Raw genomic sequence first — 57,671 nt, 5'->3', positions numbered from 1 at the left:
TCACCGGCGCTGGCCCGCAGCCTGTCCTCCGGCCCGGTGGAGGACCTCACGGTCAACGTGTACGACCTCGGCGGCGAGCGGGGGCTGCGCATCGACCACGATGCCAACCCGGCCCTGTACGAGGACACCGAGGTCGCCGTCCACCAGGACCGCTTCCTGTCCCTGCTGGCCCGCCTCACCCGGACCGACCCGCACCTGCCGACCGCCGTGCACGGCATCGCCCTGCCCCATGAGCAGGACCAGCTCCTCGACACCTTCAACGACACCGCGCGGGAGCTGCCGGGCACCACCCTGATCGGCCCGATCGAGGCCCAGGCGAACCGCACCCCGGACGCCCCGGCCCTGGTGTTCGGCGACAGCGTGCTGAGCTACGCCGAACTGAACGGCCGGGCCAACCGGCTGGCCCGCCACCTGATCGCGCTGGGCGCCCGTCCCGGCACGGTCGTCGCGGTCGCGGTGCCCCGCTCGGCCGAGCTGCCGGTCGCCCTGCTCGGGGTGCTCAAGTCCGGTGCCGCGTACCTCCCGCTGGACCCGGACTACCCGGGCGAACGCCTCGCCCACATGCTCGCGGACGCCGTGCCCGTCTGCGCGGTCACCGACCGCGCGGGTCGGCTGCCGGAGACCACCGGGACGCCCCTGGTCGTGCTGGACGGGCTCGATCTCGACGGACACCTGCCCACCAGTCCGGGCCGCGCGCTCACCCCGTCGCACCCCGCGTACGTCATCTACACCTCCGGCTCGACCGGCCGGCCGAAGGGCGTCGTCGTGTCGCACGGCGCCATCGACAACCGGCTGCGCTGGATGCAGGGCGCTTACCACCTCACCCCCGGCGAGCGGGTGCTGCAGAAGACGCCGTCCTCGTTCGACGTGTCGGTGTGGGAGTTCTTCTGGCCGCTGCGAGTGGGCGCCACCCTCGTGGTCGCCGAGCCCGGTGGGCACCGGGACCCGGCCTACCTGGCCCGGCTGATCCGCGAACAGGCCGTCACCACCTGCCACTTCGTGCCCTCCATGCTGCAGGTGTTCCTCGCCGACCCGGCCGTGTCCGGCAGCGGCGCCCCCCTGCCCGCCGCCCGCGGCGGACTCGGCGGGCTGCGCCGGGTGTTCTGCAGCGGCGAGGCGCTGCCCCGGGACACCGCGCACGCCTTCTCGCGCGTCCTGCCCGGGGTGGAGCTGCACAACCTGTACGGGCCGACCGAGGCCGCCGTCGACGTCACCCACCACGCCTGTCGGCCGGAGCACGACGGGCCGGTGCCGATCGGCGCACCGGTGTGGAACACCCGGCTGTACGTCCTGGACGCCGCCCTTCAGCTCTGTCCGCCCGGCGTCCCCGGTGAGCTCTACCTGGCGGGTGCCCAGCTCGCCGACGGCTACCTGGGTCGCGCCGAGCTGACCGCCGCACGGTTCGTGGCCGACCCCTTCGGCCCGCCCGGCAGCCGCATGTACCGCACCGGCGACCTGGCGCGCTGGACGCCCGAGGGCGAGGTCGAGTACCTCGGCCGCACCGACCACCAGGTCAAGCTGCGCGGCCAGCGGATCGAACCGGGCGAGATCGAGGCCGCGCTGGGCGCCCAGGACGGGGTGGGCGGCGCCGTCGTGCTGGTCCGCGAGGACCGGCCGGGCGACCAGCGGCTGATCGGCTACATCACCGGCGGCGCCGACCCGGCCGCCGTCCGCAGGGCCCTGACGAGGACCCTGCCGGAGCACATGGTCCCGGCGGCCGTGGTCCGGCTGGACTCCTTCCCGCTCAGCCCCAACGGCAAGCTGGACCGGCGTGCGCTGCCCGCCCCGGTGTTCGCGAGCGCCTCCCGCCGCCCGGCCTCCGAGCGGGAGGCGGCGACGGCCCGGCTCTTCGCCGAGGTACTCGGTCTGGAGCGGGCCGGGCCCGACGACGCCTTCTTCGACCTGGGCGGCACCTCCTTGCTCGCGGTCCGCCTGGTGGCCAGGGTCAGGGAGGAGTTCGGTGTCGAACTGACCATCGGCTCGCTCTTCGCGGCGCCCACGCCGACCGCCCTGGCGGCCCGGATCGACGAGGCGGGCCCCGCCTCCCGGGACGCCCTGCAGACCGTGCTGCCGCTGCGCGCCGAGGGAGACCTGCCACCGCTGTTCGCCCTCCACCCGGCGGGCGGCATCGCCTGGTGCTACGCGGGGCTTCCCGCCCGGCTCGGGCCGCGGCAGCCGGTGTACGGCGTCCAGGCTCCGGGGCTGCTCGACCCGGCGCCGCTCCCGGACACCCTGGAGGAGACCGCGGCGCTGTACGTCCGCCACATCCGCCGGGTCCGGCCGTTCGGCCCGTACCGGCTGCTCGGCTGGTCGGTGGGCGGCGCGCTCGCGCAGACCGTCGCCGTGCTGCTGCAGGAGGCCGGGGAGCGGGTCGACCTGCTGGCCCTGCTCGACGCCTTCCCCGCCGAGCAGTGGCGGGAGCGGCCGGCACCGGAGGAGGGCGACGCGCTCACCGCCGTCCTGCGGATGGCCGGCCTGGAACGGCGTGACGAGCGCGGCAGGGACGACGTGGTGGCCTCGCTCAACCGGGCGGGCAGCCCGCTGGCCGGGCTCCCCGGCCGGACGCTGTCCCGGATCGTCGACATCGTGCCGCACAACGCCCGCCTGATGCGCGAGCACCACCACCGGCGCTACGAAGGCGACATGGTGTTCTTCACCGCGGCGGCGCCCCGCAAGGAGGACTGGCTGACGTACGAGGCGTGGCGGCCCCATGTGGGCGGCCGGATCCTCGACGTCGACCTGGACTGCACCCATCCCCAGATGACACAGGACCGCCAACTCGACACCGTCGGCGCCGTCCTGACGGAACGGCTCAGGGAGCTCGACGCATGAACCCCGGTGATCTCGCCCCGTTCGACCGGGCGACGCCCCATCTGGTGCTGGAGAACGACCGGGGTGCGCGGTCCCTGTGGCCGCAGTGGCGGCAGGTCCCGCCCGGCTGGACGCCCCGGTTCGGCCCGGCCGACCGGGAGGCCTGCGCGCACTGGCTGGAGTCACGGCCGGAGCCGGAGCCGGAAGCAGGGACGGAGAGCGTGACGGAGACGGAGAGGGTGACGGAGCCGTGGTCGGGGGCGCGGACCGGGCCGGGTGCGGTTCCGGGGACGGAGGCGTCCCCGGCGTGAGCGCCGTGTCCCGGGTGTGCGTGCCCGGAGCCGGGCCGGCCGGGCCGGAGGTGTGGCTGGTGCGCACGCCGGCCGCCGGCCCGCGCACGGCGTCCGCCCTGGACGCCGGGGAGCGTCGCCGTGCGGCGGCGCTGCGGCGGCCGGGTGACCGGGCGCTGTTCGTCGCCGCGCACACCGCGCTGCGGCACTTGCTCGGCGGGCGGCTGGACATGCGCCCGGCCGAGGTGCCGCTCACCCGCCTGCCCTGCCCCGGCTGCCGGGGACCGCACGGCCGGCCGGCCGTCGCGGGCGCGGCGGGCGAGCGGCTCCACTTCTCCCTCTCCCACTCGGGAGCGCTGGCCCTGATCGCCCTGGCAGACCGGCCGGTGGGGGTGGACGTCGAGCAACTGCCGCAGCTCCGTACGGCCATGGCCGCGGCGCGGGCCCTGCATCCCGCCGAGCAGCGGGAGCTGGCGTGCCTGGCGGGCTCGGATCCCGCCGCGGGTGCGGCCGCCTTCGCCCGCTGCTGGACCCGCAAGGAGGCCTGTCTGAAGGCCACCGGCGAGGGACTCGGGGGAACGGGACCGCGCACGCTGCTCGTCGGCACCGGGCCCCGGCCGCGGGTGCCGGCGGGCTGGTGGCTCGCGGACGTACCGGTGCCCGCCGGCTACGCCGCGGCCTGCGCGCTGCCGGACAGCGCGGCCACCAGTCCGTCGGCGAGCTCGGCCCGCCAGCACACGTAGTCGTGACCGCCGTTGAACTCGCGGTACACGGCGTCGTGGTAGCCGGTGGCGGCCAGGGCCGCCCGCAGCCGCCGGGCGGCGGGCAGGGCCACCCACTCCTGCTCGCCGAAGGCGAGGCGGAAGCGCACCGGCACCCGCGCGGAGGCGGCCAGCGCGTCCGCGAACCACTCGGCGTGCGGGCCGGCGGGCCACCAGAAGGAGCCCGACTGGGCCAGCACGTGCCCGAACCGGTGCGGGGCCGTGAGCCCGGCGTAGGCCGCCGTCAGGCCGCCCAGGCTCTGCCCGGCGATCACGGTGCGGTCGGGGTCGCGGGTGAGGGGCAGTCGCTCCGCCGCCCACGGCAGCAGCTCGTCGGTGAGGAAGGAGACGTACTCCGGACGGCAGGTCAGCTCCCGGTACCGGGTGTCCGTGTCGACCGAGTCCGGCAGGAGGGCGGCGACCGGCGGGATCAGGCCGTCGGCGATCAGGTTGTCGAGCAGGTGCGCCACACCGAGGCGGGGCCCCCAGTGGTCGCCGTCCAGGAGCACCAGCACGGGCAGTTCGCCCGGCCTGCGGCGGGCGGGCTCGTACAGCCAGACCCGGCGGCCGGCGCCGAGCGCCGTGCTCGTGACCCGGTGTTCGCCCAGGGTGCCGCCCTGGACACCGGGACGGGGGACCCATGCGGACCCGCGGGGGGCGTCCGGGAGTTCGGCGTAGGGCAGCGGCGGGCCGTCCCAACGGCGTGGGAGCCGGTGCGGGTTGTACGGGTCGCCGCGGTGCCGGGTGCGCAGCCAGGGCCAGTAGGAGGCACTGCCCGGATCGGGGCGCCCGTCGCCTTCCTCCGCGGCCGTCGCGTCCCGCGCGCCGTCCGGCTCGTCCGCGGCGTCGTCGACGAGCAGGTCGTAGGTGCCGTGCCAGTCGCGACGCAGGCGGACCGTCCAGTGCCAGACATCCGTGCCCGGCACCCGCTCCATGAGGTTGCCCTCGGGGGAGCGCGGGTCGCCGAGCTTGTTCGGCACGACCTGGACGGCCCGGGTGGTGTGATCGCCGCGCCACAGGAAGGTGACGGCCGCGTGGTCCGGATCTCCCCCGGGGTCCGGCCCGACCAGCGGAGTGCCGGTCCGGCGCACCCGTTCCCAGAACTGCGCCTCACCCGCCGGGGACGGCAGGTCCACGGCGGTCCCCGCGAGCCGGGGCACCGGCTCCGGGCGGGGGAGCCGGGGCGGTCGTCGCAGGGGATCCTCGGGCAGCGCGGGCAGGGGCATGGGGCCTCCGAACACGGGAGAGCAGCGAACTTAGGGTCACCTTACCTTTCTTGGGGTCCCGGGTGGCGAGGGCGGGGCACGGCACCCCCGTGAGCTCCTCGCCCGGCCGGCCGCCCCGCGTCAGCCGACGACGCCGCCACCGGGGAGGCGCCACCGGTGCGCACGCACGTAGTGCTCCCGCCGCTCGGCATTCCCGGCCAGGTCCACGCCCGTCCGGGCGAGGAGGCGGGCGGCGTCCAGCAGGGCGGTGTCGGCGGCCGGGGTGGTCATCTCGTCGGCGAACTCCGCGTGGTGCGGGGTCGCCCGGCAGCCGAGGACGCCGATGTGCGGATGGATCGAGGGCACCACATGGCTGACGTTGCCCATGTCGGTGGAGGCGCTCACGCTGCCCGGCGGCACCGGCTCGGCGGCGCGGCCGAACTCCTTCAGATGCCGTTCGTACATCCCCAGCAGCCACGGGTCCTGCCGCAGGTCGAGGTAGTCCGGCTGGGTACGGCGGATGTCGGCCGCGGTCCCGGTGGCCATCGCGGCGCCGCGGAAGCAGTCCAGGACCCGCTCGGTGAGCCGGCCCAGCTCCTCGGCGCCGGCCGCCCGCACCTCGTACTCCAGGACGGCCCGTTCCGGGATCATGTTGGTGCGCTGCCCGGCCTCGCGGACGAACCCCGAGATCCGCGAGGCGGACGTGATCTGCTGCCTCAGCAGACCGACGGCGACCTGGGCCACGACCGCCGCGTCACCCGCGTTGAGCGCCTCGTGCGGCGACTTGGCCGAGTGGGCCGTGCGGCCCCGGAAGACCACCTCGAAGCGGGCCGCCGCGGTGGTGCGATCACCGCCGAAGGTCAGGTCGCCGGGGCCCGGGTGAACCATCATCGCCACCGTCACGTCGTCGAAGGCCCCGCGCTCCAGCATCAGGACCTTGCCCCCGCCGTGCTCCTCGGCGGGCGTGCCGAGCAGTTTCACCCGGAGCCCGAGACGGTCGGCCACGGCGGCCAGGCCGATCGCGGCGCCCACGCCCGCGGCGGCGATCAGATTGTGACCGCACGCGTGTCCCACCCCGGGAAGGGCGTCGTACTCCGCGCAGATCCCCACCGTGAGATCGCCCTCGCCCACCGTCGCGGTGAGCGCCGTCGGCAGGTCGCAGACCCCGCGCCGGACGTGGAAACCGGCCTCCTCCAGCAACTCGGCCACCCGGGCCACGGCCCGGTGTTCGGCGAACGCGGTCTCCGGCTCGGCGTGGACGGCCCGGCTCAGCGCCAGCAGTCGGGCGCTCCAGCGGTCGACGGCCCGGTCCGTGAGCTCGTGCAAGAAGTCGTCGCTGGTCATGGCTCCCCTGCGCCGGCGTCGTCGTGGCCGGGCCCGCGGCACGCACTGCGCGCACCGGCACCCCGGCGGATCCCCTCGCCCGGACGGTACCGTCCCGCGCCGACGGCTCCGCCATCGGAGTCCTCGCGCCGACGGGCGTCAGCCCTCGCCGTCAGCCCCCCGAACCGTCGACGTGCCCGGCACCGGGCGCCCCCCCCGCGCGGGTGCCGGGGCCGCCCGGCCGGACGCCCCCGGCCGGGGTCAGGGGGCCGGGGACCAGCCCTCGGGGAGTGCGGCGAGCTGGGGTTCCAGGACGTCCGGGTCCCCGGACACCACGCCGGTGAAGCGGCCGGGGGCGAGGCGGTGGGCGGCATCACGGACGGCGTCGGGGTCGACGGTGCGCAGCCGGTGCAGGTGGCCCGGCAGCCACCGGTGGTCGAGTCCGGCCCGGTAGAGGGCGACGAGCAGGCGTGCCAGGCCGCGCCGCCCGGACAGCGACAGGGCGGTGAGACCGGCCGCGTGGGACCGGGCCGCGAGCACCTCTTCCGCGGTCGGCGGCACCGCGCCGACCACCGCCGTCAGTTGATCGTGCGTCACCCGCAGGGCCGCTCCCGCGGCGTCCGGGTCGGTGTCGAACTCCACCAGCAGTGAGCCGCGTCGGCCGGCGTGCTCCGACAGGCGGGACTGGGCCTGGTAGGTCCAGCCGTGCCGTTCGCGCAGTTCGCCGACGAGCCGGGAGGAGAAGAAGCCGCCGAACACCATGTTGGCGACCACCAGGGCCTCGTAGTCGGGGTCGGTACGTGGCGGGGCGTCCGCGGCGAGCCGGATCTGCGCCTGACGGGCGCCGGGACGGGCCAGCACGGTCACGGGGCCGGTGCGCAGCGGGGGCGGCGCGGTGGGCCCGGTCACGGGACGGTCGGCTCGCCAGTCCGCGAGCGCCACGCAGACGAGATCTGCCGTCGCCTCCGGCTCGCCGCTGCCGACGACGGCCAGGACGGATCCGCGCGGCACCACGCGGTCCGCGGCCAGGCGGGCGACGGCCGCGGGTTCCACGGCGGCCACCAGGTCCGCCCGCGGGGTCTCCCGGGTGATCGGATGGCCGCCGAAGGCGCGGAGCAGCAGCGCCTCGCGGACCACGTGGCGGGGTGCGCCGCGGGCCACCTCGATGCGGCGCAGCAGACGGTCGCGTTCGGCGGTGACGTCGGCCGGGTCGAGCGCCGGGGCGGCCAGGCAGCGGCCCAGGACGTCCAGCAGCCCGGGCAGTCCGCCTTCGAGGGCGGTGCCGGACACCTCCAGGCCCTCCGGGTCGACCCGCACCCCGAGGCGTCCGCCGGCGTCGGCGACGCGGTCGTCGACGGCGGTCCGGTCCAGGGCGGGCGGTCCGGCGGCGCCGCCGAGCAGGGTGGCGGCCAGTACCTCGGCGGTGGCGCCGAGTTCGGCGGGCCCGCCGTCGAAGGGGATGTGCAGCCGCAGTTCGGCGAGCGGTACGGCGGGTCGCCGCACGGCGATCACCCGGAGACCGTTCCCGGCGGTGCGGGTCACGGCGTCCGGCGGCCGCACGGGCAGCGGGCTGCCGAGCGGGGGCAGCCCGGCGGGCGGGTGGCCGGCTTCGGCGCGCGGGGGAGCCGGCGGGGTGGTCCCTGGCGTGGCGGCGGTGGTCATCCTCGGCCTCCGTGGGTGGGTGCCGGGCGCAGCAGCACGCCGCGGCGGTGCCGGCCGGCCAGCGCGGTCGCGGCGTCGGTGATCTGCCGGGGCGTGGTCCGCAGCAGGCTGCCGGGGAGCCGGTCGGCGAGGGCCGCGTCACCGTGGTGGAGCTCGAAGCGGCCGTGGGCGCGGGCGCGGGAGCCGAGCCGGTCCAGGGGCAGGTACTGCTCGGTGGCGAGCCGGGCGGAGGCACGGGTGAGCGCGGCCGGGTCGGGGCCGCTGTCGGCGAGCCGCCGAAGGGCCTCGAAGGCGGCGTCCGTCACGGCCTCGGCGGTGTGCTCGGTGGGGGTCATGGCGCGGATCACGAACACGTCCGGGTCGCGGACCTCCCAGGGCACGCCGGTCAGCCCGGCACCGGCGTGCACGAACGTGGCGAGTCGGCGTTCGCGGACGACGGTGCGGTGCAGCAGGGACGTCTCGCCGTCGCCGAGCAGCGCCCCGAGCACGGTGGCCGCCCGGTAGCCGTCGGGATCGGCGACCGGGTCGGGCAGGCGCAGGCCCAGAGCGAGGGCGGGCAGGGGCAGCCCCGGCACGTCGTGGACGTCGAGCCGGTCCGCGGTCGGCTCCGGCTCGCCGAACCGGGTACGCGGCGGGACGGGACGGGCGGGCAGCGGGCCGAAGTGGCGGTCTATCGCCTCCGCGCAGCGGTCGGCGTCGACGGCGCCGACCACGGTGAGCACCGCGTTGCCGGGTGCGTAGTACGTGTCGAAGAAGGCGGCGAAGTCGTCGGGGCGGCTCGCCCGGAGGTCGGCCAGGTCGCCGTACCCGTTGTGGGTGTTGGCGAAGGTGGTGAAGACGGCGGGCGGCAGCTGCACCCACGGGAAGCCGCCGTAGGGCCGGCCGGTGATGTTGCGGCGCACCTCCTCGCGCACCACCGCGATCTGGTGGGCGAGGGTCTCCTCGGTGATGCGGGGCGCGCGCATCCGGTCGGCCTCCAGGAACAGCACCCGTTCCAGGGCCTCGGCCGGCACCACCTGGTAGTACGCGGTGTGGTCGCGGTGGGTGGTTCCGTTGAAGATGCCGCCGGCCGCCTGCACGAGACGGGCGTGCGCGCCGCGTCCGACGTGTTCGCTGCCCTCGAACATGAGGTGCTCGAAGAGGTGGGCGAATCCGCTGCGCCCCTCGGGCTCGGAGCGGAACCCGACGTCGTAGGTGACGGCGACGGCGACGGCGGGTGCGTCGTGGTCCTCGGTGACGACGACGCGCAGGCCGTTGTCCAGACGCAGGCGGAGCTGCTCGCCACGCCCGGCCGCGGGCCGTGCGGGCGCGGCCGGGGCGCTCATCGGGCGGTGTCCTGCATCGCGCGGATGCCGAACCGCCCGGCGACCAGCACCAGCAGGACGGCCAGGCCGGCGCCGAGGAGCACCCGCCCGCTGTCGAGGTCGCCCGCGAACAGGTGGCGTTCGGCGGTCACGACGTGGGTGAGCGGGTTGATCCGGGACAGCCAGGCCAGCCACGTGGGGGCCAGGGACATCGGCAGCAGGATCCCCGACAGCAGCAGCACCGGCAGGGTCACGGCGTTGAGCACGCCGCTGTACGCCTCCTCCTGGCCCATGCGCAGGGCGAGACCGTAGGACAGCGAGGACATGCCGGCCGCGAGGACACCGACGAGCAGGACGGCCAGCAGCACGCCGGGCAGGGAGGCCCGCAGACCGACGGCGACCGCGCCCAGCACCAGCACGCTCGCCTGCACCAGCAGGACGACGACGTCCCGGGCGACCCGCCCGGCCAGCAGGGCGGTCTTGTGGGCGGGGCTGACCCGCATGCGGTCCAGGACGCCGGCGCGCCGCTCGTTGAGGATGCCGATGCCGACGAAGATGCAGCTGAACATGGCCTGCTGGACGAGGAGCCCGGGGACGAAGACGCTCCAGGAGTCGGCGTGGTCGAAGCCGGGCCCCTGGGACAGCTTGAGCAGCAGCGGCCCGAAGAACACCAGGTACAGGGTGGGCTGGATCAGGCCCACGGCGACCCAGGCGGGGTTGCGGACGGTGTAGCGCAGGGACCGCTGGAACACCGCGAGGGCGTCGTTGACGGGCTGGGGGGTCACTGGTCCTCCCGGGGGGTGGCCGTGGCGGTCCCGGTCGCCGCCGGTCGGGCCGCCGCGCCGGCCGCGGCGGGGGACGCGGCCCTCGCCGCGGGCACGGGGCGGGCGGCTGTGCCGGGTGCGGGCCCGTCGGAGGCCGTGGCGGCCCCGGTGCCGCCGGCGGGCTCGGGGGATTCGGCTGCCTCGGAGGCCGTACGGGACGTGCCGCCGCCCCCGCGCTGCCCCCGCCGCTCCCGCGGCTCGTTCTGGTCCGGCTGTGCGTGCTGCTCATGCATCGAGCGTCCGGTCAGGGTGAGGAACACGTCGTCCAGGGACGGCCGTTTCACGAGGACCGACTCGACGTCCACGCCCGCGTGGTCCAGCTCCCGCAGGATGTCGGCGAGCCGGCGGCGGGCCTCGACGACCCGCACCTGCACCGCGTCGGCGGCCTTGTCCACCCGGCCCCCGGGCACGGCGCGGCCGACGGCGACGGCGGCCTCGGCGACCTGCCGGGTGGCGATGACCACGGTGTCTCCGGCGGTGGCGTCCTTGAGCGCCTCGGGGGTGTCGTCGGCGATCACGCGGCCCTCGTCGACGACGGTGATCCGGTCGCAGATCTGGTCGGCCTCGTCCAGGTAGTGCGTGGTGAGGAAGACCGTCACGCCGTGTTCGGTGCGCAGCGAGCGCACGTGCTCCCACACGGCGGCCCGGCTGTGCGGGTCCAGGCCGGCGGTCGGCTCGTCGAGGAAGAGCACCTGCGGCCGCGACACCAGGCCCAGGGCGATGTCCAGTCGGCGCCGCTGCCCGCCCGAAAGGGTCTTGGCCAGCCGGTGCTCCAGACCCTCCAGGCCGAAGTCCGCGCACATCCGCGCGGCGCGCTCGGCGGCCTCGCGGCGGCCCAGGCCGTGCAGCCGCGCCTGGGTGCGCAGTTCGTCGACGACCCGGTGCTCGCTGCCCGCGGCACCGCCCTGACCGACCAGGCCGATCCGCCGCCGTACCTCGCGGCGCTCGGTGACCACGTCGTGGCCCGCGACCCGGGCGGTCCCGGCGGTCGGGTCCAGCAGCGTCGTCAGCATCCGCACGGTGGTGGTCTTCCCGGCGCCGTTGCGGCCCAGCAGACCCAGTACCTCGCCCTCGGCGACGTCCAGGTCCACCCCGCGGACCGCCTCCACCGCGCCGTGCCTGCCGGGGAAGGTGCGCTCCAGTCCTCGCGCGGCGATCATGCGGGCGTCCCCGTCCCGCGCGCGGCACGGCCGTTCGGCCGTGGACCGATCGTGTGGCCCTCGGTCATCGTGCTCCCTTCCCTGTTGGTCGGCGCCCGGAGGCGACCCCGAGCCGTCCGGTCGCACCGGGCGGCACCCCGCGGCGCGGCGCCGGCCGGCGTCCGCCGGTGCGCGCACCGTCCCGGGATCCGCGCCGCCCGGCCCGTGTCCGCCCCGGCCCGCGCGCCCGGTCCTCGCGCGCACCGGAACGGTGTGCGCCCCGCCAGCGCCGAACACGCGGACGGCGGCCCTGAGGTGCAAAGGCGCGGGTGGTGGAGGTGCACAGGTGCGGGCGATGGTGCGGACCCGCGGGCGGTGACGGAACACGGACCGGTGCACAGGTGCGTGCGGCGCCCGGTACGCGGACCGACGATGCCCACGTCGCAGGCCGGCGTCCAGCGGTTCGGGCCGCCCGGGAGCCGCCTGGCACCAAGCTGCAGATCCGGCCGGTGATCCGCAGTTTGCTGCCGCCCGGCAGGCCTTGTTGCGGTGTGACGCGGTCGCCCACGATGAGCACCGCTCCGGATCGGCCCGTGCCGGCCGGCGGGCCGTCTTCGACGTGCCGCCGTCCGGCACGTCCCCGGCGGCCTGCCCGTCCGGACGGCACCTGACGCACCTGGACCGTGCCGGCCGGAGCGATCTCACGGACGCGTCCCGCTCACGCTGCGGGCGGGTCCGACGGACACCACGAAGGGAACATGCGACATGAGCCAGACCGCGACCGAGTTCGCCGCCTTCGACCTGGAGGACCTGAAGGTCCTCGACGTGAACGACGCGGTGGCGCTGCCCGAGATGGGCGCGTCGATCATCATCAACAACGCGGAGTTCGTGGACGACGCGGAGGACGTGGTCGACGGCGCCGCGCTGGACGCCGCCTCCATCTCCTCGTCCTCGTCGTGCTGCTGCTGCTGACCGTCCGGCACTGACGGCGCTTGCGGTCCGGTCCTCAGCCCGGGCTCATGTGTGCGCCGGCCGCCGGCCGGCTCGAACAACGCTCATCACGGCGGGGGGACCACGGTCCACCAGGGTCCCCCCGCGCCCCTCCCGGAGGAGTCTCGCGTGGATCTGCCCGGACGGACCCGCATCGTACGGGTCCACGATCACTCGACGGACCCGCTGCCGCTGCTGCGCCTGCTGGCCGGTCCGCTCCGGGAGTTGACGGCACGGCAGTGGGTGCCGCTGGCGCATGTGCGCCGGGGCTGGCTGGGCGGCTCCCACCTGCGGATCACCCTGCGTCCCCTGGCCAGCAACACCCTGCTTCTGGACGACTTCGCGGCGCTGGCCGGCCGGGCCGCCCGGTCGTTGCCCGCGACCGCCCCCGACGAGGTGGCCTACCGGGCGCGGGCCGCGGAGCTGGGCCGCTGGGAGAACGTCCCGCCGCCCCATCCGCCGCTGCGCGCCCAGGGCGTGGTGGAAGTGGACGAGGAGACCGGACCCCCGCCGGGCTGGACGCCCGCCCTGGTCGACGCCCGAGACCAGCTGTCGTCCCATCTGCTGTCCCCGCTGCTGCACAGCGTGGGCGCCGTACCGGACCCCCCGGCACCGGGGCTCGGCACCGGTCCGGCGGACGCCGGGGACGGTACCGGCGCGGACGGCACGGACGTCCTGCGCCTGGTGACGCGGGTGCTCGCCCTGCTGGCCCGCGGCCATCCGTACGGGCTGGGCGTGGGCACGCTGCCCTACCGTTCGCACGCCGAGGGCGTGATGTCGGCGGTCGGCGGGCGCACCGACCTGCGGGCCGCATTCCGCGAACGGTACGCGAGGGACCGGGAGTTCTTCGCCGCCGCCGTCGCCGAGCAGCCACTGTCCGCCGCCGTTCCCCAGGAGCCGTCGGCCTCCGCCGTCGCCCGGGATCCGTCGGCCCCCGGCTCCGCCGGGGCTCCGCCCGGCTCGCCCGTGCTGGCGCACTGGGCCGCGGCGTTCGCCCGCTGCCGGGGCGCCGCCGAAGCGTTCACCGCGACGGGTCTGATCACCGACGAGACACTGGGCGCCCTGGGGTCGGCCACGGCCCCCACCGACGACCGTCCGGTGCCCAACGCCTTCCACACCGCGGCCCACCACAGCGGTATCACCGTCAGCGAACCGTACTGGCAGACCGCCCACCGGCTCGTCCTCAACTCCCTCTATTCGGCCCTCACCTGCCTGGGCGTCAGCCCGCTGCGGCGCTACTACCTGTGCTACGGGGTGAGCGAAGCCGCCGACGAACTGCTGGGCGAGACCTGGCTGGAGCGCATGTCCGGCTTCGCCGAGCGGGAACTCCCCGAACGGGTGCGCACCGCCGTCGAGGCGGCGGCCCGGCCACCGGTGCCCGGCCCATGATGTCCCGGACCTCGCGAGCCGCCACGCCACCACCGCACGGCCGGGCCTCGGGGGCGGCCCGGCACCAGGGCCGGGGCCTGCCGGCCTGACGGGGGCCCGCACGCCCCGGCCCGCCCCGCACCCGTACGCCGTCGTCCCCCGTCCGCCCGGCACCCGTTCGCTCTGCCTCCCGCGCCCGCTCCGGTGACCGGCCCGCCCGCACCGGGCCCCCGCCGCGCGGGCCCCCGATCCCGCCCGCACCGTCCCGGACCCGCCTCCGCGAGGCGCCCGGCGCCGGGCCCGGCCCGGATGCGGTGCCACCGCCGCCCACACCGGGCCGAGACACCCTTTTGGAGACCACCATGCGCTTCGGCGTGTCCTTCCTGCCCGACTCCGCACCGGACACCAAGCCCGCCACCGAGTACTTCAGCGACGTGCTGCGCATGTCCCGGATCGCCGACGAGTCCGGAATGCACTACGTCAAGATGACCGAGCACTACCTGCACCCCTACGGCGGCTACTGCCCCAGCCCCCTGGCGTTCCTGTCGGCGGTGGCCGCCCAGACCCGGTCGGTCAGGCTGATGACCGGCTGCGTGCTGCCGGTGTTCCACCACCCCATCGACCTGGCGTCCCGCATCGCCATGGTGGACGCCATCAGCGACGGCCGACTGGAGATCGGTTTCGCCCGTGCCTACCTGCCCTACGAGTTCGAGGCGCTCGGTGTGCCGATGGACGGCAGCCGGGCCCGCTTCGAGGCCACCGTCGACGCCGTGGGGCGGCTGCTCACGGAGGAGGGCGTCACGCTCGACACCCCGTTCTTCTCGTTCCGGGACGCCACCGTGCTGCCCCGGCCCGCACAAGCACCGCGACCGCCGTTCTGGATCGCCGCGGTGCGGTCCCCGGAGAGCTTCGTGCGCATCGGGGAGCTGGGGCACGGACTGCTCATCACGCCCTCCGGCACCTCCTTCGACGACGCTCTGGTCGGCTCCTACCGGGAGAGCTTCGCCCGTGCCCACGGTGCCGGGGCGGCACCCCGGGTCGCGGCCAGTCTGCCGCTGTTCGTGGCGGAGACCGACCAGGAGGCCCGCCGCGTCGCCGACATCCACCTGGACCGCTATCTCAAGGTGTGGACCTCCGCCCTGACCCGCTGGGACGACACCACCTCCAGCGACTACCAGGGCTACACCGGCTTCAACCGGATCGCCCGCACCCTCACCGCGAAGGACCTGCGTTCCTCGGGCACCGCCTTCGTCGGCTCCCCGGCGCACGTGGCGGACCAGATCGGCCGCTTCCAGGAGCGGCTGGCCGCCGACGTGCTGCTGTGGCAGACCGACTTCGGCGGGCTGGGCGGTGCGGAGGCCTTCCGCAGCCTGGAGCTGTTCGCCTCCGAGGTGATGCCGCTCCTGGACGGTGCCCCGGCCGAACCGGCCGCCGCCACCGTGTGAAGCCACCGCCGCGGAGGTCCCGGGGCCCCTTCCCCGTAGGGCCCGTGACCACCGCTGCGGTACCCCCGGCGGGCCGGGCTCCGTAGGCCCGGCCCGCCGGGCGCCCCGGCCGGGTGGTCCCGCCCCGCCCCGGACACCGCCTCCGGGCAGGGCACCTGCCCGGTCGTCGGTCCGGCTGCCGGCCCGTGACCCGGCCTGGGCTCTTGGCCCGGGACTCCCGTCCGGAGACCCGGTGCGGAGTCCCGCACAGGTCCTTCGACCGGGAGCCCCGGGGCCGGTCATCCGGTCCGGGACGCCGGTCCGGGGAGCTGGTCCGGATGACCGGCCGGGCCGACCGGCCGGCCGCACGTACCGGCTCCGTCCGCCGCCCCGCAGTGAACCCCGGGCCCGCCCGCCCGTCCGTCGGGCCCGCACAGGAAGGTGACCGCCCGTCATGTCCGTCGACACCTCCGTCGAGCCGACCTCTCCGCCGCAGCCGGCGGAACCCGCCCGCGCGAGCCGGCCGGTCCTCGCCGACACCCTGCTGATGCGGGTCAACCCGCTGCCCGGCCGCCGTCTGGGCGCCCCCGGCCTGACCGTCGCCCTGCGCGCCCTGGCCGCCGCCGGGACCGACGCAGCGAAGGTCGCCGACCAGGCCTGCGACGAGCTGTACGAGGTGGCGGGCCGGGCCACCGGCCGGGACCGGCATCGCGCCCTGCAACTGCGCCGGGACATCCACAACCAGCGGGACCCGGCACCCGCCCTGATGGCCGGTGACTGGCCGCCCGCGGTCGCCGCCTGGCTCGACGCCCGGCAGCGGTCGCTGCTCGCACGGGCCGCGCTGACCGCGGGACACGGCGAACTGGTCGCCCACGAGCGGGCCGTGCTCGCCGAACTGTGCGCCGCCGAACCGTTCCAGCTCTCGCTGGCACTGAACTCACCGCAGGTCCTGGACGCCGTCCGGCGCTACCGCTCCGGCTTCGCGGACCCCTCCGCCCGGCTCCGCAAGTCCGAACGCGGCATCCTCCAGCACCTGACCCGGGCCATGGTGCGCACCAGCCCGCTGTCCCGCTTCACCGCGGTCGGCTTCGCCCACTGGTCCCCGCAGGGGCGGCGGCTGGACGCCGGCGACTTCGACCGCCGCTCCGCCCGTGCGTTCGTCTCCCTGGACCGCGCGCTGTTCGGTGCCGTGGTCACCGGCGCCGGTGAGCGGCCCTGGGACGCGGAGCGGGCCGCGGCCGGACTGCCCGCCGTCGTCGAGAGCAACCGCACCCTGCGGGCCGACGACTCCCAGGTGCGTTTCGTCCGCCGCCTCACCTCCGGCGCGACGCTGGTCAGCGCCTCGCTCACCCGCCCGCTGTCCGTGCTGCTGGCCCTCACCGCCCTGGGCCCGATCCGCACCGAGGCACTCGCGGCGGAACTCACCGCACGGCTCGGTCTGCCGCCGGCCCGCACCGCCGGGTTCCTCGCGCAGGCACTGGCCGCGGGCATCCTGCAACCCGGCCCCGCCCTCGACGAGCAGCTCGCCGACCCCCTGCCCGCCGCCCGCGCCGTGCTGCGACGGCAGGACCCGGACGCGCTGCCCGTCCTGGACGAGACCGAACGCGCACTGCGCGATCTGGCGGCCGGCGGCGTCAGCGGCCGGGTGGCCGCCCTGACCCGGCTGCGCCGCGCCGAGGCCGACCTCAACGCCCGTTCGCTCAGGCCCGCCCGGTTGCACGTCAACGAGGACCTGGTGCTGCCGCCCGCCCAGGTCACCGACGAGGGATACGGTGCGGCCCTGGCCGACCTGGCCGACGTCACCTCGTTCCTCTCCGTCTTCGACCGCCACCACGAGGTGCGCGCCCTGCTCTGCACGGCCTTCGCCGACCGCTACGGACCCGGCACCCGTGTCGGCCTGCTGGACGCCGCCGACGACCTGGTGACCATGGTCTACCGGCGCGAGACCTCGCTGAGCGCCGCCACCGCCGAGGACTTCGGCCCGCCGAACGGTGCCCTGGCCGAACTGCTGGCGTTGCGCTCGGAGGCGGTGGGCCACGTGCTGCGGGCCGTCGACGCCGCCGGAGGCGAGCCCGAGGCGGCCCTCGACCCGGCCGCGCTGGCCGCGTTCGCCGACCGCGTGCCGGCGTTCTTCCGCCGCCGGGCGGCCTCGTACGCGCTGCTGGTGCAGCCGGCCGACGGGCGGCTCGTGCTCAACGACTGCTACGGCGGCCGGAACCTGCTCGGCAGCCGCTTCCTGGGCCCCGACCGGGAACTCGGCGGCGACACGGCCGAGCGCACCGCGACGCGGGTGCTGCGCCAGTTCGGCAGCGCGGGCGGAACGGTGCTGGAGGACCGCGGCCTGCACAACGCGAACATCAACCACCGGATCCCCCTGCTGCCGGACACCCTCGCGCCGGAGGACTGGGCAGGCCTGCACCTCGACCACGACCCGGCCACCGACACCCTCTCCCTGACCGACCGCGACGGGCGCACCGTGGTCCCGGTCACCTGCGGCATGAAGTGGTCGGAGCTGCTGCCGGCGCCGCTGCGCATCGCCATGTGGCTGGCGGACAGCGGACGCGTCACCCTGGACCCGCTGGCCGGCGTCCGCGTCCGCCGGCTACGGGCCGGCGAGCCGGCCGGACACACCATGGTCCTGCCCAGGCTGACGGCCGGTCAGGTGGTGCTGGAGCGCCGCCGCTGGTACCCGGGGGACGACTTCCCCGCGGAGGCCGGTGCGCTCGGCGAGGCGGAGCACCTGATCGCGCTGACCGACTGGCGCGCCGCCCACGACGTGCCCGAGGAGGTCCTCGCCAAGACCCCGCTGGGCGGTCTGCCGTCCCGCGAGGGTGACGACGGCGTGCGCGCCTACGTGCAGGCCCGGCGCCGCGACAAGCCGCAGTACCTGGACCTGGGCAGCGCGTTGACCGCACGGGTGCTGCCCCGGCTGCTGGACCGCCGCAGCCCCGGCTACCTGGAGGAGGCCCTGCCCGGCGTCCGGCCCGGGCGGCACGCGGTGGAGTGGGCGATCGAGTACGACCTGCCCGCCGGGGACGCGGGCGGCCCGCCCCCGGAACCGTCCGGTGGCACCCCCGCCCGGCCGGACGCGACCGCTCGGCCCGAGGGGGACGCCCGATGACCGCGTCCACCGCCTCCTCCGCCGCGCCGCGCGCGGAGGGCACCGCCCCGTCGGGCCCAAAGACGTCGCCCGGCCGGACCGCCGCCGGGGCGGCGCGGCTCCACCCCGGCCCCCGCACCCGGGTGAAGCTGCGCCCCGGCGCCCATCTGGCGCCCGTGGCCCGGGGCGTGCACATCTCGCACACCCGGCGGTCGTTCGTCCTGGGCGGACCGCCCGCGCTGTTCGCCCTCCTCGACCGGCATCTCGGCCCGCTGTCCGACGGCACCTGCCTGGACGACCTGGTCGCGGCCGACGCCAGCGAGCAGGCACGCCCCGTCCTCGCGCACGTCCTGCGCACCCTGCTGGACCAGGGGGTGCTGCTGGACCTGGACGCCCTGGACACACCCGAGCCAGACCCGGGCACCGCCGAACGGTACGCCGACGTCCTGGCGTTCCTGGAGGACCACAGCGACGACCCCTACGGGGTGTTCGCAGCGCTGCGGTCGGCCACCGTCGAGGTGCGCGGCTCCGGACCGGCGGTCCCGGCCCTGCTGCGGGGCCTCGCCGCCCACGGAGTGGAGCGGGTACGGGTCCTGCCGGACGTCCCCGCGTCGGAGGAGGCCGAAGCACCCGGGGCCGGGGAGCCTGCCACCGGGGAGCAGAGGCCCGGTGGGTCGCAGACCGGTGAGTCGGGGGCCGGGCGCGCGCCCGACGTCGCCGTGCTGGTCGCCGATGCGGACCAGCCCGGCGGCCCCGACGAGACCGAGGTCTGGCGGGCCGCGTCCACCGCGGGGCACCCCTGCGTGGTCGTGGTGGCCCGGGCCGATCTGGCCGCCGTGGCCACCCCCGGCCCCCGCGGCCCGGCCGCGGACCCGGAGGCGGCCCTGGAGCGGGCCGCGTCCTGGGCCGCGCTCGAACCGGACGGCCGGACACCGCGGCCGATGAGCGCCGTCCTCGCCGGGGCGCTTGCCGCCCGCGCCTGCGTCGAGGTCCTCACAGGCATCGGCACGGATCCGGCGGACGGCTCGGGCACCGGCCCGTCCGGTCCCGCGGCCGACCAGGTCTCCGGGCACGCCCCGGACGCACCCCCGGCGGCCGACACCGCACCCCATCTGACCCTGGTGTGGGGACACGCCCTGGAGTCGCGGCGCATCCCCCTGACCGGACCGGACGGGGACGGCCCGGCGGGGCCGGAGAAGGACGAAGCCATCACCTCCCCCGACACCGCCTCCCAGGCGGCCTCGGACACCGTCGCCTCCGCCGGCGGCCCCGACGCGTCCGCCACCGCACCGCGCGCGGCTCGCTCGACTGCCGTGGGGCGGGTACCGTCCGGCCCGCCCGGGGGGAAGCCGGACACGACCGGGAGGCAACCCGCGCACGAAGCACACGAAGCACCGGAGGCGTTCGGCGCAGCCGTCCCCGGCCGGTGGCAGCGCGTCGATGTCGCCGCGCTGCTGGCCGACCTCGCGGACGGCCGGGCCCCCACCCCCGACCCGACCGGCGCCTACGCCGCCTCGACGCCGCTGACCGCCCGGTGGACGGGACCCGCACGGTTCGAACGCGACCTCGACGTGGAACAGGTACCTGTCTCCGTCGCCTCCGTACGCTGGGTCGACTCCGAGCGCACCACGTGGGGTTGGGGCCCCAGCAGGGCCGTCGCCGGAGTACAGGCACTGCTCGCCGGACTGCGTACCGCCAGGGGCGGTGCGGAGGCCGAGGCCCCCGGCGGCCCGGTCGCCTGCGCGGGCGTCACCACGCACCAGTGGCTGCTGGACGGCCTGCTGCGGCTCACACCGGTTCCGCACCCGCACGCGCCCGGTGCGCGTGCCGTGGACTGGGACTCCGTCACCCACCACGAGGTGCGCGCCCTGTGGGGCACCCTGCTCGATCACTTCGAGCAACCCGTACGGCTGGACCTCCGTCCGGTCGAACCGCTCGGCTGGTGGGTGGCGACCGCCGTCCGGGACACCGACGGCGCCGTGTTGGGCCGCCAGTGGGGCCCCGGACGGGAGTCCGCCGTCCACGCGGCCCTGGTCGAGTCCTGCGCCCGCGTCCAGTCCGGACGCACCCGGCCGGACGGGCGGGACGGCCCGCCCGGAACCTGGGTGCTGCACTCGCTCGCACCACTGCGGGCCGCGGCCCTGGCCCGCAGCGGTGCCGCACTGCCGGGCGTGCTGATCGCGCACCGGCTGGTCGACGACGGTGTGCTGCCCGAACTGCCGCTGCCCTGCGGACTCCTGGAGCGACGATGAACGCCGCCGCCGGACCGGTCCCGCAGGCGCCCTCCGCCTCCGCCCCGCCCGTTCGGGCCGCCGCCCCGGAGGGAGGACCCGCCGGCGGTCCCGAGGCCCGGGCCGACAAGATCCCCCCCACGGCCGATCGCCCCGCGAGCGGTCCGGCCACCGGCGCGGCCGCCGAGGTGCTGGCCGGTCCGGACGCCCCCGCGGGCTGGGACTGGACCGGCTGGGCGCAGCATCCCGGAGTGGGTGTGGTCGCCGTCAGCGGCGCCTACGACCGGGCATGGGAGCAGTCGGTCCTGTCCACCGCCCGCGTGCGGGGGACCGGGCTGCTGTCGGTGCGCGTCGACGCCGGGAGCGTCCTCGTCGGCCCGCTGTGGCTGCCGCCCGAGGCCGCGGGGGAGGCGGGAGCGCCTCCCGCGTGCGCCGGCTGCCTGGTCACCCGGCGGTCGCACCGCCACCGCCCCGAGGGCGAAGAACTCCTGCGATTCGCCGCCGAGTCGAGGGCCGCCGCGACGCCCCCGGCCCCGCCGGCACCTTCCGAGCGGCCCGCCGCGGCGGGAGCGGACACCTCCTCCCCGTCCGGGCACACCGCGACGGCGGGGCCCGTCCTGTCGGCGGAGGCCGCGGCGCCCGCCCGCTCCGGCCCGGCCGCGCCCACGGCGCCGGACGCGCCGGCGGGCGTCCCACCCACCGCATCGGCTGCACCCTCCGGTCGTGCCCCCGCCCTTTCGGGCGGTCGGCGTCCGGTGCCACCCCGGCCGCCGTGGCTGCGGCACGCCGCCGAGGTGTACGGCGCCGTGGTCGCGGCGGCGCCCCTGAACCCGGGTGAGCTGGTGGTCCTCCGCGCCGACGGATCGGTCCGCCGCCACCGGCTGCGGCGCACCTACCGCTGCCCGGTGTGCGGCGTACCCGGTGCTCCCGGGGACGCGTCACGGCCCCCGTCGGCGCCCCGGCTGCGGCCCCGGCCCAGCGCGTCGTCGGTGCCGACGCGGGCCGGCGCCCCGTTCGGCATGGACGCGGACCGGATGCGGGCAGCCCTCGCCGACTCCGGTTTCGGACCGGCGGTGCGGGTCAGCCGCGACGCGCACGTGCCGTTCGCCATGTCCGAGGTGCGGCTGCTGGGCGGTTCGCCCGCCGGGCACGGCCGGGCCCGCACCTACGGGGAGGCGGAGGCCGTCGCCTATCTGGAGGCGTACGAGCGCATGGCCGGCTACCCGCACGGGGTCGCGCCGGTCACCGGCCGCAGCCCGGCCGAGCTCGGTGAACGGGCCCTGGACCCGGCCCGGTTGGGCGGCTACACCGACGCCCAGCTGGCACACCCGCTGTCCCGGGTCCGCCCCTGGGACGCCGACACCCGCATGGACTGGGTGTGGGCGCATCGGCTGCGCGACGGCCGTCCGCTGCTGGTGCCCGCGGACGCGGGCTTCTACCAGTACCGGTATCCGCCGCGCGAACCGGGCGACCGGCGCCTGAACCACGTCCTGGAGTCGTCGAGCGGGTGCGCGCTGGGCTCGTCGTACGAGGAGGCCGCCCTGCACTCGCTGCTGGAGCTGGCCGAGCGGGACGCGTTCCTGCTGGCCTGGCACCGCCGGCGCCCGCTGCCCGAGATCGACCCCGCCACGGTGCGCGACCCGCAGAGCAGGCTGCTGCTGCACATGGCCGGGGCCCGGGGCTTCGAGGTGCGGCTGCTGGCCGCCACGGCCGACATCGCGGTGCCCGTGGTGTGGGCGCTGGCGCTGCGCCGGGACGGCGCGCTGCCGGCCGCGTTCAGCACGGCGGGCGGCAGCCCGGATCCGGAGGCCGCGGTCCGGGCGGCCCTGTGGGAGCTGGCCCAGCTCACCGAGACGGGCCTGACCTGGGACCCGGCGGCCGTCGAGCCGATGATCGCCGACCGCTGCCTGGTCGACGATCTGATGGACCATCCGCGGCGCAACGCCGACCCGCGTCTGCTGCCGCGGGTGACCGAGGTGCTGGGCGGCCCGGTCCTGCCGCTCACGGACGCGTTCCCCGACTGGCCGGGAGCCTACGCCCGAGCCGCCCGCGGGGACGTGACCCGCGGTCTCGGCTTCGTCGCGGAGCTGTACGAGGCCGCCGGGCTGCCGGACGTGCTGCTGGTGGACCAGACGACACCGGAGCACGCCGACGCGGGTCTGGCCGTGGTCAAGGCCGTGGTCCCGGGCATCGTGCCGATGTGCTTCGGCCAGGTGCACCAGCGGTTCACCGGACTGCGCCGCCTGCTCGACGGCCTGCCGGACCCGCGGCCGGCGCCCGCACCGGGCGACGGCGCCGGACCGCCGCGCGGCATCGACGTGTCGGCGGTGGCGGCGCCACCGCGGCCGGGCGGGCCCCACGACGGGTCCGGCCCGGCCGGCTCCCCGGTGGACCTGGACCACCTCGACCCGCACCCGTTCCCGTGACCACCCGCCGGGCCCGATCCGTCCCGGACCCGCCCCCGCGGGGCTCCTCCCGCGTCGGGGCGGTCCGGGGCGGTCCGCCCGGGCCCGCTCCGCACCCGCCCCGTCCCGACGCGTCGTCCGCCGTCGTCCGCGCACCGGTCCGACCCGCCGCCCGTCCGGGTGGCCGTACCGTCCCCCCCTTCCTCAGGAGCCGAGTTGACCGTCGAGGCCGTCCACCGCTTCGCCTACCGTCAGGGGCCCGGCAAGGCCCTGTTCGGGGGGCCGATCGAGATCGACGACACCGTCCCCACGACCGCCCTGCTGCCGCCCGCCGCGGCCCGCGGCGGCCTCGGCGCACCGCTGCCGTACGGCACCGTCGACCTGCTGAACGGCGCGGTCCACCCGCACGGCCGCATCGGCGCCGCCGCCGACCGGGCCGGGCACCTGCTGCTGGCGGCGTTCGGCCTGCAGCGCCGCGAGCCGTCCAACCGCTTCAACGACCACCGGCCCGTCGCCTCGGTGCGCAGCAAGTTCCCGGTGCACGCGCTCACCCTCTCCCGGCACGGCGCCGCCTACCTGGACCCCTACCGGCACGCCCTGGTCGACCTGGCCGTCCCGTACACGGCGCTGCCCGTTCCACGCGGTGACCTCGATGTGGTGCTGGCCGCCCGGTACACCGACCTGCCCACGCCCTACGGCCGGCTCCGCGCCGCCCTCGGCGACCTGGAGACCGGCATCAACGTCCGCAGCCTGCTGGTGGCGGCCGAACTGTTCGGGGTGCGCGCCGAACTCGTCCTGGACGCCGCGGACGCCGCCGCCTGCGCCCGCATGGTGCGGGCCACCGGTCCGGGCCGCTGGTCGGCCCCGGTGCGGGTGGCGCTGCGGGACGTGGAGCCGCCCGCCGGCGGAATCCCGCTCCCCGGCGGCGCCACCGGACCGGGCGCGTACGCGGCACTCGACGGACTGCTCTCCGACTCCTCCGGCCACCCCTCCCTCGACGAGGCGGACGAGGTTGCCGGTTACCGGCTCACGGCGTCCGCACCGCCGTCGGCGGCACAGGCGCCGGCCGACGCCGACGGGGCGGCCCAGGCGGCCGCCCGCCCCACTCCGGCGGTTCCCGGCCCCCTGCCGGGCGGCACGGACGGCACGGCTGCCCGGCCGGGGCCGACGTGGGACCGGGTGCTGTGGAACCGCACCGCCGGGCGGGTCCCGGGGCGGCTCTCCGGGTTCTCCGGCCGCCCGACCCGGCTGCCGGAGGAGGCGCTGGAGGAGGCGGTCGCCTGGGCCCGGGTCCCGGCGCCGACGGACACGCTGGCCGAGGTGGGGCGGCGGGTGCGGCTGCTGGTGGCGCTGCAGGGCGTGGGCGGGCGGGAACCGGGCTACTACGAGGTCGCCGACGGCGACGTGCGGCCGGTCCGCCACGACCCGCAGGTGATGGTGCTGCTCCAGGAGGCGTTCGGCTACCCGATGTCGCCGGGCACGGACTGCGGGCTGAGGCACGCGTCCATGGTGTGGACGTGCGCGGTGGACGTACGGGCGCTGCTGGACGACCTCGGGCCGGTGGCCTGGTCGTTGCTGAACCTGTGGTGCGGCTGGACCGCCCACGGACTCCAACTCGCCGCCGCGGCAAGGGGACTGTACGCGCGGCCGGCACGGTCGTACGACGAGTTCCGGGTGCAGCGGCTGGCCGGGCTGCCACGGCGGACCGTTCCGGTCTTCATCACCGTGTGCGGACGCTCCCGATTCGCCGAACCGATGCTGGACCTGAGGACCTGAGGACCCGACATGGCACCGCACCCGACCGAGGACGCCACCGTGCGGTGGCGTACCTGGCACCTTCATCTGCCGTCCTGGGGAGTCGATGTGACGGACCGTGCGCTGAACGTCGGGGTGACACCCGCCGTCGCCCGGTACGCGTCCGCCCCTGCGCCTGCCCCGGCCCCGGTCGTGGCGCCGGGCGTCCGGGCGGACGGCTCGGCCGCCCCGCGGGGCGGGGAGCACCCCTGGTTCTTCGTGCGCTACTGGCAGGGCGGACCGCATCTGCGGCTGCGCATCGCAGGACTCGACGACGAGGCCGCCGAGGGTGTGGAGGACCTGCTGCGCCGGGCGGTGGCCACCGTGGACGCGGAGGTCCCCGCCGAGCGGCGGCTGACCCAGGCCGACTACGCCGCCGCGGTCGGTGCCCTCGCCAGGACCGGCGAGGGCACCGGGCCGCTCGACCCCGGTGCCCTGCGGCCGTCGGGAGTGGTCCGGGCCGCGTACGTCCCGGAGCACGAGCGCTACGGCGGCGCCGGACTGATGCCGCTCAGCGAGGACCTCTTCCACCGCTCCAGCGCCCTCGCGCTGGGGGCGTGCCGCGAACCCCGGACGCGGCGTCAGGTGTTCGGACAGGCGCTGGCGGCGACCGCGGTGGCGGCCGGCGCCCTGCCCGAGCCGGAGAGGCGGCCGTTCCTCGAAGCGGTGCGGGACGGCTGGGCGGCCTGGCTGACCGCGCACGACCGCAACGACGAGCGGTCGGTCCCGCCTGCCCCCGCGGAGCCGGGCACCGTCCCCGGGGTGTCCTCCGCGCTGCGGGCCCAGGCCGATCGACTCCGATCGGCGGCACCGGAGTTGCGGCGGCTGATGCGCGACCCGGGACCGCCCTGGGAGGCATGGGCCGCACCGCTGCGCGCGGCGGTGGACACGTGGTCCACGGCCCCCGGCGGCCGCGAAAGGGCCCTCGGCGTGCTCGGCTCGCACCTGCACATGACACTCAACCGACTGGGGGCGGGGACCGCCCAGGAGGCTCGGTTGGCCACCCTGATGCTCCTCGTCACCGGCGAGAGCCTCCCCTGAACCGACCCGTACCCGCCCCGGTCGCCGAAGGCGGTCCGCGCCACCGCCCCACCGGGCCACCGGGCGGGCCGTGGCGTGCGCACCCCGTCGAGGGTCCCGGACCACGACGGGGCCGTCGCCCCGCGACCCCGGCATCACGACCGGGCCCGTTCGGTGTACGCGACCGGCCGCTTCGGCCGGATCGGCGGTGGACGCCTCCGTGTCCCCCGGCGGTCAGTGCCCGGGGGCGCAGAACGAGCCGGGGGCGACCATGCCCAGGCGCGCGGCACGGGCACCGGCCTGGAAGCGGCTGGAGGCGCCCAGGTTCTCCAGGATCTCGGCGACGTGCCGCCGGCAGGTCCGCAACGAGACGCCCAGCCGGCGGGCGATCATCTCGTCCTTCGCGCCCTCCGCCATCAGGTGCAGGATGGCCCGCTTCAGGTCGTCGCGGACCAGCACGTCGACCTGGTCGTGCCGATCCAGGGGCAGGGCCCCGGCCCACACGGCCTCGAACAGGCCGCGGATCATCCGGACCCCGATCGGCTCGCCCACGATCGACAGCAGCGGCTCGTCCCCGCACCGGCCGGCGGAGACGACGGCCAGCCGCCGGCCGACGACGAGCAGGTCCTGCGGGACCGACGGGGCGGTGCGCACCCCGAACGGCCCCCGGTCCTCCACGAGCCACGGCGCGACCGCGGCAACGTCGCAGCTCCGGTCGATCAGCGCGCGTAGACCCGAGGCGGGGCCGTCCTCCACCCCCATCCTGCGCAGCAGGCCGGGCAACGGCGAGGCCCCCCAGGCCGTCGACCCCATCCACAGCACGTCGCCGGGGTTGCGGGCCATCGCGTCCAGCAGCAGTTCCTCGGCCCCGGCGATGTCCACCAGGGTCGCGTTGTGACGTGTGCTCCGGGGCTCGGAGCGCGGGTCGGGGACGCCGGGCGGCCCGCTCGACTCCGGTGCGTCGAGCCCGTACCCGAGGCCCGCGCGAGGTCGGTCAGCGGCCGACGGCATACCTGCGGGGCCCCCGCTCCCGACGGCTGCCTTCCGCTGTGCTTCCCCTCGTCCCTCCTGTGCCCTCCCTGGTTCCCGTTCCTGCACCCCTCCCCGTTCCTGTGTCCGTTCCCGTTCCCCTTCCCGTTCTGGTTCCCCTCGCAGGCGCCCGGCCTGCGGCGGATGCGCTCCCGGCCGCCCGTGGTGCGACCGATGACGCTCCGGTTCCGATGGCCGATGTTCCGGTCGGTCGAGATCCGGCCATGCCATGCTGCCTCCCCGTTCCCCTCGGCAGTCACCGGCCCGCCTCCGCCTGGGGGCGGAAACGGGCTGGTACCACAGCCCCGTTGGTCATCCGGACCTGGTGGTTCACCATCCGGCCCGGACTGGCAATTTAGGCCGAACGCCGAGTCGCCGGGCATTCGTAAAAGTACGTAAAGATGTGTCGGGGCATGTGAAGCTGCCGTGTCCATGTCGTGCCTATAGTGGCGCCGGAAGTCGGGCCGAGCCCGGGCCTGTGACGGCCTGTCGGCTCGTCAGCGCCTTGGGGACAGGAGGGCGGCGGGATGGCAGGCCAGCCCGAGCAGATCGCGGAAACGTCCGCATTGATCGGTAGAACGCACGAACTCGCCCGTTTCGAGCGCCTGTTGGACATGCTGTGCGCCGGTCGAGGGCAGGTCCTCGGCATCAGCGGCGATCCCGGGATCGGCAAGACCCGCCTTGCCGCCGAGTTGGCCGCCCGCGCCCGCACCCGGGGCGTCCGGGTCCTGACCGGCCGCGCCTCGGAGTTAGTGACCGGCTCCGCGCCCCTCCAGGTCCTCGCGGACACACTTGCCGACGCCCTCGCCACGGACCGCGACGCCCTGCCGCCGGACGTGACGCGCGCACTGCTCGCATCCGCCGGCCCGGCACCCCGGGCCGACGCCCCGGACGCCCCCCGGATTCCGGAGGCACCTCGCAGCCCCGAAGCACCCGACCGTCCCGAAGTGCCCCGCGGCGCCGCCGACCCCGGTGGCCCGGAGGGCTTCCGGCTGCACGCCGGGCTGCGCGAGGTGCTGACCCGCTGGTCCCGTGCGCAGCCCCTGCTGCTGCTCCTGGACGACCTGCACTGGGCCGACGCGGAGACGATCGAGCAGGTCTGCCATCTGATCCGGCATCAGCCCGCGGGGCCGGTCCTGCTGGTGGTGGTGCACCGCCCGCGCCAGACCTCGCCGCGCCTGCTGGCGGCGCTCGCGCACGGCGAGGAGACGGGCACCGTCGAGCCGATGCCGGTCGGGGCGCTGTCCCGACCGGACTGCACCGACCTGGCCGCACTGCTCGGGCGCCTGGCGGATGCGGATCTGCTGCACCGGGCCAGCGGCGGCAACCCGCTCTTCCTCATCGCCCTGGCCCGGCCCGGTTCCTCCCTCGCCCGGGGATCCGCCGACACGCCGGACCCCGCCGGCGGCTCCGACACGAGCGACCCCGCCGCCTCTGCCGACACCGCCTGCGGCACCGGAATCCCCCTCACCGTGCCGCTCGGCCCCCCGTTCACCGACCTGCTCCCCGACGGCCCGCCCGGCGACACCCTGCTCCCCGCCCTGTCGGCCCCCCGCACGGCCGGCCACGGCGTCCCGGACCGGCTCGCCGCACTGCTGCTCGGCGAGATCGCCGTCCTCGCCCCCGAGCACCGCCGTGTCGCCTCGGCGGCCGCGGTCCTCGGCGACCGGTTCTCGGTGGAACCGCTCGCGGCGGTCGCCGACCTGCCCGTCGACACCACCCTGCGTGCCGTGGCCGCCCTCGCCTCCCGGGACATCGTGCGGCCCCTCGACGGCGACACCCAGTTCGCCTTCCGCCACCCTGTCCTGCGCCGGCTCGTGCACGCCGACACCGACCCGATGTGGCGGCGGGCCGCCCACCGTCGGGCCTACGCCGAACTGACACGCCGCGGCGCCCCCGCCGCCGACCGCGCCCCCCACGCCGAGCACTGCCCGGGGGACCGCGACCCAGGGGTGCTCGACGTGCTGGAGGAGGCCGCCGTCCAGGCCCGCGACAGCGCCCCGGCCACCGCCGCCCACTGGCTCCGCGCCGCCCTGCGCGCTCTGCCCGACACCCCGTCCACGGCGGCGCACCGGCACCGGCTCCGCCTCGAACTGACCCGTGCTCTCGCCGTCTCCGGTCGGTCCGCGGAGAGCCGCGCCCTGCTCCACGACCTGCTCGGCGACAGCGCCCCGGACCCCGCCACCGTCGCCCTGTGCGCCCGCACGGAACGCATGCTCGGCCGGTACGCGGAGGCCGACGCCCTGCTCCGGCAGGCACTGGCCGACACCGGCGGCACGGTGACGCCGCTCACCGCCCCGCTGCACCTGGAGTTCGGCACCGTCGCGCTGATGCGCGGCGCGTTCCACGACGCACTGCCCGCCGTGGAGGACGTCACCCGGATCGCGGTGCGGGAAGGGGACCGGCTCACCGAGGCGGGAGCCCGCGCCCTCACCGGCTTCGGCAACGCCTACCTGGGCCGGACCCACGCCGCCGACGACGCCCTGTCGCGGGCCCGGCTGCTCCTCGACGCCCTGCCGGACACCGGCATCGTGCGTGACCCCGAGTCCCTGGCCCAGCTCGCCTGGGGCGAGCTGCTGACCGGGCGGTCCGCCGACGCGGCCCGGCATCTGCGCCGCGGTGTCGATCTGACCCGCCGGGCCGGGCACCTGCCCGTCCTCTTCCACCTGCAACTCGGTCTGGGCTGCCTGCACCTGTGGGCGGGTGCGCTCGCGGACGCCCGCCGCGCCACCGAGGAGTCCGTGCGGTGCGCCCGGCGGCTCGGCAGCGGCGACATGCTGCGCATGGCCCTCGCCCAGCAGGCCGGCATCGCCGTGTGGCAGGGCGGGCGGCAGGCGGCGGGCCGCGCCGTGGCGCTCGCCGAACGGGCGATGACGGCCCCCGACACCGAACCCGGCAGCTGGTGGCACCGCAGCGCTGCGGCCATGCTCGGACAGGCCCAGCTGATGGACGGCCGGGCCCAGGAGTGCATCACCACGCTGCTCACCGCCGGGGACGGCCCGGAACTGCCTGCCATGCAGGCCGCGTTGCGCCCGATGCTGTTCTCGCTGCTGTCCGGCGCGGCGATGGCCACCCGGGACACCGATGCGGCCCGTGAATGGGCCGAGCGTGCCGTCGACCAGGCCGATCGACTGGCCCAGCCCGCCCAGCGGGCCTTCGCCCAGCGCGCCCTGGGCCTGGTGTGCGCGGCGAACGGGAGGACCCGGCAGGCCGCCAGGTTGCTGGGTTCCGCCGCCGAACTGTTCCGGATCGCGGGCCGCCCGGTCCAGCAGGCGTGGACGCTGGTCCTCGGCGCGCCGGTGCAGGGTGCGGTCGCCGGCGCCGACCAGGGCGAGTCCTGGCTTCGGTCCGCCGCGGACCTCGGGACGCGGACCGGTTCCCTGCGGCTCCAGGAGGAGGCGGCCGCGCGGCTCGCCGCCCGCCCCGCCGAGGCGGGACGTTCCCTGCACGCCCTCACCGCCCGGGAACGGCAGATCTGCGACCTGGTTGCCACCGGCGCCCGGACGCGGGACGTCGCCGAGCAACTCCACCTGAGCCCGCGCACGGTGGAGGCCCACCTGGCCAAGTCGTACCGCAAGCTCGGGGTCACCTCCCGCACCGCGCTGGCCGCCGTGGTCCTCAGCAGCAGCGGGCGGGGCTGACCCGCACCACGAGGGGACCCGGTCGACGCGACGCCGGGACCGGAGGCCCGTCGCCGACGCCGTGAGGGGACCTCGCGAAGGGACCCGCCGACTCCTCGGCGCGTCCCGCCCCCATCGGACGGGGCCGCGGCCCCGGTGGTCCGGCGGGGCGGGGGCGGCGGAGGCGTCCGGCCCGGGTGCGCCGGACGGGGCCCGGAGTGCTCAGGTCCGCCTCCGCACCGGCCGGCTCGCGACGCAGGGGCACCCCCTCGGAGCCGGCCCGGTCCGGTTCGTCCGCCAGTCACCGGCCATCGCCAACCCTGCATGCCGATGGGCGACGACCGCTCGCTTCAGTGCTCCTCCGGATTGAGTTCCCCGATCACTCCGATCCGGATTCCCAGCCATGGATAGGTGTGGTGGTAGAAGAGGTTGTCCTGGGGCTGAAGCCCGACCGCGGAGGGCCACATCTGGAAGGCCGGCGCGTTGGTCACCCCGCCGTGGAGCCGGCGCCAGACCCGGCCGAAGTCCTGGCCGGTCGGGGGCGGGGTGATCGTGTCGGTCCACTCGACCGCGTTGCCGCCTTGGTCGAGGGTGCCCCACGGGGAGGTGGTGCGGGCCTGCCCGGTCGTGCTGAGGTTGCCCTGGTAGAGGTCCGCGTAGGTGACAGGGTCCAGTCCGAACGGGTTGACGGAGGAGCAGACTTCGGGCGGCTCCTGCGAGGGGCACCAGGTGGGCGCCGGCTGTCCGGAGGCGTGGTACGAGGCGAGCGGCTGTGTCGAAGCGTTGGTGACGTCGCCGGTGGTGGGGTTGAGCACGGTGGGGCCGGGAGCGGTCGCGTCGCCGTCGCCGAAGACCCCCGCGTTGGTGGGGTACTTCCAGTACGAGTACGTACCGCCGCCGCTCGGGTCGTAGTAGGCCGCCTTGATCCACTCGTTCTGGCTCGGTACGACGAAGCCGCGGTCCTCGGTCCGCGTCGTGTCCGGGCGGTCGAGGTCGTACATCCCGCGCTCGGTCCGCGGCGAGAGGCGGACCTCGTAGGTGACGTAGGTGAAGGCGCCCTCGGTGTGCGTCTCCTTGGCGAGGACGCGGCCGTTGACGAGGGAGTTGACGAGACGGGCCGCGTCGAGGAAGTCCGCGAAGCCGTACGGCTTGTCCGCCCACTCCGGTTGGGCCACCGCATAGTGACGGCCTCTGCGGGCGTCCTGCGAGAAGTCGACCTGGCCGTACTTGGGCCAGGCCGAGCCGCTTTCGTTCTCCTCGTAGAGGTCGTTGCGGTCGCGTCCGTCGGGGTCGGCGGTGTTCAGAAACGCCACCCACTGCGCAACGGTGATCTCGAGCTTGCCGATCTCGTAGGGGTGGTCGACCCTGCCGACCGTCAGACAGCCGCTCGATGTCTCGGGAGCCTCGGCGCAGTTCGGATAGACGGCGTCCGTGAAGGGGACCACACCCACCGACGGGTTGCCGGTGTCACCGACCCTGGTGGTGGTCACGGTGATGACTTCGCCGGACCGGTGGCGGTCGCTGCCGTCGGCGGGCGTTCCCGCGGTGGCGGCCGGGGCGAGCGGCGCCGACAGCACGCACGCCGCTGCAGCAGCCTTGACGAGGCGGCGAGGACGAGGGGAAGCGTGGCGCATGGAGGGATACCTGTCCGATCGTGGAGGGGCGCCCAGCGAGCCGCAAGCGGACGAGGCGGCCCGTGATCACAACAACACCGGCCGTCACAGTAACCCCGCCGGTCACCCGTCGCGCTGAAGACGGTACCGAACGTACCGAATGGCGGACAGGCTCCCGGGGGTACGCCCCCTCCCCATCCGGCCGTGGCGCGCCAGTCCCCGTCCGATCCTTCCGCCAGTCACCAGCCATGGCCAGGACCTTCATGTCAGTGATCAAGGACCGGTCTTCGCTCGCCACCCTCCTCAACACGGTTCGAAGGCCGAGCAAGTGGGGCGAGGAACGGCCCCCGCCGTTTCCAGCGATCCGCCTCACCGCCGGTGCCGGTGGCGGGCTCGACGCGACGAGCGCGCCTGACGACTGCCCTCCCGGCAGCCGGGACGAGCGCGTGGCCCATCCGGTACGGGTGCAGGACGTTTCCAGGCCGCGTCGTGGTCGGCACTGCCCGACCAGCCGCAGCCCGGTACGCGCACACGCACGCGGCCCGGTCCTCCCGGCTGCCGACGTGGTGCAGCCGGGAGGCTCTCGGAACACCCCGAGCGTGCCCACCCAGCACGCCGGCGCACCGGGCACCTCCACGATCCCGGACAGAGCCGTGCCGATGGGAACACCGGGCCCCTCGGGGGTGCGCCCGGCCCGATGCCCCCGTCAGACCGGCAGGCGATCCAGCAGCGCCGCGAAGTCCGTGCCCGCCGGGAGCGTTCCGAAGGCCAGCCCGCGGTCCCCGGCCAGCCGGGACGCGCAGAACGCGTCGGCCACCGCCGGCGGCGCGTGCCGGACCAGGAGCGAGCCCTGCAGGACGAGGGCGGCCCGTTCGATGACCCGCCGGGCGCGCAGGGGCGCGTCGTCGGTCAGCACGAGTTCGCCCTCCAGCTCCCGCCGGGCGGCGTCCAGCCTGCGGTCCCCGCCCGAGGCCGCCCCCACCTCCGCGCGGAAGGCCTCCAGCGACGCGGGTTCGCGGGCCAGCGCCCGCAGCAGGTCGAGGGCGTTGACGTTGCCGGAGCCCTCCCAGATGCCGTTCAGCGGCGCCTCGCGGTACAGCCGCGGCATGCCGGACGCCTCGTCGTAGCCGTTGCCGCCCAGACACTCCAGGGCTTCGGCGACCGCGGCGGGCTGCCGCTTGCACACCCAGTACTTACCGACCGCCGTGGCCAGGCGCAGGAACGCCCGCTCCGCCTCGTCGCCACTGCGGGCGCGGTCGGCGGCGCCGGCGAGCCGCAGCCCGAGCGTGGTGGCGGCCTCCGACTCCAGGCTCAGATCGGCGATCACGTTGCGCATCAGCGGCTGGTCGATGAGCGTGGCCCCGAACGCGGCACGGTGCCGCACGTGGTGGGTGGCCTGGGCGAGGGCGGCGCGGGTGCCGGCGGCGGAACCCAGCACGCAGTCCAGGCGGGTCATGGTCACCATGTCGATGATGGTGCGCACGCCCTTGCCCTCGGCGCCGACGAGCCAGGCCACGGTGTCGTCGAACTCGGGCTCGCTGCTGGCGTTGGAGCGGTTGCCCAGCTTGTCCTTGAGTCGCTGGATGCGGAAGGTGTTGCGGCTGCCGTCGGGCAGCACCCGCGGGACGAGGAAGCAGGACAGCCCGCCCGGCGCCTGGGCGAGGACGAGGAAGAGGTCGTTCATCGGCGCGCTGGTGAACCACTTGTGCCCCCGCAGGCGCCAGGTGCCGTCGGCCTGCTCCGTGGCGGTGGTGGAGTTGGCGCGGACGTCGCTGCCGCCCTGCTTCTCGGTCATGCCCATTCCGGCGAGCAGACCGCGCTTGCCGGCGGGGGCGCGCAGACCGGGATCGTAGACGCGGCTGGTGAGCAGCGGCTCGTAGGTCTTGGCCAGGTCGGGGGAGTGGCGCAGGGCCGGGACCACCGCGTACGTCATGGAGACGGGGCACAGGTGACCGGGCTCCAGCATGGTGGCCAGCATGAAGCTCGCGGCGCGCGCCACGTGGGCGCCGGGACGCTCGTCGGCCCAGGCGGCACCGGCGAGGCCCGCGCCGACGGAGACGTCCATCAGCCGGTGGTAGGCGGGGTGGAACTCGACCTCGTCGATGCGGTGGCCGTAGCGGTCGTGGGTGCGCAGCTCGGGCTCGTGGCGGTTGGCCTGCTCGGCCCACGTCTGCGCCTCCTCGCTGCCGACCAGGCGGCCGAGCCGGTGCAGGTCCTCCAGGTGCCACTGCACGCCCTCCCGCCGCAGCCCCTCCAGCAGCACCGCGTCGTCCGCGGCGTCGTGGCCGGCGAGCGGCGGCGGCTGGTTGCTCACGTCGTGCGTGACGGCGGTGGGGTGGCTGCGCGGTGCGGCGGTCGCGGACATGGGATTCCTCCTGAGTGAGGTCCGGTGCCGAACCGGAGCGGCACGAGCCGATCCGGCACGGTCGGGTTCGGGGGCGGCTACGCGGACGCGGCGGGCGCGCCCGCGCAGCGCAGGGCCATGGCGGTCAGTTCGGCCAGGAGCGCGCCGGTGGCGTCCTCCTCGGGGGCGCCGAGCGGATCGACGAGGACCTCGCCGATCGCGCCGGTGAGCGCGGCGGCGGTGATCTCGCCGTCCTGGGCGGGCAGCAGACCGGCCGCCATCCCCTCCCGCACCACCTCGGCGAACAGGGCGCGGTAGCGGCGGCGGAAGTCGAGGCGTTCGGCGCCGACCGCGGGTTCGGCGGGGGCGGCGAGCAGGGCGTAGGCCAGTCCGCGGTTCTCCAGGGCGCGGCGGGCGAAGACCTCGATGCCGCGGGCGAGCCGTTCCACCGGGTCGCCCGGCCCCGAGAGCACGTCGCCGAGCACGTCGACCTCACGGCCCGCGGCCCGTCGGAACACCTCCACGGCGAGCGCCGCCTTGGACGGGAAGTGCTGGTACACCGAGCCGGCCGCGATCCCGGCCGAGTCGGCGACGGCGGTCACGGACGCCTGCGACCAGCCGACGTCGGCGACCACCGCGGTGGCGCAGGCGACGAGGCGTTCCCGGGCGGCTTCGAGCCGGCGGATCTCCGCGGGGGTCTTGCGGTAGGCCATGGAAGAAGTGAAGCATCATTCAGAGTTTCCCGCCACGGTCCGTTCCGTCGGTGAGGCCCGTCAGGAGAACGTGATGCGCCTCGGCGCTCCGCCGGCCGGCGCCGTCCGCGCGGCTCCCGGCAGGGAGGCCCTCGCCCACCGCGGCCGGCGGCGGACCTGAACCGAGCTCGCAGCGGCGGCCCGCCGTGCGCCACCGTGCCGCGGGAGGCCGGAGTACGGCCGGAGAGCGGGCGGCGGTGGCCGTACGACACCCCGGGTTGCCGACCTCGCGGCCTGCGGCACCCGGTGCGCGGGTGCCGCGCCGATGCCGGCGACGTGGCCGCGAGGCGTCGACCCGTCGTGCCGACGCGTACCGGCCGTATGGGGCGAGGGAACGGGACCCGCGCCGATGCCGGCGGCATCCGCGCAGGGGCCGGCGTCGGCGTGGGATCCGGCCACCCGGTCCGTCGCCGACCGTGTCGCTGTTGGGCTGAACGGGTGACTTGGCGTAAGAATTGGCTGGTGCACGATGTGAGAGCGAGTCAGTTCGGGGGGAGCCGGTGAACCGTCACGACGTCACCGATGAGCAATGGGAAGGGCTCGCCCAGGTCGTACCTCTGCGGGGCCGCGACGCCTGGCCGTCGGCGGTGAACCACCGCTCACTCCCCGACGCGGAGACGGAGACGCGCCGCCGCTTCGTCGTCCTGCGGGTCAATGTGTTCGCGGACGCCCGGGACGTCGCCGAGACTCTCATGGCCGGCATTCCCGTCCTGCTCGACCTGACCGGCGCGGAGACCGAGGTCGCCAAACGCGTGCTCGACTTCTCCACCGGTGTGGTCTTCGGGCTCGGCAGCGGCATGCACCGGGTCGACCGGAACGTGTTCCTGCTCACCCCGCCCGGCACCGAGGTGAGCGGGCTGATGGAGGGTGCCGGCCTGTCGGGGGCCTGAGACGGCCGGCGGTCGGCATCGCCCGATCGTAGGAAGGTCGCGGAGCCGAAACGATTCGCCGTACGACCGGGTCGTACCGTCCCGACCATGGCCGTGTCGTCCGAGTCCTCCGCGTCCTTCCCGCGTGTCCCGTCGTCCCCGTCCCCTTCCGTCCGTCGCGCCTCGCCCTCTCCGGCGCCTCACGCTGCCCCTCTTCCCGCGTTCCCCTCCGCGTCCCCGGATCCCGACACACCGGGGCGCGGGTCCTCGGCGCGCCCCCGGGTCCCGCCCCAGGCGGCCCGCCCCGCAGCACCCCCGTGGCCCGACCCGGCGCACCCGGCCCGCCCCCGCCTCACCGAACTGCGGCTGTCCGCGTTCGCCGGGCACCGCGGGACGCGGGTCCCGCTCGGGGCGTCCACCCTGCTGGCCGGGCCCAGCGGCAGCGGCAAGACGACCGCCTTGCGGGCCTACGAGGCCCTTGCGCGGCTCGGCGGCGGCATGGAACTCGGCGAGGTCTTCCCGGACCCGGTGTCCCTGGTGCCGGACCGGGCGCGGCCCGACGCCCAGCGGCGGCGCGGCTTCCGGATCGGCTGCGCCGCCGACGGCCCCGTCGGTCCCGTCCGGCTCGACATCGCCGTGCAGGCGGAACCCGAACTGCGCATCGTGGGCGAGCGGCTGACCGCAGGGGACGTCGTCCTCTTCCAGACCGCGCTGCGCGATCCCGGACGGCGTACGGTGCAGGCCGCCTGGCACACGGCCGGGTCTTCGCCGGTGACCCGGGCGCCGCTGCCCGACGACCTGCTCGGCACCGCGCTCCTGCCGCTGCGGGTCGCGGGCAAGACGGACGGGCAGCGTCATGTGCTGGCCGCCGCCGAGCAGATGGTGGTCGCGCTCCGGTCGGTCTTCTCCTGCGACCCCGGTCCGGACCGCATGCGCGCCCCCGTCCCGACCGGTTCCGGACGGCTCCTCGGCGGCTGCGACAACCTCGCCGACGTGCTGTGGCGCACCCGGACCGAATGCGCGCGCCGCCATGCGCAACTGGTGGACGCGGCCCGCGCCGGATGCACCGGACCGGTCATGGACCTGCGCTCCGAACTCCAGCGCGACGGCACCGTGCGCGGTGTGCTGGACCGCGGCCACGGGACGGTGACCGAGCTGGCCAGGCTGGGCGACGGCGAACTGCGCTACCTCGCCCTGGCGCTGGTGCTGCTCACCGGCGCAGGCGTGCTGGAGGTGGACCCGGTCGGCGAGGTGCCCGGCGCACTGCAGACCCTCACCGTCCTCGCCGACGGCTTCGATCGCAGCCTGGACGTCCGGCAGCGGGCGGAACTGGCCCGGCTGGCCGTGCGGATGGGCGAGTACGGCCACATCCGCTGCGTCGGGACGGTCAGCGACGCGAGTTGGGCGGACGGGGTCGAGGGCGTCGCGGTGGTACATCTGGAGCCGTGACCGAACCTCTCGACGTGGCGCAGCTCCAGCGCAGGCTGGCCGAGTTCGCGGCAGCGCGGAACTGGCAGCCGTACCACACCCCCAAGAACCTCGTGGCCGCGCTGAGCGTGGAGGCCTCCGAACTGGTCGAGATCTTCCAGTGGTTGACCCCGGAGGAATCGGACCGGGTGATGGACGACCCCGGCACCGCGCACCGGGTACGGGACGAGGTGGCCGACGTCCTCGCCTATCTGCTCCAGCTGTGCGAGGTGCTCGGCATCGATCCGCTGGCGGCACTCGCCGCCAAGATCGAGCGGAACGAGCAGAGGTTCCCGCGACCGGAGGAGGCGCCACCGACCGGTGAACCGACCCGTGGCCCGAGCGGTGGACAGGCCCGTGAGCCGTCCGGCGACCGGGGCGGCGGTGCGGGTGACGGGCCGGTCGGCGACTGAGGGACGGGTGGGGCGGGCCGGTCGGTGTCGGCGGGGGACCGGCCGTCCGGGTCGGACCGGCGGCGGAGCGTCCGCGGAGGGGGTCGGGCGGCGGCGAAGCCGCCGGGGACGGATCGGCCGGCAGCCGGGGCCGACGGGCCGACGGGTGGTCACCACCAGGGGACCACAACGGGAGCGATATCCTCCACTCTCACCCTCCGTGTTCGTTCAACCGCCCGAAACCGATTCGTTGTCCAGAGATTTCCGTCTTCCTCTGGCTTTTCGTCACGCCTGCACTCACTCTGGGTAGTGGACAAAGGAGTTCAGGTGGTGACGTGCGCGGAGTACGTCAGTGACGGACGGGGGCGGCGCATGGACGCGGTGCGGCTCATTCTGACGAGCAGGCAGGCGCTCGCGGCGAGCAGTGAGATGTCCGGGACGCTGACGGAGGTGTGGCAGGCACAGGCGCTGGCCCAGGCGATCGGCAGCCGACTGGCCGTCTCCGGCCCACCCGAACTACGCGGCGAGGCCCTGGGACTGACCGAACTCGCCGGTCGCGGCTGCGGAGTCCTGGACATCCCCGACCTCGGCCCCGGCGCCCTGCGTGCCGCCCAGCTCACCGAACTGGACGACGCCCGTCAGGCCCTGCTCGCCCTCGGCAGCCTTCTCGGCGAGGTCGGTATCGCCCTCGTCGGAGTCGCCAGCGGGGCGGACGACGAGGCGAGGTACTGGCAGTGCATGGAGGCGATCGACGCGGCCGACGAGTCCCGGGACCGCGTCCTGGAGATGCTGCGCAAACTGGCGGCCCGCGAGGAGGCGCTGCCGGAACGATGAACGCACGGCCACCGACGCGGCGACGTCCCGGTGTCTTCCGCCGGCCCGGCCCCTCGGCGGCCGCGCCCGCTCAGCCCGCGTCGGTCCCCTCGGCCGCCGTCTCCGCCGACTGGAGGTCCGCGTCCAGGGCGGACAGGTCGGCGTTCAGCGCCGCCATCGGTTCCTCCGTCTGCTGCAGCAGCCCCATCGGCTGGGCGGAGCTCCGCCCCGTTGCGGCACGGCTTCCTCGGACATGACGGCCTCGTCGGCCCCGGCCCCCGGGAGGCCGGCGCGGACGCCACTCCGGCAGCGACCGCCGGCGCGGGTGCCGGGCGGTCCGGCTCCCCACGAGCCAACGATCACCGTCGGACCGGGTCACTGGCCCGCACGGGCCCCGTGCACGGGGTTGACGATCTTCGTCCGACCGGGGCGCGAGGCCGGGTGGGAGGGGGCCTGATCGCGACGTGCAGGATGGAAGGCATGGATCTTCGCATCTTCACCGAGCCCCAGCAGGGGGCCACCTATGACACGCTGCTCGCCGTGGCGAAGGCTACCGAGGACCTCGGGTTCGACGCCTTCTTCCGCTCCGACCACTACCTGAAGATGGGGTCCGTCGACGGCCTGCCCGGCCCCACGGACGCCTGGATCACCCTCGCCGGTCTCGCCCGCGAGACGCGGCGCATCCGGCTCGGCACACTCATGACCGCCGCGACCTTCCGGCTGCCCGGCGTCCTCGCCGTCCAGGTCGCCCAGGTCGACCAGATGTCCGGCGGCCGCATCGAACTGGGCCTCGGGGCAGGCTGGTTCGCGGAGGAGCACGCGGCGTACGGCATCCCCTTCCCCAAGGAGAGGTTCGCTCGCCTGGAGGAGCAGCTGGAGATCGTCACCGGCCTGTGGCAGACCGAGGTCGGCAAGACCTACGACTTCCACGGCCGGCACTACCAGCTCACCGACTCGCCCGCGCTGCCCAAGCCCGCCCAGCGGAAGGTCCCGGTGCTGATCGGCGGCCACGGCGCCGCGCGCACTCCGCGACTCGCCGCCCGCTATGCGGACGAGTTCAACATGCCGTTCGGCTCGATCGAGGACAGCGAGCGCCAGTTCGGCCGGGTGCGCGCGGCGGCGAAGGAAGCCGGCCGCGGATCCGGCGCTCTCGTCCTGTCCAACACCCTCGTGGTCTGCGTCGGCCGGGACGACGCCGAGGTCGCCCGCCGCGCCGCCGCGATCGGGCGGGAGGTCGACGAGCTGAAGGCCAACGGCCTGGCCGGCACGCCCGCCGAGGTCGTCGACAAGATCGGCCGGTATGCGGAGATCGGTTCGCAGCGGATCTACCTCCAGGTCCTGGACCTGACCGACCTGGACCACCTGGAGCTGATCTCCGCGCAGGTCCAGTCCCAGCTCTCCTGAGGACGGTGCCCCCGGCCGCGGCAGGGCGACCGCCGGAGCGGGCGGCCTCCGCCGCGGCCTGGGCTGCCTGCCGCTGTGTGAACGACGACAAACGGCCGGAGCGTTGACGGTCCTTGAGCCCGGGCCGGCCCGCCGCCTCGACACATCGGTCCCGCCGGCGGCGCACGGTGTCGACGTGCAGCCCTGTCTCCGCGGCGATGCGCGCGTCGGAGCGTCCGCGTGCCGCGTGCAGGACCAGCTGCGCGCGCACCCGCAGCCGATGCCCGGTCTTGTGGCCGTAGTCCACGTCCTTCAGTCGGTGCCTCGGCGAGGCGGTCAGCGACATCGGGCAGACGGCGGCAGCGGGCACGGCAGGCAGTCCGATCAGGAGAAGCGGGCCACGAAGTGATCGGGATGACTTGATCACGCGGTTGTGTGGTGAAGGGAGTCCAGGTCGGCCAGTTCGTCCTCGGAAAGGCGCAGAGAGCCGGCCGCCACGTTCTGAGCGAGGTGGTCGAGGTCGCCGGTGCCGGGAATGGCCAGGACGTGAGGGCCGCGGTGCAGCGTCCACGCCAGCCGGACCTGGGCTGTGCTCACCCCCCGGACGCGGGCGATGGCGTGCACCTTGCTGCTGTCGTTCGTAGGGGCACCGGCCGTGCGCCCGCTGCCGGCGATCGAGTAGAACGGCACGAACGCGATGCGCTGTCCACCACAGATGAGCAGGAGCTCCTCCTGCTCGGGCGATGCGCCGATGCCGTACATGTTCTGGACGCAGACCACCGGTGCGATGGCTTGGGCCTCGGTGAGGTGGTGGGGGCGGACGTTGGACAGGCCGAGGTGGCGGATGAGTCCGGCGTCGCGCAGTTCGGCGAGCGCGCCGAAGCGGTCGGCGATGGAATCGGTGCCAACGATGCGCAGGTTGACCAGGTCGAGGTGGTCGCGGCCGAGCTGGCGCAGGTTCTCCTCGACCTGGCCGCGCAGCTGCTCGGGGGTGGCGTGCGGCAGCCAGGCACCTGAGGGATCGCGGCCGGGCCCGACCTTGGTGGCGATGACGAGATCGTCCGGGTAGGGCGCGAGGGCTCGGTTGATCAGCTCGTTGGCGGAGCGCAGCGAAGAGAAGTAGAACGCGGCGGTGTCGATGTGGTTCACGCCGAGCTCGACCGCCTTGCGCAGCACCTTGATCGCCTGGTCGCGGTCGCGCGGGACGGCGTTGGGCGCGAACGCCTCGCCGTACTGGGTGAGGCGCATCGTGCCGAAGCCGACCCGGTTGACTGTGCGGTCGCCGAGTTTCCAGGTGCCCGATGCCGCTGCGGTGATCGTCTGTGAGGTCATAGTGGGATGATCAGCGCACGGTAGCCTGACCAGCCATTGTTTAAGGCATGCCTGAATCCGTCGAGAGGCGATTGTCGTGGCAGAGCTGGCGTTCTCAGCGAACGATCTCGCGAAAGTGCGGTTCGCGATCTCGCCGATGTGGGAGGTCGCGCCCAGCTTCCGGCTGCTGACGTCGGACGCCGCGCACCCGGTCCACCGGCCCTGGATCGAGCAGGTACGGCCACGCGTGATGGCTGTCGGCCTGGACCGAGGATGGCTTGCCGAGCTGATCGGCCCCTCCGGCTACGTGCCCGACTTCCTCAACCCGGCCCCCGCTCGACCGGCCCCCACACCGGCGGCGGAGTGTGATGCGATCTTGGCCTCGCCCGCCGACCGGGTACGCCAGGACCTCGACCACCTCGCCCGCCACCAGGGACATCTCGGCCCACGCCTGTCGAGCCTCCACGCCGACCCAACCTCCCGCCTGGCCAAGGTCACACACGAGATCGGAACATACTGGGAGTTGGCGCTCGCCCCTTACTGGGCGCGGATCAGGGCTGTATTGGACGCCGACATCCTCCACCGGGTCCGCACAGTCGCCGAGCACGGCGTGGGTCACCTCTTCAACGACCTGCACACCTCGGTGAGCTGGGACGACAACGCGCTCAGACTGATCCGCCGGAAACGAAGCATGCCCCGCCAGTCCGCAGGCGCGGGACTGCTGCTGATCCCGTCCGCGTTCACCGGCCCCGGTCTGCGCACCCGGGTGCGACCACCGGACCCGCCACAACTCGCCTATCCAGCCCGCGGCGTCGGGACGCTGTGGGAGACTCGGCCTGCCATCGGAACCTGCGTCCTCAGCCCCGTCCTCGGCCGCTCACGCACTCTGCTGCTGACCGAACTGGAGACCCCGGCCTCCACCACAGAACTGGCCCGCCGGACCGGGCTCTCCCCGGCCGGGGTATCCCAACACCTCACGGCTCTGCGCGACGCGGGTCTGGTCAGCGCCCACCGCGCCGGCCGTTCCGTCCTCTACGCTCGCACCGCTGCCGCCGAAACCCTCCTCAAAGCCTCGTCGACCTGAAGCACCAGACGTCAACCCCGGAGGACTTCCGGAGCCGACCACTCGGCGCCGGCGTCCGTCGCTCAACAGCACCGGTCTTCCAGCCCGGCGGTGCTCTTCGGCTTCGCGGTCGGGTTGTGGGCCCAGCGGCCCGGCTGTGCGCATGCCTCCCGCCCGCCTCGGCGAAGGAACGGGCGAGCTTGGCGGCGGTCGCTAATGGATCAGGGCATTCGCGACGATGATCACCAGGCCGATGAGCATGTCCAGGCCTCCTGCCCGGCACGAGGACGGCCATCCCTGCCCGGCGGCGCGGGCGGCCGACGTGCCCAAGCTGAACAAGGCGACGCTGTTGAACAGCAGGGCCGCGTCCACGGCCGTGGCCTCCGCCCACCACCCGGCCACCGCGGCAAGCAGCATCCCCACCGTGGGCAGCACGGCGGCGACCAGTGGCCACTCGGCGAGCACCGACCGCAGTCTGGTCGTGGTGGCTGCTCCGTCGACGGACGCACGCTGGGCGATGACGTGCGCGTACCCGTGGGCGGCGCTCGACGCCAGCGCGGTGAGCAGTACCCACAGCGCGTCCGGACCGGGCTCGGCCTTCTCGCCCGTCGCATCCAGCGCGGCCACGACGGCGCTGGCCAGCACCAGCCCGTAGATGCCGCTGAACAGCCACTGCTTCGGCGGCTGGTACCGGAGGATTCCCCCTGGCGCGAGGTCCTCGTGAGGGACAGGGTCGGCGCGGTCGGGCATCGCATCGCCTCGGTAGGGATGAGGACTGGGTCGGCACATGCTCACCCGCTTGGCGTCATGTTCCCTGGTGCCACGCGGGCGGGCGTGGTTCTTGTGTTCCAAAGGGGGTCAGGGTGCGTACCGGTCATGGCCGGCGCGGCTCCTCGGCGGATCGGTGGCGGCTGCTCGGTGAGGAGGCGGGCAGCAGGCATGACGCGGTGGATCACGTGCTCGGGCAGGGAGCGGCCTTCCCGTGCGGCCCGGAGACGGACCTCCCTGCCTGGTCGCGCGATCGACGGGCACGAGCCGTCCGTCACGCGCGGGGCAACGACCTCCGCAGCTCAAGAGCAACTGCATCGGCCGTCGGAGCCCCCGGCCGCCCCGGGGCCGTCACGTCTCCAGGATCAGCTGCAGCAGCTCGCGGAGCGTCTCCCGTTGCGGCGTGGTGAGCCGGGCCAGGGGCTCGGCCGCGAACGGCATACGCGCGCGCAGGTCGGCGGCGACCGTCCGGCCTGCCGCACTGGCGGCGACCCGCTTCACGCGGCGGTCGTCGGGATCGGGGCTGCGCTCGACCAGGCCGCGGGACTCCAGTCGGTCGACGATCACGGTCACATTGGACGGCTCCGCATGCAGCCGGTCGGCGATGTGGCGTGTCGGGACGGGGTCCCCGGCGGCGAGCAGGGCCTTGGCCTGGAGCGGCGTCAGCTCGTGGGCCGCCGCGGCGGCCTCGGCCTCCTGGGTGTAGCGGCGGTTGACGGCCGCGAAAAGGCCGACGATCTGCTTGGTGAGCTCATCCGATGGGTTGGACATGGTGCCCAGCGTAGCGATGTGCTTGACGCGACCGAATATGGTGCAGCATAGTTATGATTCATATTAATAATGAAGCATGAGTGAATGAGGGGCATCGCGATGAGCACCAAGACCGTCCTGATCACCGGCACCTCCTCCGGTATCGGCCTGGCCACCGCCGTGGCCGCGGCACGTGCCGGCTGGCATGTGATCGCCACCATGCGCGACACCGCCAAGGCGGGGCCGCTGCTGGCGGCCGCCGAGGAGGCCGGCGTCGACCTCGACGTCCGTCCCCTGGACGTGACCGACCCGGCCACGGTCGAGGCGTGCCTGGCGGGCCTCGACCGGCTGGACGCGCTGGTCAACAACGCGGGCGCGGGCCATGTCGGCACCCTGGAGCAGGAGAGCGTCGCGGACGTGCGCGCCGTGATGGAGGTCAACTTCTTCGGCGTGCTGCACGTGACGAAGGCGGCTCTGCCGCTGCTGCGGGCGGGCAAGGGGCGCGTGCTGACCGTGACCAGCGTCGGCGGCGTGGTCGGCCAGCCCTTCAACGAGGCCTACTGCGCGGCCAAGTTCGCGGTCGAGGGCTTCATGGAGTCCCTCGCGCCCGTCGCGGCCACCGTCGGTGTGTCCGTCAGTGTGGTCGAACCGGGCGCGGTGGCCAGTGAGTTCGTCAGCAACGTGGGTGTGGCGGAGGACGTGCTGGAGCAGGCCGGGCGGTACGCGCCGGCGCTGTCCGCCTACCTGGAGCGCACCCGCGGTGCCTTCAGCGGAGCCCAGACCCCGCAGGACGTGGCGGCGCAGATGGTCGCCCTGCTCTCGGCCGAACGTCCCGCGTTCCGGGTGCTCACCTCCGACGCGGCGCGGGCCTTCGCGGGGACGAAGCTGAAGGACCTCGACGGCTCGGCCGTGCAGACCCTGACCGGCACGTGGGTCGCCTGACCTGATCTTCGACGGCGCCGTCGAACGATACGTCGCGCTCGGGCGCGTGGCCCGGCCGTGCCGGCCTCTCCCGGGCCCGTGCGGGCGTACGACGAGCGTCGCGGCCGAGCCGTCCGGGCACTGCGGCCAAGACGGTCGCCGAACGGGGCGGGATGCTCCGTCGTCGCAGGTAAACCAGTACCGCCGAGGGGCGGGTCGTGTCCATACTCGGTCGTGTGTTCCTGACGATCTCCACGACCGGCGACGAGACGAATCCCGCAACCGACCTGGGCTTCCTTCTCCACAAGCATCCTGACAACCCGTTCTCGGCCACTCTGTCCCACGGCACCGCGCACGTCTTCTGTCCCGAGGCCGATGCCCGGCGCTGCACCGCGGCGCTGCTGCTGGAGGTCGACGCGGTGGCGCTGGTGCGGCGGGGGAAGGGCAAGGGCCGTGGCGGCGCACCCGACGCGGCGCTCGCGCAGTACGTCAACGACCGCCCGTACGCGGCGTCGTCGCTGCTCGCGGTGGCGCTGAGCGGCGTGTTCGGAACCGCCATGCGCGGGGTCTGCCACGCCCGGCCCGAGTTGCCCGGCCGGGCCCGGCCGCTGCGCGTCGAGGTGCCCGCGCTGCCGGCCCGGGGCGGCCCGGACCTGGTGCGCCGGTTGTTCGGACCGCTCGGCTGGGCGGTCACCGCCGAGGCCGTGCCGCTGGATGCCGCGTTCCCGGAGTGGGGCGACTCGCGCTACGTCCACCTCGTCCTGGAGTCCGGCACGCTGACCCTGGCCGAGGCGCTGCGCCACCTGTACGTGCTGATGCCCGTCCTCGACGACGCCAAGCACTACTGGGTCGCGCCCGACGAGGTCGACAAGCTGCTGCGGGCCGGCGAGGGCTGGCTGCCGGCGCACCCCGAGCAGAAGCTGATCACCAGCCGCTACCTCTCGCGGCGCTGGTCCCTGACCCGCCGGGCGATGGAGCGGCTCGAACTGGTCCGGCTCGCCGAGGCCGACGACAGCGACGTCGAGGAGATCGACAACGCGGTGGAGGCGGAGACCGAGCACGAGGAGAAGCCGGCCCCGCTCGCCGTGCAGCGGCGGGAGGCGATCCTCGCGGAGCTGCGTGCGTCGGGTGCCGCCAGGGTGCTCGACCTGGGCTGCGGGCAGGGCCAGTTGGTGCAGGCGCTGCTGAAGGAGCCGGCGTTCACCGAGATCGTCGGGGTGGACGTGTCGATGCGGGCGCTCACCATCGCCGGCCGGCGGCTGAAGCTGGACCGCATGGGCGAACGGCAGTCCTCCCGGGTGAGGCTGGTGCAGGGCTCGCTCGCCTACACCGACCGCCGGCTCAAGGGGTACGACGCCGCCGTGCTCTGCGAGGTGATCGAGCACCTCGACCTGTCGCGGCTGCCCGCCCTGGAGTACGCGGTCTTCGGCGCGGCCCGGCCGCGCACCGTCGTCGTGACGACCCCCAACGTCGAGTACAACGTGCGCTGGGAGACCCTGCCGGCCGGTCACGTCCGGCACGGCGACCACCGTTTCGAGTGGACCCGTGAGGAGTTCCGCGCCTGGGCCGTTGCCGTCGCCGAACGGCACGGCTACGACGTCGAGTTCAGGCCCGTGGGCCCCGAGGACCCCGAGGTGGGCCCACCCACGCAGATGGCCGTCTTCGGCCAGAGGAACGACAACAAGGAGGCGAAGGCGGCATGACCGGCACACCGGAGCAGGGACGCGTCCTGCCCGTCACCGACCTCTCCCTCGTCGTCCTCGTCGGTGCGTCCGGCTCGGGCAAGTCGACCTTCGCCCGGCGCCACTTCAAGCCGACCGAGGTGATCTCCTCCGACTTCTGCCGCGGCCTGGTCAGCGACGACGAGAACGACCAGAGCGCGAGCGGCGACGCCTTCGACGTCCTGTACTACATCGCCGGCAAGCGGCTGGCCGCCGGCCGCCGCACCGTCGTGGACGCCACGAGCGTGCAGCAGGACGCCCGGCGCCGGCTGGTCGACCTGGCCCGGCAGCACGACGTGCTGCCCATCGCCGTCGTACTGGACGTGCCGGAGGAGGTGTGCGCCGAGCGCAACGCCGGCCGCTCGGACCGGGCCGACATGCCGCGCCGGGTGATCCAGCGGCACATCCGCGAACTGCGCCGTTCCCTGCGGCATCTGGAGCGTGAGGGCTTCCGCAAGGTGCACGTCCTGCGCGGCGCCGACGAGGTCGCCGCCGCCACCGTCGTCACCGAGAAGCGCTTCAACGACCTCACCCACCTGACCGGCCCGTTCGACATCATCGGCGACGTCCACGGCTGCTCCGCCGAACTGGAGTCGCTCCTGGCCACGCTGGGCTATGCCGACGGAGTCCACCCCGAGGGCCGTACGGCCGTCTTCGTCGGCGACCTCGTCGACCGCGGCCCGGACAGCCCCGGAGTGCTGCGCCGCGTGATGTCCATGGTGAAGTCGGGCAACGCGCTGTGCGTGCCCGGCAACCACGAGAACAAGTACGGACGTCACCTGCGGGGCCGTACGGTCCGGCTCACCCACGGGCTCGCCGAGACGGTCGCGCAGATGGAGGGCGAGAGCGAGGAGTTCCGGCAAGAGGTGAGGGAGTTCGTCGAGGGGCTGGTCAGCCACTACGTCCTCGACGGCGGAAAGCTCGTCGTCTGCCACGCCGGCCTGCCGGAGAAGTACCACGGCCGCACCTCCGGCCGGGTCCGCTCGCACGCCCTGTACGGCGACACCACCGGCGAGACCGACGAGTTCGGGCTGCCCGTGCGCTACCCGTGGGCGGAGGACTACCGCGGCCGGGCGGCGGTCGTCTACGGGCACACGCCGGTGCCGACGGCCACCTGGCTGAACAACACCATCTGCCTGGACACCGGTGCCGTCTTCGGCGGCAGGCTGACCGCACTGCGCTGGCCGGAGCGTGAACTCGTCGACGTACCGGCCGAGCGGGTGTGGTACGAGCCGGTCAAGCCGCTGCGCGCGGAGGCCCCGGGCGGGCACGACGGCCGTCCGCTGGACCTGGCGGACGTGCACGGCCGCCGGGTCGTGGAGACCCGGCACGCCGGCCGCGTCGCGGTCCGGGAGGAGAACGCGGCGGCGGCGCTGGAGGTCATGAGCCGCTTCGCGGTGGACCCGCGGCTGCTGCCGTACCTGCCGCCGACGATGGCTCCGACCGCCACCAGCCGGGTGGAGGGCTACCTGGAGCACCCGGCGGAGGCGTTCGCGAGCTACGCGCGGGACGGTGTGGAGCGGGTCGTGTGCGAGGAGAAGCACATGGGCTCGCGGGCGGTGGCGCTGGTGTGCCGGGACGCGGACGTGGCCGCGAAGCGGTTCGGTGCCGACGGCCGCACCGGGGCCCTGTACACCCGTACCGGGCGCCCGTTCTTCGACGACGACGCCGTGACCGAGGAGATCCTCGGCCGGCTGCGGACCGCGGCCGGCGACGCCGGGCTGTGGCAGGAGCTCGACACCGACTGGCTGCTGCTGGACGCCGAGCTGATGCCCTGGTCGCTGAAGGCGTCCGGGCTGCTGCGCACCCAGTACGCGGCGGTCGGCGCCGCCTCCGCGGCGGTGCTTCCCGGCGCGCTGGCCGCGCTGGAGAGCGCCGCTGCGCGGGGCGTCGACGTGGAGGCGCTGGCGGCCCGGCACCGCGAGCGGACCGCGGACGCCGACGCGTTCACGGCCGCCTACCGCCGCTACTGCTGGAGCACGGACGGCCTGGACGGTGTGCGCCTGGCGCCGTTCCAGCTGCTGGCCGTCGAGGGCCGCAGCCTCGCCGCGCTGCCGCACGACGAGCAGCTGGCGCTGCTGGACCGGCTGGTGGAGCACGACTCCACCGGCCTGCTGCAGACCACCCGCCGCCTCTACGTCGACACCGGGGACCCGGAGTCGGTGCGGGCCGGCGTCGACTGGTGGCTGGAGATGACCGGTCGCGGCGGCGAGGGCATGGTCGTCAAGCCGCTCGGCGCGCTGGTGCGCGGTCCCGAGGGGCGCCTGGCGCAGCCCGGCGTCAAGTGCCGGGGCCGCGAGTACCTGCGGATCATCTACGGCCCGGAATACACCCGCCCGGACAACCTGGCCCGGCTCCGGCAGCGGTCCCTGAACCACAAGCGGTCCCTGGCCGTCCGCGAGTACGCCCTCGGTCTGGAGGCACTGGACCGGCTGGCGGCGGGCGAGCCGCTGTGGCGGGTCCACGAGGCCGTGTTCGCGGTGCTGGCTCTGGAGTCGGAGCCGGTGGACCCGCGGCTGTGACCGATCCGGCGCCCGGGGCTCGACGACACCCCCGTCGTCCATCGGCCCCGGGCGCCGGCCGCACGCCGCGCCCGCCCTCGCGGCGGACGGCGGGCGGGGCAGCGGTGCCCGGCCGCCGACGGGGCACGCCCCCTTTTGTCGTCAAGGGGACGAGAACAAGTGACCGGAGAAACGCGCGAGTGACGGGTCAAGACGGCCGGCGGTGGCCAGGATGGAGACATGGGATTCCAAGTCGACTCCGAGGCCGGGCGGCTGCGCCGCGTGATCCTTCACCGGCCCGATCTCGAGCTCAAACGGCTCACCCCCAGCAACAAGGACACCCTCCTGTTCGACGACGTGCTGTGGGTGCGCCGGGCGCGCGCCGAGCACGACGGGTTCGCGGACGTGCTGCGCGACCGCGGCGTCGCCGTGCACCTCTTCGGCGACCTGCTCGCCGAGACGCTGGAGATCCCGGTGGCCCGGACGCTGGTCCTGGACCGGGTCTTCGACGAGAAGGAGTACGGTCCGCTCGCCACCGACCATCTGCGCGCCGCCTTCGAGACCCTGCCCGCCCGCGAGCTGGCCGAGGCACTGGTCGGCGGCATGACCAAGCGGGAGTTCCTGGACGTGCACGCGGAGCCGGTCTCCGTCCGCTTCCACGCCATGGAGCTGGACGACTTCCTCCTCGACCCGCTGCCCAACCACCTCTTCACCCGCGACACCTCCGCCTGGATCTACGACGGCGTGTCCATCAACGCGATGCGCTGGCCCGCCCGTCAGCGCGAGACCGTCCACTTCGAGGCGATCTACCGCCACCACCCCCTCTTCCGCGAGGAGTCCTTCCACGTCTGGTCGCAGGGGCAGGCCGACTACCCCTCCACCATCGAGGGCGGGGACGTCCTCGTCATCGGCAACGGCGCCGTCCTCATCGGCATGAGCGAGCGCACCACGCCGCAGGCCGTCGAGATGCTCGCGCACAAACTGTTCGCGGCCGGGTCGGCCCGGACCATCGTCGCGCTGGACATGCCCAAGCGGCGGGCCCTGATGCACCTCGACACCGTGATGACCCAGGTCGACGGCGACGTGTTCACCCAGTACGCCGGGCTCGGCATGCTCCGCTCGTACACCATCGAGCCGGGCGCGGGGGACAAGGAGCTGAAGGTCACCGACCATCCGCCGGAGCACATGCACCGGGCGATCGCCGCCGCGCTCGGGCTGAGTGAGATCCGGGTGCTCACCGCCACCCAGGACGTGCACGCCGCCGAGCGCGAGCAGTGGGACGACGGCTGCAACGTCCTCGCCGTCGAGCCCGGGGTCGTCGTCGCCTACGAGCGCAACTCCACCACCAACACGCATCTGCGCAAGCAGGGCATCGAGGTGATCGAGATCCCGGGCAGCGAGCTGGGGCGCGGCCGGGGCGGACCGCGCTGCATGAGCTGCCCGGTCGAGCGGGACCCGGTGTAGCGGAGGCGGGGCGGCCCGGTCGACGTGACTGTATATAAATGCTGAGGATCGTATAGACTTCCACGGTCCGTGGTTCCCCGTCCCCTCTGGAGCGCCCTCATGGCGACAGTCCCGACCGCCCTCGCCGGCCGCCCCTTCCTCAAGGAGCTGGACTTCACCGCCGAGGAGTTCCGCGGCCTGATCGAGCTGGCCGCCGAACTGAAGGCGGCCAAGAAGGCCGGGACGGAGACGCCGCACCTGCGCGGCAGGAACATCGCCCTGATCTTCGAGAAGACCTCGACGCGCACCCGCTGCGCGTTCGAGGTCGCCGCCGCGGACCAGGGCGCCCGCACCACCTACCTCGACCCCTCCGGCTCGCAGATCGGGCACAAGGAGTCGGTCAGGGACACCGCCCGCGTGCTGGGTCGGATGTTCGACGGGATCGAGTACCGCGGGGACAGCCAGGACAAGGTCGAGGAACTGGCGGCACACGCGGGCGTGCCCGTCTACAACGGCCTCACCGACGACTGGCACCCCACCCAGATGCTCGCCGACGTGCTCACCATGACCGAGCACTGCGCCCGGCCGCTGACGGAGATCGCGTTCGCCTACCTCGGCGACGCCCGCTTCAACATGGGCAACTCCTACCTGGTCACCGGTGCCCTGCTCGGCATGGACGTGCGGATCGCCGCCCCGAAGTCCTACTGGCCCGCCCAGGAGGTCGTCGACACCGCGCGCGAGCTCGCCGAGACGAGCGGCGCACGCGTCACCCTCACCGAGGACGTCGCCGAAGGCGTCTCGGGCGCCGACTTCGTCGCCACGGACGTGTGGGTCTCCATGGGCGAGTCCAAGGAGGTCTGGGACGAGCGCATCGCCGCCCTCGCCCCGTACGCCGTGACCATGGACGTGCTGCGCGCCACCGGCAACCCGGACGTGAGGTTCCTGCACTGCCTGCCGGCCTTCCACGACCTGGGCACCGAGGTGGGCCGCGAGATCCACCGGCGGCACGGCCTGGACGCCCTCGAAGTGACCGACGAGGTCTTCGAGTCCGTCCACTCGGTCGTCTTCGACGAGGCCGAGAACCGGCTCCACACGATCAAGGCGATCTTGGTGGCAACACTGGCCTGATCAGGCCTTATGCTGTCCGGCGGCCCGGAGCCACCCCTTCCGCGGCTGCCGCGCGCCCGGACCCGGGCGCATCCGCCCCCAGAATCGAGCACCACCCGCATGCCCCGCATCAAGTCCACGGCCCTGCTCGTCGCCGAATCCGGCGCCGACCGCGAGGGCCACGGCCTGGCCCGCACCATGGGTCTGTTCCAGCTGATCTGCTTCGGCGTCGGAGCGATCGTCGGCACCGGCATCTTCGTCGGCCTGTCCGACTCGGTCGCCCAGGCCGGGCCCGCCGTCGTCGTCTCCTTCGTCCTCGCCGCGATCACCTGCGTGTTCACCGCGTTCTCGTTCGCCGAGCTGGGTGGCGCGATCCCGGTCTCCGGGTCGTCGTACTCGTTCGCCTACGCCGGCCTGGGGGAGACCACCGCCTTCCTGGTCGGCTGGTGCCTGCTGCTGGAGTACGGCGTCTCGATCTCGGCCGTCGCGGTCGGCTGGAGCCAGTACGTCAACGAGCTGCTGCACAGCCTGGTCGGATGGCAGCTGCCCGTCGCCCTCTCCGCCGGTCCCGGCGACGGCGGCCTCGTCAACCTGCCCGCGGTGATCGTCATCGCCCTGGGGTGCGTGCTGCTGGTGCGCGGGGTGCGCGAGAGCGCCGGCGCGACCGCCGCGATGGCCGCGATCAAGCTCGTCATCCTCCTCGTCTTCTGCGCGATCGGCTTCAGCGCCTTCAAGGACGGCAACCTCACCCCGTTCGCCCCGGCCGGACTCGGCGGCATCGGCGCGGGCACCACGGCCGCCTTCTTCTCCTACATCGGCTTCGACGCCATCACCACCGCCGGTGAGGAGGCCAGGAACCCCCGGCGGGACATCCCCGTCGCGATCCTCGTCTGCATGGGCGTCGTCACCCTGCTCTACTGCGCCGTCGCCCTCGCCGCCACCGGCGCGGTCGGCGCCGGGGAGGTCGGCGGCCGGCCCGCCGCCCTGTCCTACGTCGTGAACCTGGTCACGGGCTCCGCGGTCGGCGGCGGTGTCATCGCCTTCGGCGCGGTCGTGGCCATCGCCTCCGTGGTGCTCGCCGTCATGTACGGCCAGACCCGCATCCTGATGTCCATGTCCCGCGACGGACTGATCCCGCGGGTCTTCGAGCGGGTCTCCCCGCGCACCGCGACCCCGGTCGCCGGCACCCTGATCGTCGCCGCCGTGTTCGCCGTCCCGGCCGCGTTCGCCTCGCTGGACGCCGCGGTCGGTCTGTGCACCATCGGCACCCTGGCGATCATGGCCGTCGTCAATGTCGCCGTCATCGCGCTGCGCCGCCGCGAGCCCGGACTGCCGCGCACCTTCCGGGTGCCGCTGTATCCGGCGCTGCCGGTGCTGGGTATCGGCTTCTGCCTCTACCTGATGTACGAGACCGGCTGGACCGCCTGGATCCAGTTCGCGGTGTTCCTGCTGGCCGGCCTCGCCGCCTACGCGGCCTACGGGCGCCGCCGCTCCCGGCTGGTCCGCGCGGCCGGCGACGTCACACCGGACGCCGCTGCGCGGGAACCACAGGAAGTCTGAACCACACCGCCTTGCCGGACCCGGTGGGGCGGTGCCCGCAGGACGCGCTCAGGGCGCGGATCAGCAGCAGGCCGCGCCCGTGCTCCTGCCACGGGTCGGGCGCCGGTCCGGCCGGGACCGTCAGATCGCCCGGCGGCGCCGGGTCCGGGTCGTGCACCTCGACCTGGCAGCCGCTCGGCAGCAGCTCCACGACCAGCTCTATCGGCGAGCGGCCCGACGTGTGCTCCACCGCGTTCGCCACCAGCTCGGCGGTCAGCAGCTCGGCGGTGTCGCAGTCGGCCCCGTGCTCCAGCTCGGCCAGCGCGGTGCGGACCAGCGCCCGGGCGACCGGCACGGCCGCAGTGGTGTGCGGGAGCGCGATGCGCCAGGAGGCGGCGGGGGCGGGGCGTTCGTGCAAGGCGAGTCCGTTCATGGCGCAGGCTGTCCTGCTTTCAACCGTACGAATGGTACGGCGCCCTCCGGCAGAGCCGTCCGACGGGCACCGCCCGGGACCTTCGCCCCGGCATCCAGCGGCTTACCCGCCCGGCCGGCCCGCCGCGCACGACCCCTCCCACCGTTACCCGTCTGTCGACGATCCGGCGGATCCCGGTCACATCGTGACGCGGATCCCGGTCGCACGGTGACAGCGCCGGGGCATCCGGATCACGCCCAGCATGTGTCGCCATCCTGACGACAGTCACGAATGAGTGATAACTTCGAGGGGTCACCGTGCTTGAGGGAGGCCCTCCTGATGAGTCCCTTCACCGGTTCCGCCGCCCCCACGTCCGACTGGCAGCACCTGCGCGTGGACCGTACCGACGGCGTCGCCACCGTCACCCTGGCCCGCCCCGACAAACTCAACGCGCTCACCTTCGGCGCCTACGCCGACCTGCGCGACCTGCTCGCCGAACTGTCCCGGGAGCGGTCCGTGCGCGCCCTGGTCCTGGCCGGCGAAGGGCGCGGCTTCTGCTCCGGCGGCGACGTCGACGAGATCATCGGCGCGACCCTGTCCATGGACACCGCCCAGCTCCTCGACTTCAACCGGATGACCGGCCAGGTCGTCCGTGCGGTGAGGGAGTGCCCGTTCCCGGTGATCGCCGCCGTGCACGGCGTGGCCGCGGGCGCCGGAGCCGTCCTCGCCCTGGCGGCGGACTTCCGGGTCGCCGACCCCTCGGCCCGGTTCGCGTTCCTCTTCACCCGCGTCGGCCTGTCCGGCGGCGACATGGGCGCCGCCTACCTGCTGCCGCGGGTCGTCGGTCTGGGCCACGCCACCCGCCTGCTCATGCTCGGCGAACCGGTCCGCGCCCCGGAGGCCGAGCGGATCGGCCTGATCAGCGAGCTGGCCGAGGAGGGCCGTGCCGACGAGGCGGCCCGGCGGCTGGCCCGCCGCCTGGCCGAGGGCCCGGCCCTGGCCCACGCCCAGACCAAGGCCCTGCTCACTGCCGAGCTGGACATGCCCCTGGCGGCGGCGGTGGAACTCGACGCCTCCACACAGGCCCTGCTGATGAACGGCGAGGACTACGCCGAGTTCCACGCGGCGTTCACCGAACGGCGGCCCCCGAAGTGGCGGGGGCGGTGATCATGCCGACGCCCCAGGAACGGGGGACCGCGCGACCGGCCCCCCGAGACGAGCAGCCGCCGGACAGGACCGGCCACCCCCTGCGGGTCGCCGTCGTCGGCGGCGGGCCGGGCGGCCTCTACACCGCCGTCCTGCTCAAGCGCCTCGACCCCGCCCGCGAGATCACCGTCTTCGAACGCAACGCCCCCGACGACACCTTCGGCTTCGGGGTCGTGCTGTCGGACGAGACCCTCGGCGGCATCGAGCACGCCGACCCGGCCGTCCATGAAGCACTGGCCGAGCACTTCGTCCGCTGGGACGACATCGACATCGTGCACCGGGGTACCCGCCACACCTCCGGCGGCCACGGATTCGCCGCCCTGGGCAGGAAGCGCCTCCTGGAGATCCTGCACGCACGTTGCACGGCACTCGGCGTCGACCTCCGCTTCCGCACCGCCGCCCCCGATCCCGATCTGCTGGCGCGGTCCCACGACCTCGTCGTCGCCGCGGACGGCGTGCACAGCACCATCCGCGAGGCCTACGCGCAGGACTTCCGGCCACAGGTGACCGGCCACCGCTGCCGCTACATCTGGCTCGCCGCCGACTTCGCCTTCGAGGCGTTCCGCTTCGAGATCGCCGAGACCGAGCACGGCGTGCTGCAACTGCACGGATACCCCTACGCGGCCGACGCCTCCACCGTGATCGTCGAGATGCGCGAGGAGGTGTGGCGTGCAGCCGGCTTCGACGCACCGGACCCGCAGGAGTCGATCGAACGCTGCGCCAAGATCTTCTCGGACGCCCTCGGCGGACGCCCCCTGCGCTCCAACAAGTCCGCCTGGACCCGCTTCCGCACCGTGGTCAACGAACACTGGTCGCACGGCAACGTCGTCCTGCTCGGCGACGCCGCCCACACCGCCCACTTCTCCATCGGCTCCGGCACCAAGCTCGCCGTCGAGGACGCCCTCGCGCTCGCCGCCTGCCTCCAGGAGCAGCCGGACCTGCCGACGGCACTCGCGGCGTACGAGGAGGAGCGCAGACCGGTCGTCGCCTCCACCCAGCGCGCCGCCCGCGCCAGCCTGGAGTGGTTCGAGAACCTGGCGCTCCACCTCGACCAGCCGCCCCGCCGGTTCGCCTTCAATCTGCTCACCCGCTCCCGCCGGGTCACCCACGACAACCTCCGCCTGCGCGACGCCCGGTTCACCTCCGCCGTCGAGCGGGAGTTCGGCTGCCCGCCGGGCACCCCGCCGATGTTCACGCCGTTCCGGCTGCGCGGCCTGACCCTGCGCAACCGCGTCGTCGTCTCGCCCATGGACATGTACTCCGCCCGCGACGGCGTCCCCGGCGACTTCCACCTCGTCCACCTGGGCGCCCGCGCGCTGGGCGGCGCGGGCCTGGTGATGACCGAGATGGTGTGCGTCAGCGAGGAGGGGCGGATCACGCCCGGCTGCACCGGCCTGTACACGGGCCGGCAGGCCGAGGCCTGGAAGCGGATCACCGCCTTCGTGCACGCGCAGTCCCCCGGCACCGCGATCGGCGTCCAACTCGGCCACTCCGGCCGCAAGGGTTCGACCAAGCTGATGTGGGAGGGCATGGACGAGCCGCTGGAGGACGGCAACTGGCCCCTCGCCGCCGCGTCCCCGCTGCCGTACACCCCGCGGAGCCAGACTCCGCGGCAGCTCTCCCGGGCCCAGCTGACCGACATCCGCGAGCAGTTCACGGACGCCGCCGCGCGGGCCGCCCGCGCCGGCTTCGATCTGCTCGAACTGCACTGTGCCCACGGCTACCTGCTGTCCGGCTTCCTCTCCCCGCTGACCAACCGCCGCACCGATGCCTACGGCGGCCCGCTGGCGAACCGGCTGCGGTTCCCGCTGGAGGTCTTCGACGCCGTACGCTCCGTCTGGCCCGCCGAGCGGCCCATGACCGTGCGCATCTCCGCCACCGACTGGGCACCGGGCGGCACGACCGCCGAGGACGCCGTCGGGATCGCCCGCGCGTTCGCCGCGCACGGCGCCGACGCCGTCGACGTGTCCACCGGCCAGGTCGTGGCCGACGAGCAGCCCGAGTTCGGGCGGTCGTACCAGACACCGTTCGCCGACCGGATCCGGCACGAGGTGGGCGTGCCGGTGATCGCCGTCGGCGCCATCTCCTCCTGGGACGACGTCAACTCCCTGATCCTCGCCGGACGCGCCGACCTGTGCGCGCTGGCCCGCCCGCACCTGTACGACCCGCACTGGACGCTGCACGCCGCCGCCGAGCAGGGCTACGAGGGGCCGGGCGCCCCCTGGCCGGCACCGTACCGGGCCGGCAACAGGCCGCCGCGGACCGGCCGCACCGACGCTCCCAGGCCCCGCCTCACCCTGCGGAGCTGAGCTGGACCATGCCGGCCGTGAGCGTCGCCCCGGCCACCGGGTCGATCAACAGGAACGCGCCCGTGCTGCGCGAGGAGGCGTAGTCGTCCAACGGCACCGGCTCGGCGGTGCGCAGGGCGATGCGGCCCAGGTCGTTCACGGCCAGTTCCTCGGCACCCGCCAGGTCCCGCACGATCGCCCGCACCGTGCGGGTGCCGTGCCGCAGCAGCACCCGGTCGCCGACCCGCAGGGGGCGTTCGGACAGGTGGCAGACGGCCGCCCGCACGTCCTGGGTCAGCACCGGCGTGTCCGCCCCGGCCGTGATCAGGTCGCCGCGTGCCACGTCCCGCTGGTCGGCCAGGCGGATCGCGACGGACTGGGGCGCGTGCGCGGCCGTCACCTCGGTGCCGAGGACGCCGATCCCGGTGATCTCGGACGTCGTACCCGACGGATGCACGGTGACCCGATCGCCGACGCGCAGGGTCCCGGCCGCCAGCCGGCCCGCGTAGTGCCGCTGCCCGCCGTGCCGGATGACGTACTGGACGGGCAGGCGGGACGGCGCGGGCCGGCTGGCGGCGGCCACGGGGACGGTCTCCAGGTGTTCCAGTACGGTCGGGCCGCCGTACCAGTCCATGTTCGCGGACGGTTCCACCACGTTGTCACCTTCGAGAGCCGAGATCGGGATCGCGGTGACTTCGGGAACGCCCA

41 protein-coding genes and 1 pseudogene (1 of these 42 running past the window's edge) are annotated in these 57,671 nt (G+C 74.8%); 26 read left to right on the top strand and 16 right to left on the bottom strand.

Features of this window, described 5'->3' with window-relative positions; all coding sequences use genetic code 11:
• The 3 genes in view from JS756_RS28765 to JS756_RS28755 are tightly spaced (each overlapping or abutting the next) and all read left to right on the top strand, a layout consistent with a single transcriptional unit that may run on beyond the window.
• Positions 1-2,832 carry the 3' portion of a non-ribosomal peptide synthetase gene (locus JS756_RS28765; RefSeq protein WP_438817351.1) on the top strand. 1,143 nt of this gene lie to the left of the window's left edge, so only the last 2,832 of its 3,975 coding nucleotides appear in the window; its start codon lies off the left edge, out of view; its stop codon occupies positions 2,830-2,832.
• Positions 2,829-3,122, top strand: a complete 294-nt coding sequence (locus JS756_RS28760; RefSeq protein ID WP_205386162.1) for an MbtH family NRPS accessory protein — start codon at positions 2,829-2,831, stop codon at positions 3,120-3,122. Before JS756_RS28765 ends, JS756_RS28760 begins: the two co-directional genes overlap by 4 nt.
• Positions 3,119-3,844 (top strand): 4'-phosphopantetheinyl transferase family protein, encoded by a 726-nt coding sequence (locus JS756_RS28755; RefSeq protein WP_205386161.1) that lies wholly within the window; start codon positions 3,119-3,121, stop codon positions 3,842-3,844. The genes JS756_RS28760 and JS756_RS28755 overlap by 4 nt, the downstream gene beginning before the upstream one ends.
• Here the strand turns inward: JS756_RS28755 and fes are convergent.
• The 6 genes from fes to JS756_RS28725 all read right to left on the bottom strand — a co-directional run bounded on the left by fes (position 3,769) and on the right by JS756_RS28725 (position 11,340).
• Positions 3,769-5,088: an enterochelin esterase gene (gene fes, locus JS756_RS28750; protein WP_205386160.1), complete on the bottom strand. Its 1,320-nt coding sequence runs from the start codon at positions 5,086-5,088 to the stop codon at positions 3,769-3,771. The genes JS756_RS28755 and fes overlap by 76 nt on opposite strands.
• A 120-nt stretch (positions 5,089-5,208) precedes the next feature.
• Positions 5,209-6,411: an amidohydrolase gene (locus JS756_RS28745; protein WP_205386159.1), complete on the bottom strand. Its 1,203-nt coding sequence runs from the start codon at positions 6,409-6,411 to the stop codon at positions 5,209-5,211.
• Between the two features lie 240 nt (positions 6,412-6,651).
• Positions 6,652-8,052 (bottom strand): M16 family metallopeptidase, encoded by a 1,401-nt coding sequence (locus JS756_RS28740; protein WP_205386158.1) that lies wholly within the window; start codon positions 8,050-8,052, stop codon positions 6,652-6,654.
• The gene (locus JS756_RS28735) at positions 8,049-9,377 is read right to left on the bottom strand and encodes a M16 family metallopeptidase (protein WP_205386157.1); all 1,329 of its coding nucleotides are present in this window, start codon (positions 9,375-9,377) and stop codon (positions 8,049-8,051) included. Before JS756_RS28735 ends, JS756_RS28740 begins: the two co-directional genes overlap by 4 nt.
• A complete protein-coding gene (locus tag JS756_RS28730) occupies positions 9,374-10,141 on the bottom strand; it encodes an ABC transporter permease (RefSeq protein ID WP_205386156.1) in 768 nt (255 codons plus the stop codon). The genes JS756_RS28735 and JS756_RS28730 overlap by 4 nt, the downstream gene beginning before the upstream one ends.
• Entirely contained in the window at positions 10,138-11,340 is a 1,203-nt protein-coding gene (locus JS756_RS28725; RefSeq protein WP_205386155.1) for an ATP-binding cassette domain-containing protein, read from the bottom strand. The genes JS756_RS28730 and JS756_RS28725 overlap by 4 nt, the downstream gene beginning before the upstream one ends.
• Before the next feature lie 744 nt (positions 11,341-12,084).
• On the opposite strand from JS756_RS28725, the gene JS756_RS28720 reads away from it, so the two are divergent.
• The 8 genes from JS756_RS28720 to JS756_RS28685 all read left to right on the top strand — a co-directional run bounded on the left by JS756_RS28720 (position 12,085) and on the right by JS756_RS28685 (position 25,672).
• A complete protein-coding gene (locus tag JS756_RS28720; RefSeq protein WP_205386154.1) occupies positions 12,085-12,291 on the top strand; it encodes a thiopeptide-type bacteriocin in 207 nt (68 codons plus the stop codon).
• 147 nt (positions 12,292-12,438) lie between these two features.
• The gene (locus JS756_RS28715; RefSeq protein ID WP_205386153.1) at positions 12,439-13,698 is read left to right on the top strand and encodes a hypothetical protein; all 1,260 of its coding nucleotides are present in this window, start codon (positions 12,439-12,441) and stop codon (positions 13,696-13,698) included.
• Positions 13,699-14,039: 341 nt separating this feature from the next.
• Positions 14,040-15,122: an LLM class flavin-dependent oxidoreductase gene (locus JS756_RS28710; RefSeq protein ID WP_205386152.1), complete on the top strand. Its 1,083-nt coding sequence runs from the start codon at positions 14,040-14,042 to the stop codon at positions 15,120-15,122.
• 433 nt (positions 15,123-15,555) lie between these two features.
• Positions 15,556-18,222 (top strand): lantibiotic dehydratase, encoded by a 2,667-nt coding sequence (locus tag JS756_RS28705; protein ID WP_205386151.1) that lies wholly within the window; start codon positions 15,556-15,558, stop codon positions 18,220-18,222.
• Positions 18,219-20,453, top strand: coding sequence for a hypothetical protein (locus JS756_RS28700; RefSeq protein ID WP_205386150.1), 2,235 nt, complete (start codon positions 18,219-18,221; stop codon positions 20,451-20,453). Before JS756_RS28705 ends, JS756_RS28700 begins: the two co-directional genes overlap by 4 nt.
• Positions 20,450-22,858, top strand: a complete 2,409-nt coding sequence (locus JS756_RS28695; protein WP_205386149.1) for a YcaO-like family protein — start codon at positions 20,450-20,452, stop codon at positions 22,856-22,858. Before JS756_RS28700 ends, JS756_RS28695 begins: the two co-directional genes overlap by 4 nt.
• 195 nt (positions 22,859-23,053) lie before the next feature.
• Positions 23,054-24,613, top strand: a complete 1,560-nt coding sequence (locus JS756_RS28690) for a nitroreductase family protein (protein WP_205386148.1) — start codon at positions 23,054-23,056, stop codon at positions 24,611-24,613.
• A gap of 9 nt (positions 24,614-24,622) precedes the next feature.
• Positions 24,623-25,672: a thiopeptide-type bacteriocin biosynthesis protein gene (locus JS756_RS28685; protein WP_205386147.1), complete on the top strand. Its 1,050-nt coding sequence runs from the start codon at positions 24,623-24,625 to the stop codon at positions 25,670-25,672.
• A 213-nt stretch (positions 25,673-25,885) separates the two neighbouring features.
• Here the strand turns inward: JS756_RS28685 and JS756_RS28680 are convergent, their stop codons facing one another.
• On the bottom strand, positions 25,886-26,662 hold the full coding sequence (locus JS756_RS28680) for a helix-turn-helix transcriptional regulator (protein ID WP_205386146.1): 777 nt from the start codon (positions 26,660-26,662) through the stop codon (positions 25,886-25,888).
• 545 nt (positions 26,663-27,207) lie between these two features.
• On the opposite strand from JS756_RS28680, the gene JS756_RS28675 reads away from it, so the two are divergent.
• Positions 27,208-30,321 carry an ATP-binding protein gene (locus JS756_RS28675; RefSeq protein ID WP_205386145.1) on the top strand — a complete coding sequence of 1,038 codons (3,114 nt, stop codon included), beginning with the start codon at positions 27,208-27,210 and terminating at the stop codon, positions 30,319-30,321.
• Positions 30,322-30,650: 329 nt separating this feature from the next.
• On the opposite strand, the gene JS756_RS28670 is transcribed toward JS756_RS28675, so the two are convergent.
• The 3 genes from JS756_RS28670 to JS756_RS28660 form a co-directional block, all read right to left on the bottom strand.
• Positions 30,651-31,934 (bottom strand): SUMF1/EgtB/PvdO family nonheme iron enzyme, encoded by a 1,284-nt coding sequence (locus JS756_RS28670; protein WP_205386144.1) that lies wholly within the window; start codon positions 31,932-31,934, stop codon positions 30,651-30,653.
• 685 nt (positions 31,935-32,619) lie between these two features.
• On the bottom strand, positions 32,620-34,278 hold the full coding sequence (locus JS756_RS28665; RefSeq protein ID WP_205386143.1) for an acyl-CoA dehydrogenase family protein: 1,659 nt from the start codon (positions 34,276-34,278) through the stop codon (positions 32,620-32,622).
• A gap of 77 nt (positions 34,279-34,355) precedes the next feature.
• On the bottom strand, positions 34,356-34,970 hold the full coding sequence (locus JS756_RS28660; RefSeq protein ID WP_205386142.1) for a TetR/AcrR family transcriptional regulator: 615 nt from the start codon (positions 34,968-34,970) through the stop codon (positions 34,356-34,358).
• Positions 34,971-35,509: 539 nt separating this feature from the next.
• Between JS756_RS28660 and JS756_RS28655 the strand changes: the two genes are divergently transcribed.
• From JS756_RS28655 to JS756_RS28635, 5 genes are all read left to right on the top strand, one after another.
• On the top strand, positions 35,510-35,899 hold the full coding sequence (locus JS756_RS28655; protein WP_205386141.1) for a cell division protein SepF: 390 nt from the start codon (positions 35,510-35,512) through the stop codon (positions 35,897-35,899).
• A gap of 87 nt (positions 35,900-35,986) precedes the next feature.
• Positions 35,987-37,327 (top strand): AAA family ATPase, encoded by a 1,341-nt coding sequence (locus tag JS756_RS28650; RefSeq protein ID WP_205386140.1) that lies wholly within the window; start codon positions 35,987-35,989, stop codon positions 37,325-37,327.
• Positions 37,324-37,758, top strand: coding sequence for a nucleotide pyrophosphohydrolase (locus tag JS756_RS28645; RefSeq protein ID WP_307791159.1), 435 nt, complete (start codon positions 37,324-37,326; stop codon positions 37,756-37,758). Before JS756_RS28650 ends, JS756_RS28645 begins: the two co-directional genes overlap by 4 nt.
• Before the next feature lie 351 nt (positions 37,759-38,109).
• A complete protein-coding gene (locus JS756_RS28640) occupies positions 38,110-38,571 on the top strand; it encodes a DUF6099 family protein (RefSeq protein WP_205386189.1) in 462 nt (153 codons plus the stop codon).
• Between the two features lie 459 nt (positions 38,572-39,030).
• On the top strand, positions 39,031-39,954 hold the full coding sequence (locus tag JS756_RS28635) for an LLM class F420-dependent oxidoreductase (protein ID WP_205386139.1): 924 nt from the start codon (positions 39,031-39,033) through the stop codon (positions 39,952-39,954).
• Positions 39,955-40,057: 103 nt separating this feature from the next.
• Here JS756_RS28635 and JS756_RS28630 read toward each other — a convergent pair.
• Both JS756_RS28630 and JS756_RS28625 read right to left on the bottom strand, forming a co-directional pair.
• A pseudogene (locus JS756_RS28630) lies at positions 40,058-40,279 on the bottom strand (helix-turn-helix domain-containing protein); the annotation flags it as partial.
• Between the two features lie 77 nt (positions 40,280-40,356).
• Positions 40,357-41,265 carry an oxidoreductase gene (locus JS756_RS28625; RefSeq protein ID WP_205386138.1) on the bottom strand — a complete coding sequence of 303 codons (909 nt, stop codon included), beginning with the start codon at positions 41,263-41,265 and terminating at the stop codon, positions 40,357-40,359.
• Positions 41,266-41,335: 70 nt separating this feature from the next.
• Here JS756_RS28625 and JS756_RS28620 point away from each other — a divergent pair, with 70 nt between their 5' ends.
• The gene (locus tag JS756_RS28620; RefSeq protein WP_307791170.1) at positions 41,336-42,328 is read left to right on the top strand and encodes an ArsR/SmtB family transcription factor; all 993 of its coding nucleotides are present in this window, start codon (positions 41,336-41,338) and stop codon (positions 42,326-42,328) included.
• A gap of 192 nt (positions 42,329-42,520) precedes the next feature.
• On the opposite strand, the gene JS756_RS28615 is transcribed toward JS756_RS28620, so the two are convergent.
• Positions 42,521-43,057: a hypothetical protein gene (locus tag JS756_RS28615; protein WP_205386137.1), complete on the bottom strand. Its 537-nt coding sequence runs from the start codon at positions 43,055-43,057 to the stop codon at positions 42,521-42,523.
• A gap of 369 nt (positions 43,058-43,426) precedes the next feature.
• Positions 43,427-43,846, bottom strand: a complete 420-nt coding sequence (locus JS756_RS28610; RefSeq protein ID WP_205386136.1) for a MarR family winged helix-turn-helix transcriptional regulator — start codon at positions 43,844-43,846, stop codon at positions 43,427-43,429.
• A gap of 99 nt (positions 43,847-43,945) precedes the next feature.
• Here JS756_RS28610 and JS756_RS28605 point away from each other — a divergent pair, with 99 nt between their 5' ends.
• The 6 genes from JS756_RS28605 (at position 43,946) to JS756_RS28580 (ending at position 53,078) form a co-directional block, all read left to right on the top strand.
• Positions 43,946-44,767, top strand: a complete 822-nt coding sequence (locus JS756_RS28605) for an SDR family oxidoreductase (protein ID WP_205386135.1) — start codon at positions 43,946-43,948, stop codon at positions 44,765-44,767.
• A gap of 215 nt (positions 44,768-44,982) precedes the next feature.
• On the top strand, positions 44,983-46,449 hold the full coding sequence (locus JS756_RS28600; protein ID WP_205386134.1) for a 3' terminal RNA ribose 2'-O-methyltransferase Hen1: 1,467 nt from the start codon (positions 44,983-44,985) through the stop codon (positions 46,447-46,449).
• Complete coding sequence (locus JS756_RS28595) at positions 46,446-48,989, top strand: polynucleotide kinase-phosphatase (RefSeq protein WP_205386133.1); 2,544 nt, start codon at positions 46,446-46,448, stop codon at positions 48,987-48,989. Before JS756_RS28600 ends, JS756_RS28595 begins: the two co-directional genes overlap by 4 nt.
• 219 nt (positions 48,990-49,208) lie before the next feature.
• Positions 49,209-50,432 (top strand): arginine deiminase, encoded by a 1,224-nt coding sequence (locus JS756_RS28590; RefSeq protein WP_205386132.1) that lies wholly within the window; start codon positions 49,209-49,211, stop codon positions 50,430-50,432.
• 99 nt (positions 50,433-50,531) lie between these two features.
• The gene (argF, locus tag JS756_RS28585; RefSeq protein ID WP_205386131.1) at positions 50,532-51,539 is read left to right on the top strand and encodes an ornithine carbamoyltransferase; all 1,008 of its coding nucleotides are present in this window, start codon (positions 50,532-50,534) and stop codon (positions 51,537-51,539) included.
• Between the two features lie 99 nt (positions 51,540-51,638).
• Positions 51,639-53,078 carry an amino acid permease gene (locus tag JS756_RS28580; RefSeq protein WP_205386130.1) on the top strand — a complete coding sequence of 480 codons (1,440 nt, stop codon included), beginning with the start codon at positions 51,639-51,641 and terminating at the stop codon, positions 53,076-53,078.
• Here JS756_RS28580 and JS756_RS28575 read toward each other — a convergent pair.
• Complete coding sequence (locus tag JS756_RS28575) at positions 53,038-53,490, bottom strand: ATP-binding protein (protein WP_205386129.1); 453 nt, start codon at positions 53,488-53,490, stop codon at positions 53,038-53,040. The genes JS756_RS28580 and JS756_RS28575 overlap by 41 nt on opposite strands.
• A 318-nt stretch (positions 53,491-53,808) precedes the next feature.
• On the opposite strand from JS756_RS28575, the gene JS756_RS28570 reads away from it, so the two are divergent.
• Entirely contained in the window at positions 53,809-54,636 is an 828-nt protein-coding gene (locus JS756_RS28570; protein WP_205386128.1) for an enoyl-CoA hydratase family protein, read from the top strand.
• Between the two features lie 2 nt (positions 54,637-54,638).
• Positions 54,639-56,984, top strand: a complete 2,346-nt coding sequence (locus JS756_RS28565; RefSeq protein WP_205386127.1) for a bifunctional salicylyl-CoA 5-hydroxylase/oxidoreductase — start codon at positions 54,639-54,641, stop codon at positions 56,982-56,984.
• Here JS756_RS28565 and JS756_RS28560 read toward each other — a convergent pair.
• Positions 56,968-57,671 (bottom strand): elongation factor 1-alpha C-terminal domain-related protein (locus JS756_RS28560; protein WP_438817350.1); only part of this gene is annotated, 704 nt, incomplete at its 5' end. The genes JS756_RS28565 and JS756_RS28560 overlap by 17 nt on opposite strands.

The sequence above is a fragment of the Streptomyces actuosus genome (assembly GCF_016921115.1).
Taxonomy (GTDB): domain Bacteria; phylum Actinomycetota; class Actinomycetes; order Streptomycetales; family Streptomycetaceae; genus Streptomyces; species Streptomyces actuosus_A.
This window is presented reverse-complemented; position numbering and strand designations above follow the sequence as displayed.

Coding starts and splice junctions, on each gene's coding strand:
- JS756_RS28760 (WP_205386162.1), top strand. CDS start 2,829: ATGAACCCCGGTGATCTCGCCCCGTTCGACCGGGCGACGCCCCATCTG.
- fes (WP_205386160.1), bottom strand. CDS start 5,088: ATGCCCCTGCCCGCGCTGCCCGAGGATCCCCTGCGACGACCGCCCCGG.
- JS756_RS28745 (WP_205386159.1), bottom strand. CDS start 6,411: ATGACCAGCGACGACTTCTTGCACGAGCTCACGGACCGGGCCGTCGAC.
- JS756_RS28740 (WP_205386158.1), bottom strand. CDS start 8,052: ATGACCACCGCCGCCACGCCAGGGACCACCCCGCCGGCTCCCCCGCGC.
- JS756_RS28735 (WP_205386157.1), bottom strand. CDS start 9,377: ATGAGCGCCCCGGCCGCGCCCGCACGGCCCGCGGCCGGGCGTGGCGAG.
- JS756_RS28725 (WP_205386155.1), bottom strand. CDS start 11,340: ATGATCGCCGCGCGAGGACTGGAGCGCACCTTCCCCGGCAGGCACGGC.
- JS756_RS28720 (WP_205386154.1), top strand. CDS start 12,085: ATGAGCCAGACCGCGACCGAGTTCGCCGCCTTCGACCTGGAGGACCTG.
- JS756_RS28710 (WP_205386152.1), top strand. CDS start 14,040: ATGCGCTTCGGCGTGTCCTTCCTGCCCGACTCCGCACCGGACACCAAG.
- JS756_RS28705 (WP_205386151.1), top strand. CDS start 15,556: ATGTCCGTCGACACCTCCGTCGAGCCGACCTCTCCGCCGCAGCCGGCG.
- JS756_RS28700 (WP_205386150.1), top strand. CDS start 18,219: ATGACCGCGTCCACCGCCTCCTCCGCCGCGCCGCGCGCGGAGGGCACC.
- JS756_RS28695 (WP_205386149.1), top strand. CDS start 20,450: ATGAACGCCGCCGCCGGACCGGTCCCGCAGGCGCCCTCCGCCTCCGCC.
- JS756_RS28685 (WP_205386147.1), top strand. CDS start 24,623: ATGGCACCGCACCCGACCGAGGACGCCACCGTGCGGTGGCGTACCTGG.
- JS756_RS28680 (WP_205386146.1), bottom strand. CDS start 26,662: ATGCCGTCGGCCGCTGACCGACCTCGCGCGGGCCTCGGGTACGGGCTC.
- JS756_RS28675 (WP_205386145.1), top strand. CDS start 27,208: ATGGCAGGCCAGCCCGAGCAGATCGCGGAAACGTCCGCATTGATCGGT.
- JS756_RS28670 (WP_205386144.1), bottom strand. CDS start 31,934: ATGCGCCACGCTTCCCCTCGTCCTCGCCGCCTCGTCAAGGCTGCTGCA.
- JS756_RS28665 (WP_205386143.1), bottom strand. CDS start 34,278: ATGTCCGCGACCGCCGCACCGCGCAGCCACCCCACCGCCGTCACGCAC.
- JS756_RS28660 (WP_205386142.1), bottom strand. CDS start 34,970: ATGGCCTACCGCAAGACCCCCGCGGAGATCCGCCGGCTCGAAGCCGCC.
- JS756_RS28650 (WP_205386140.1), top strand. CDS start 35,987: ATGGCCGTGTCGTCCGAGTCCTCCGCGTCCTTCCCGCGTGTCCCGTCG.
- JS756_RS28640 (WP_205386189.1), top strand. CDS start 38,110: ATGGACGCGGTGCGGCTCATTCTGACGAGCAGGCAGGCGCTCGCGGCG.
- JS756_RS28635 (WP_205386139.1), top strand. CDS start 39,031: ATGGATCTTCGCATCTTCACCGAGCCCCAGCAGGGGGCCACCTATGAC.
- JS756_RS28625 (WP_205386138.1), bottom strand. CDS start 41,265: ATGACCTCACAGACGATCACCGCAGCGGCATCGGGCACCTGGAAACTC.
- JS756_RS28615 (WP_205386137.1), bottom strand. CDS start 43,057: ATGCCCGACCGCGCCGACCCTGTCCCTCACGAGGACCTCGCGCCAGGG.
- JS756_RS28610 (WP_205386136.1), bottom strand. CDS start 43,846: ATGTCCAACCCATCGGATGAGCTCACCAAGCAGATCGTCGGCCTTTTC.
- JS756_RS28605 (WP_205386135.1), top strand. CDS start 43,946: ATGAGCACCAAGACCGTCCTGATCACCGGCACCTCCTCCGGTATCGGC.
- JS756_RS28595 (WP_205386133.1), top strand. CDS start 46,446: ATGACCGGCACACCGGAGCAGGGACGCGTCCTGCCCGTCACCGACCTC.
- JS756_RS28590 (WP_205386132.1), top strand. CDS start 49,209: ATGGGATTCCAAGTCGACTCCGAGGCCGGGCGGCTGCGCCGCGTGATC.
- argF (WP_205386131.1), top strand. CDS start 50,532: ATGGCGACAGTCCCGACCGCCCTCGCCGGCCGCCCCTTCCTCAAGGAG.
- JS756_RS28580 (WP_205386130.1), top strand. CDS start 51,639: ATGCCCCGCATCAAGTCCACGGCCCTGCTCGTCGCCGAATCCGGCGCC.
- JS756_RS28575 (WP_205386129.1), bottom strand. CDS start 53,490: ATGAACGGACTCGCCTTGCACGAACGCCCCGCCCCCGCCGCCTCCTGG.
- JS756_RS28570 (WP_205386128.1), top strand. CDS start 53,809: ATGAGTCCCTTCACCGGTTCCGCCGCCCCCACGTCCGACTGGCAGCAC.
- JS756_RS28565 (WP_205386127.1), top strand. CDS start 54,639: ATGCCGACGCCCCAGGAACGGGGGACCGCGCGACCGGCCCCCCGAGAC.